The sequence below is a fragment of the Blastococcus sp. SYSU D01042 genome (assembly GCF_054050515.1).
The window spans coordinates 57,072-113,389 of sequence record NZ_JBJGZM010000010.1 but is presented as its reverse complement, the minus strand read 5'-3'; the positions used below and the strand labels follow the sequence as shown (position 1 = coordinate 113,389).

At 74.2% G+C, this 56,318-nt stretch carries 53 protein-coding genes (2 of these 53 cut by a window edge); 18 read left to right on the top strand and 35 right to left on the bottom strand.

Features of this window, described 5'->3' with window-relative positions; all coding sequences use genetic code 11:
* From ACI79H_RS17180 to ACI79H_RS17160, 5 genes are all read right to left on the bottom strand, one after another.
* Nucleotides 1–1,385, bottom strand: partial view of a long-chain-fatty-acid--CoA ligase gene (locus ACI79H_RS17180; protein WP_456555627.1) — the 5' portion only. 151 nt of this gene lie to the left of the window's left edge; the window shows 1,385 of its 1,536 coding nt (coding positions 1–1,385); the start codon lies at nt 1,383–1,385; its stop codon lies beyond the left edge, outside the window.
* Nucleotides 1,386–1,469: 84 nt separating this feature from the next.
* Nucleotides 1,470–2,405 carry a glutaminase A gene (gene glsA / locus ACI79H_RS17175; protein WP_456555626.1) on the bottom strand — a complete coding sequence of 312 codons (936 nt, stop codon included), beginning with the start codon at nt 2,403–2,405 and terminating at the stop codon, nt 1,470–1,472.
* A 47-nt stretch (nt 2,406–2,452) separates the two neighbouring features.
* Entirely contained in the window at nt 2,453–2,878 is a 426-nt protein-coding gene (locus ACI79H_RS17170) for a DUF1772 domain-containing protein (RefSeq protein ID WP_456555625.1), read from the bottom strand.
* Complete coding sequence (locus ACI79H_RS17165) at nt 2,875–3,192, bottom strand: hypothetical protein (protein ID WP_456555624.1); 318 nt, start codon at nt 3,190–3,192, stop codon at nt 2,875–2,877. The genes ACI79H_RS17170 and ACI79H_RS17165 overlap by 4 nt, the downstream gene beginning before the upstream one ends.
* Nucleotides 3,189–3,944 (bottom strand): SIR2 family NAD-dependent protein deacylase, encoded by a 756-nt coding sequence (locus ACI79H_RS17160; protein ID WP_456555623.1) that lies wholly within the window; start codon nt 3,942–3,944, stop codon nt 3,189–3,191. Before ACI79H_RS17160 ends, ACI79H_RS17165 begins: the two co-directional genes overlap by 4 nt.
* 119 nt (nt 3,945–4,063) lie before the next feature.
* Between ACI79H_RS17160 and ACI79H_RS17155 the strand changes: the two genes are divergently transcribed.
* From ACI79H_RS17155 to ACI79H_RS17140, 4 genes are read left to right on the top strand one after another with little or no spacing between them, the layout of a single operon-like run.
* Nucleotides 4,064–6,931, top strand: coding sequence for an aconitate hydratase (locus ACI79H_RS17155; RefSeq protein WP_456555622.1), 2,868 nt, complete (start codon nt 4,064–4,066; stop codon nt 6,929–6,931).
* 13 nt (nt 6,932–6,944) lie between these two features.
* Nucleotides 6,945–7,706 (top strand): SDR family oxidoreductase, encoded by a 762-nt coding sequence (locus ACI79H_RS17150; RefSeq protein WP_456555621.1) that lies wholly within the window; start codon nt 6,945–6,947, stop codon nt 7,704–7,706.
* Nucleotides 7,703–8,398, top strand: coding sequence for a sirohydrochlorin chelatase (locus ACI79H_RS17145; protein ID WP_456555620.1), 696 nt, complete (start codon nt 7,703–7,705; stop codon nt 8,396–8,398). Before ACI79H_RS17150 ends, ACI79H_RS17145 begins: the two co-directional genes overlap by 4 nt.
* Before the next feature lie 60 nt (nt 8,399–8,458).
* Nucleotides 8,459–9,220 (top strand): DUF881 domain-containing protein, encoded by a 762-nt coding sequence (locus tag ACI79H_RS17140; protein WP_456555619.1) that lies wholly within the window; start codon nt 8,459–8,461, stop codon nt 9,218–9,220.
* A gap of 109 nt (nt 9,221–9,329) precedes the next feature.
* Here ACI79H_RS17140 and ACI79H_RS17135 read toward each other — a convergent pair whose 3' ends face one another.
* From ACI79H_RS17135 to ACI79H_RS17120, 4 genes are all read right to left on the bottom strand, one after another.
* Entirely contained in the window at nt 9,330–9,794 is a 465-nt protein-coding gene (locus ACI79H_RS17135) for an SgcJ/EcaC family oxidoreductase (RefSeq protein WP_456555618.1), read from the bottom strand.
* A gap of 17 nt (nt 9,795–9,811) precedes the next feature.
* Nucleotides 9,812–11,704 (bottom strand): ABC transporter ATP-binding protein, encoded by a 1,893-nt coding sequence (locus ACI79H_RS17130; RefSeq protein WP_456555617.1) that lies wholly within the window; start codon nt 11,702–11,704, stop codon nt 9,812–9,814.
* Nucleotides 11,705–11,843: 139 nt separating this feature from the next.
* Nucleotides 11,844–12,620, bottom strand: coding sequence for an enoyl-CoA hydratase/isomerase family protein (locus ACI79H_RS17125; RefSeq protein WP_456555616.1), 777 nt, complete (start codon nt 12,618–12,620; stop codon nt 11,844–11,846).
* Nucleotides 12,617–12,844, bottom strand: coding sequence for a helix-turn-helix domain-containing protein (locus ACI79H_RS17120; RefSeq protein ID WP_091763699.1), 228 nt, complete (start codon nt 12,842–12,844; stop codon nt 12,617–12,619). The genes ACI79H_RS17125 and ACI79H_RS17120 overlap by 4 nt, the downstream gene beginning before the upstream one ends.
* 320 nt (nt 12,845–13,164) lie before the next feature.
* Here ACI79H_RS17120 and ACI79H_RS17115 point away from each other — a divergent pair, with 320 nt between their 5' ends.
* On the top strand, nt 13,165–13,824 hold the full coding sequence (locus ACI79H_RS17115; RefSeq protein ID WP_456555615.1) for a hypothetical protein: 660 nt from the start codon (nt 13,165–13,167) through the stop codon (nt 13,822–13,824).
* 25 nt (nt 13,825–13,849) lie between these two features.
* Here the strand turns inward: ACI79H_RS17115 and ACI79H_RS17110 are convergent, their stop codons facing one another.
* Nucleotides 13,850–15,451, bottom strand: a complete 1,602-nt coding sequence (locus ACI79H_RS17110; protein ID WP_456555614.1) for an ABC-F family ATP-binding cassette domain-containing protein — start codon at nt 15,449–15,451, stop codon at nt 13,850–13,852.
* 130 nt (nt 15,452–15,581) lie between these two features.
* On the opposite strand from ACI79H_RS17110, the gene ACI79H_RS17105 reads away from it, so the two are divergent.
* From ACI79H_RS17105 to ACI79H_RS17090, 4 genes are all read left to right on the top strand, one after another.
* Nucleotides 15,582–17,678, top strand: coding sequence for a DUF2157 domain-containing protein (locus ACI79H_RS17105; RefSeq protein WP_456555613.1), 2,097 nt, complete (start codon nt 15,582–15,584; stop codon nt 17,676–17,678).
* Between the two features lie 97 nt (nt 17,679–17,775).
* Nucleotides 17,776–18,366, top strand: a complete 591-nt coding sequence (locus tag ACI79H_RS17100; RefSeq protein ID WP_456555612.1) for a hypothetical protein — start codon at nt 17,776–17,778, stop codon at nt 18,364–18,366.
* 146 nt (nt 18,367–18,512) lie between these two features.
* A complete protein-coding gene (locus ACI79H_RS17095) occupies nt 18,513–20,267 on the top strand; it encodes an SCO7613 C-terminal domain-containing membrane protein (protein ID WP_456555611.1) in 1,755 nt (584 codons plus the stop codon).
* 108 nt (nt 20,268–20,375) lie between these two features.
* Complete coding sequence (locus ACI79H_RS17090) at nt 20,376–20,996, top strand: hypothetical protein (RefSeq protein WP_456555610.1); 621 nt, start codon at nt 20,376–20,378, stop codon at nt 20,994–20,996.
* Nucleotides 20,997–21,005: 9 nt separating this feature from the next.
* Here the strand turns inward: ACI79H_RS17090 and ACI79H_RS17085 are convergent, their stop codons facing one another.
* The 9 genes from ACI79H_RS17085 to ACI79H_RS17045 form a co-directional block, all read right to left on the bottom strand.
* Nucleotides 21,006–22,157 carry a nitroreductase/quinone reductase family protein gene (locus ACI79H_RS17085; RefSeq protein ID WP_456555609.1) on the bottom strand — a complete coding sequence of 384 codons (1,152 nt, stop codon included), beginning with the start codon at nt 22,155–22,157 and terminating at the stop codon, nt 21,006–21,008.
* A 145-nt stretch (nt 22,158–22,302) separates the two neighbouring features.
* Complete coding sequence (locus tag ACI79H_RS17080) at nt 22,303–22,710, bottom strand: metal-sulfur cluster assembly factor (RefSeq protein ID WP_456555608.1); 408 nt, start codon at nt 22,708–22,710, stop codon at nt 22,303–22,305.
* A complete protein-coding gene (gene sufU, locus ACI79H_RS17075) occupies nt 22,707–23,189 on the bottom strand; it encodes a Fe-S cluster assembly sulfur transfer protein SufU (RefSeq protein WP_456555607.1) in 483 nt (160 codons plus the stop codon). Before sufU ends, ACI79H_RS17080 begins: the two co-directional genes overlap by 4 nt.
* A gap of 10 nt (nt 23,190–23,199) precedes the next feature.
* Nucleotides 23,200–24,507, bottom strand: coding sequence for a cysteine desulfurase (locus tag ACI79H_RS17070; protein ID WP_456555606.1), 1,308 nt, complete (start codon nt 24,505–24,507; stop codon nt 23,200–23,202).
* Nucleotides 24,504–25,277: a Fe-S cluster assembly ATPase SufC gene (gene sufC / locus ACI79H_RS17065; protein ID WP_456555605.1), complete on the bottom strand. Its 774-nt coding sequence runs from the start codon at nt 25,275–25,277 to the stop codon at nt 24,504–24,506. The genes ACI79H_RS17070 and sufC overlap by 4 nt, the downstream gene beginning before the upstream one ends.
* Nucleotides 25,278–25,291: 14 nt before the next feature.
* A complete protein-coding gene (locus ACI79H_RS17060; protein ID WP_456555604.1) occupies nt 25,292–25,657 on the bottom strand; it encodes a Rieske (2Fe-2S) protein in 366 nt (121 codons plus the stop codon).
* Between the two features lie 2 nt (nt 25,658–25,659).
* Complete coding sequence (gene sufD / locus ACI79H_RS17055) at nt 25,660–26,961, bottom strand: Fe-S cluster assembly protein SufD (RefSeq protein WP_456555603.1); 1,302 nt, start codon at nt 26,959–26,961, stop codon at nt 25,660–25,662.
* A complete protein-coding gene (gene sufB, locus ACI79H_RS17050; protein WP_456555602.1) occupies nt 26,961–28,400 on the bottom strand; it encodes a Fe-S cluster assembly protein SufB in 1,440 nt (479 codons plus the stop codon). Before sufB ends, sufD begins: the two co-directional genes overlap by 1 nt.
* A complete protein-coding gene (locus ACI79H_RS17045) occupies nt 28,397–29,206 on the bottom strand; it encodes a helix-turn-helix transcriptional regulator (RefSeq protein ID WP_456555601.1) in 810 nt (269 codons plus the stop codon). Before ACI79H_RS17045 ends, sufB begins: the two co-directional genes overlap by 4 nt.
* A 128-nt stretch (nt 29,207–29,334) precedes the next feature.
* On the opposite strand from ACI79H_RS17045, the gene ACI79H_RS17040 reads away from it, so the two are divergent.
* The gene (locus ACI79H_RS17040) at nt 29,335–30,279 is read left to right on the top strand and encodes a COX15/CtaA family protein (RefSeq protein WP_456555600.1); all 945 of its coding nucleotides are present in this window, start codon (nt 29,335–29,337) and stop codon (nt 30,277–30,279) included.
* Nucleotides 30,280–30,357: 78 nt separating this feature from the next.
* Here the strand turns inward: ACI79H_RS17040 and ACI79H_RS17035 are convergent, their stop codons facing one another.
* Both ACI79H_RS17035 and ACI79H_RS17030 read right to left on the bottom strand, forming a co-directional pair.
* Nucleotides 30,358–30,615 carry a hypothetical protein gene (locus ACI79H_RS17035; protein WP_456555599.1) on the bottom strand — a complete coding sequence of 86 codons (258 nt, stop codon included), beginning with the start codon at nt 30,613–30,615 and terminating at the stop codon, nt 30,358–30,360.
* A 28-nt stretch (nt 30,616–30,643) separates the two neighbouring features.
* Nucleotides 30,644–31,591, bottom strand: a complete 948-nt coding sequence (locus tag ACI79H_RS17030; protein WP_456555598.1) for a heme o synthase — start codon at nt 31,589–31,591, stop codon at nt 30,644–30,646.
* A gap of 294 nt (nt 31,592–31,885) precedes the next feature.
* On the opposite strand from ACI79H_RS17030, the gene tkt reads away from it, so the two are divergent.
* The 8 genes from tkt to ACI79H_RS16990 all read left to right on the top strand — a co-directional run bounded on the left by tkt (nt 31,886) and on the right by ACI79H_RS16990 (nt 41,334).
* Nucleotides 31,886–34,096, top strand: a complete 2,211-nt coding sequence (tkt, locus tag ACI79H_RS17025; RefSeq protein WP_456555597.1) for a transketolase — start codon at nt 31,886–31,888, stop codon at nt 34,094–34,096.
* Nucleotides 34,097–34,127: 31 nt separating this feature from the next.
* Nucleotides 34,128–35,234 carry a transaldolase gene (gene tal, locus ACI79H_RS17020; RefSeq protein WP_456555596.1) on the top strand — a complete coding sequence of 369 codons (1,107 nt, stop codon included), beginning with the start codon at nt 34,128–34,130 and terminating at the stop codon, nt 35,232–35,234.
* The gene (locus tag ACI79H_RS17015) at nt 35,231–36,841 is read left to right on the top strand and encodes a glucose-6-phosphate isomerase (RefSeq protein WP_456555595.1); all 1,611 of its coding nucleotides are present in this window, start codon (nt 35,231–35,233) and stop codon (nt 36,839–36,841) included. The genes tal and ACI79H_RS17015 overlap by 4 nt, the downstream gene beginning before the upstream one ends.
* A gap of 45 nt (nt 36,842–36,886) precedes the next feature.
* Complete coding sequence (zwf, locus tag ACI79H_RS17010; RefSeq protein WP_456555594.1) at nt 36,887–38,404, top strand: glucose-6-phosphate dehydrogenase; 1,518 nt, start codon at nt 36,887–36,889, stop codon at nt 38,402–38,404.
* A 31-nt stretch (nt 38,405–38,435) separates the two neighbouring features.
* Complete coding sequence (locus ACI79H_RS17005) at nt 38,436–39,461, top strand: glucose-6-phosphate dehydrogenase assembly protein OpcA (RefSeq protein WP_456555593.1); 1,026 nt, start codon at nt 38,436–38,438, stop codon at nt 39,459–39,461.
* Nucleotides 39,458–40,222, top strand: coding sequence for a 6-phosphogluconolactonase (pgl, locus tag ACI79H_RS17000; protein WP_456555592.1), 765 nt, complete (start codon nt 39,458–39,460; stop codon nt 40,220–40,222). The genes ACI79H_RS17005 and pgl overlap by 4 nt, the downstream gene beginning before the upstream one ends.
* A gap of 34 nt (nt 40,223–40,256) precedes the next feature.
* Nucleotides 40,257–41,030, top strand: coding sequence for a PIG-L deacetylase family protein (locus tag ACI79H_RS16995; protein ID WP_456555591.1), 774 nt, complete (start codon nt 40,257–40,259; stop codon nt 41,028–41,030).
* Between the two features lie 121 nt (nt 41,031–41,151).
* Nucleotides 41,152–41,334 carry a hypothetical protein gene (locus ACI79H_RS16990; RefSeq protein WP_456555590.1) on the top strand — a complete coding sequence of 61 codons (183 nt, stop codon included), beginning with the start codon at nt 41,152–41,154 and terminating at the stop codon, nt 41,332–41,334.
* A gap of 10 nt (nt 41,335–41,344) precedes the next feature.
* Here the strand turns inward: ACI79H_RS16990 and ACI79H_RS16985 are convergent, their stop codons facing one another.
* From ACI79H_RS16985 to kdpA, 14 genes are all read right to left on the bottom strand, one after another.
* Nucleotides 41,345–41,686 carry an RNA polymerase-binding protein RbpA gene (locus tag ACI79H_RS16985; protein WP_456555589.1) on the bottom strand — a complete coding sequence of 114 codons (342 nt, stop codon included), beginning with the start codon at nt 41,684–41,686 and terminating at the stop codon, nt 41,345–41,347.
* Nucleotides 41,687–41,806: 120 nt separating this feature from the next.
* Nucleotides 41,807–42,040 (bottom strand): preprotein translocase subunit SecG, encoded by a 234-nt coding sequence (gene secG, locus ACI79H_RS16980; protein ID WP_456555588.1) that lies wholly within the window; start codon nt 42,038–42,040, stop codon nt 41,807–41,809.
* Nucleotides 42,041–42,131: 91 nt separating this feature from the next.
* Nucleotides 42,132–43,925 carry an ABC transporter substrate-binding protein gene (locus ACI79H_RS16975; RefSeq protein ID WP_456555587.1) on the bottom strand — a complete coding sequence of 598 codons (1,794 nt, stop codon included), beginning with the start codon at nt 43,923–43,925 and terminating at the stop codon, nt 42,132–42,134.
* Between the two features lie 50 nt (nt 43,926–43,975).
* Entirely contained in the window at nt 43,976–44,800 is an 825-nt protein-coding gene (tpiA, locus tag ACI79H_RS16970; protein ID WP_456555586.1) for a triose-phosphate isomerase, read from the bottom strand.
* Nucleotides 44,800–46,011: a phosphoglycerate kinase gene (locus tag ACI79H_RS16965; RefSeq protein ID WP_456555585.1), complete on the bottom strand. Its 1,212-nt coding sequence runs from the start codon at nt 46,009–46,011 to the stop codon at nt 44,800–44,802. The genes tpiA and ACI79H_RS16965 overlap by 1 nt, the downstream gene beginning before the upstream one ends.
* On the bottom strand, nt 46,011–47,015 hold the full coding sequence (gene gap / locus ACI79H_RS16960) for a type I glyceraldehyde-3-phosphate dehydrogenase (protein WP_456555584.1): 1,005 nt from the start codon (nt 47,013–47,015) through the stop codon (nt 46,011–46,013). The genes ACI79H_RS16965 and gap overlap by 1 nt, the downstream gene beginning before the upstream one ends.
* A gap of 122 nt (nt 47,016–47,137) precedes the next feature.
* Nucleotides 47,138–48,112 carry a DNA-binding protein WhiA gene (gene whiA / locus ACI79H_RS16955; RefSeq protein ID WP_207147040.1) on the bottom strand — a complete coding sequence of 325 codons (975 nt, stop codon included), beginning with the start codon at nt 48,110–48,112 and terminating at the stop codon, nt 47,138–47,140.
* A gap of 138 nt (nt 48,113–48,250) precedes the next feature.
* Nucleotides 48,251–49,222, bottom strand: a complete 972-nt coding sequence (locus ACI79H_RS16950; RefSeq protein ID WP_456555583.1) for a gluconeogenesis factor YvcK family protein — start codon at nt 49,220–49,222, stop codon at nt 48,251–48,253.
* On the bottom strand, nt 49,222–50,175 hold the full coding sequence (gene rapZ / locus ACI79H_RS16945) for an RNase adapter RapZ (RefSeq protein WP_456555582.1): 954 nt from the start codon (nt 50,173–50,175) through the stop codon (nt 49,222–49,224). Before rapZ ends, ACI79H_RS16950 begins: the two co-directional genes overlap by 1 nt.
* Nucleotides 50,172–52,214 carry an excinuclease ABC subunit UvrC gene (uvrC, locus tag ACI79H_RS16940; RefSeq protein WP_456555581.1) on the bottom strand — a complete coding sequence of 681 codons (2,043 nt, stop codon included), beginning with the start codon at nt 52,212–52,214 and terminating at the stop codon, nt 50,172–50,174. Before uvrC ends, rapZ begins: the two co-directional genes overlap by 4 nt.
* Nucleotides 52,215–52,354: 140 nt before the next feature.
* A complete protein-coding gene (locus ACI79H_RS16935) occupies nt 52,355–52,663 on the bottom strand; it encodes a hypothetical protein (protein WP_456555580.1) in 309 nt (102 codons plus the stop codon).
* A gap of 103 nt (nt 52,664–52,766) precedes the next feature.
* Nucleotides 52,767–53,363: a potassium-transporting ATPase subunit KdpC gene (kdpC, locus tag ACI79H_RS16930; RefSeq protein ID WP_456555579.1), complete on the bottom strand. Its 597-nt coding sequence runs from the start codon at nt 53,361–53,363 to the stop codon at nt 52,767–52,769.
* Nucleotides 53,363–55,417: a potassium-transporting ATPase subunit KdpB gene (gene kdpB, locus ACI79H_RS16925; RefSeq protein WP_456555578.1), complete on the bottom strand. Its 2,055-nt coding sequence runs from the start codon at nt 55,415–55,417 to the stop codon at nt 53,363–53,365. The genes kdpC and kdpB overlap by 1 nt, the downstream gene beginning before the upstream one ends.
* Nucleotides 55,414–56,318, bottom strand: the 3' portion of a protein-coding gene (gene kdpA / locus ACI79H_RS16920; RefSeq protein ID WP_456555577.1) for a potassium-transporting ATPase subunit KdpA. It continues 757 nt past the right edge of the window; 905 of the gene's 1,662 nt are visible here — the last part of the coding sequence; its start codon lies beyond the right edge, outside the window — the gene reads right to left on this strand; it ends in the stop codon at nt 55,414–55,416. Before kdpA ends, kdpB begins: the two co-directional genes overlap by 4 nt.

The following is a 56,318-nucleotide window of genomic DNA, read 5'->3' as shown; positions in this document are numbered from 1 at the left end:
ATGTCGGCCTCGGTCACCTGCTCGCCCTCGGCGAGCACGACGATGGCGGTGACCATCTCGCCCCACTTGTCGTCGGGGACGCCGATGACGGCGACCTCCGCGACCGCCGGATGGCTGAACACGACGTCCTCCACCTCGATCGAGGAGACGTTCTCGCCGCCGGTGATGATCACGTCCTTCTTGCGGTCGGAGATGGTCACATAGCCGCCGTCGTCGATCGTGCCGCCGTCCCCGGTGTGGAACCAGCCGCCCTCCAGCGCCTCGGCCGAGGCGTCCGGGTTCTCCCAGTAGCCGGCCAGCACGGTGTTGCTGCGGGCCAGCACCTCGCCGGAGTCGCTGACCGACAGGCGGGTGCCCAGCGAGGGGACACCGGCGCGGGACAGCCGCTTGGCGCGCTCCTCGGGCGCGAGGTCGTCGTACTCGGCCCGGGGGCGGTTGATCGTGAGCAGCGGGGCGGTCTCGGTGAGGCCGTAGATCTGGTTGAACTCCCAGCCCAGCTCGGCCTCGACCCGCGCGATGGTCTTCGACGGCGGCGGCGCACCGGCGACGACGATGCGCACCCTGTCCCGGCCGGGGATCTCGCCCTCCCAGTCGGCGGCGGCCTCGAGGACGGCGTTCCAGACCGCGGGCGCGCCGGCCATCATCGTGACGCCGTGCTGCTCGACCCGGCGCAGGATCTCGGCGCCGTCGACCTTGCGCAGCACGACCTGCTTCGCCCCGAGCCCGGCCATCGTGTACGGCAGGCCCCAGCCGTTGCAGTGGAACATCGGCAACGTGTGCAGGTAGACGTCGCGGTCGCTGACCTGCATGTGCATGCCGAAGGTGACCGCGTTGATCCACAGGTTGCGGTGGGTCATCTGCACGCCCTTGGGCCGCGCCGTGGTCCCCGAGGTGTAGTTGATGGTGGCGGTGGCGTCCTCGTCCGGCTCGGCCCACGCGCGCGGCTCCACGTCGTAGCGGAGCAGCTGCTCGTACTCCTCCCCCGTGTCGAACCGGTGCTCGGCGGTCACGCCCTTGAGCGCGGTCTCCAGCTCCGGGTCGACGAAGAGCACCCGCGCGCCGCAGTGGCCGACGATGTACTCGACCTCCTCGGGCGAGAGCCGGAAGTTGATCGGCACGGCCACCCGGCCCGACGACGGGACGGCGAGCAGCACCTCCAGCAGCCGGGCGGCGTTGTGGCTGACGATCGCCACCCGCTCGCCCTCGCCGATGCCCAGCTCGTCCAGCGCCGCCTGCAGCGCCCGGCCACGGCGGGCGACCTCGGCGTAGCTCACGTCGCCCAGGGAGGGCGCCGGCTGGACCGGCTCGTCGACGATGCCGGTGCGGTCGCCGTAGACCAGCTCGGCGCGCTCGAGGAAGTCGCGGGTGGTCAAGGGCACGCGCATGGCCGGCTCCCGGGAGGTGCGCGGCCGGCGTGCTACCGGCCGCTCGACGTGGTGGCGGTCACGCTAGTCGCCTGGCCCGACCGGTCACAGCAGGGACAAGCCCAGCCGCTCGCTCAGCAGGTGCAGCGCCGCCCGGCCGGCCCGGGAGTTGCCCGCGGCGTCCAGCGGCGGCGACCACGCGCAGACCCCGAAGCGGTCCGGGACGTCGCCCATCACCGCGCCGTCGACCCCGCTCTTGCACGGGAAGCCGATGTCGTAGGCGAACTGGCCGGCCGCGTCGTAGGTGCCGCAGGTCATCATCACCGCGTTCACCCGCCGGGCGAGAGGCTCGGTCAGCACCCGCTCCCCCGAGTCCGGGTCCACTCCGTCGTTCGCGAGGAACCGGGCCGCGCGGGCCAGCTGCCGGGTGGTCACGGTGAGCGCGCAGAGCTCGGCGTAGGCGTCCACCACCTCGTCCACCGGGTGCGTGAGATTGTCGAACGAGCGCATCAGGTGGGCCATGGCCCGGTTCATCGAGCCACCGGACCGCTCCCCCTCGAGCACCTCGGCGTCCGGCTCCAGCCGCTCGCCCACGAGGCCGGACAGCAGATCGGCCACCGCCTCCGTGGCCGCCCGGGCCGACCCCGTCGCCTCCACGAGCACGTCGCAGACGACGACGGCGCCGGCGTTGATGAACGGGTTGCGCGGGACCCCGTGCTCCCGCTCGAGCTGGACCAGCGAGTCGTAGGGGTCGCCCGAGGGCTCGACGCCGACCCGGCGGCAGACGTCCTCGCCGACCCGCTGCAGCGCGGCGGCCAGCGCGAAGACCTTGACGACGCTCTGCACCGGGAAGCCGACGTCGGCGTCGCCGGCCACGTGCTCGGTCCCGTCGAGCTCGCACAGCGCCAGGGCGAAGCGGTCCGGCCCCGCACCGGGCTCGGCCACCTCGTCGTCGTCCTCGGCGAGCGGGCGGGCCTCGGCGGCCACCTCGTCGAGCACGGCGGTGAGGTCCTCGGGCAGGGCGTCCGGGTTCGGTGGCACCTCTGCACGCTGCCACGGGCGGCCCGGTCCGGCCGGGTGAGCGCGGGTCACGCCGCCAGGACCGCCCACGCCGCGGCGACCACGCCCGCCGTCGCGGCGGCCACGCGCACGCCGTCCACGCGCAGCAGCCGGTGGTGGGCACCGGCGTCCCAGCCGCCGTCGAGCCGCCGGTGCAGCGGCACGGCCAGGAGCGCCGTCACGGCCAGCACGACGGCCAGCGCCGCGGCCCCGGCGAGCACCGGGAGGAGCGGCACCCCGGCCGGGCGCCGCGCCAGCAGGAGCAGCGTGGTGATCCCCTGCCCGGCGAACAGCGGCCCCACCACCCGGGTCACCAGCCGCTGGTGGCCGCGCTCGTAGGCGGCGAACGCGGCCGGCGGCACCCGCGCGAACTGCGGGTAGACCAGCACCCGCACGGTCCACTGGAACCCGGCGTAGGCCGCCACCAGCACCAGGTGGACGACGAGCAGCGTCATTCCGCCCGCTTCGCGGGCTTGCCCCGCCACGACAGGCTCTGCGCGTCCAGCTCGCGCAGCAGCGGGTCGCCCTCGGCGAGCACGCGCTCGGCCAGGGCCACCGCGCCGGCGAGCTGGTCGTCGCTCAGCTGCGCGAAGGCCGGCGAGCGCCGCCGGTCCAGCACGTCGTACCAGCGCCCGCCGACGGCGTGGTCGAGCACGATCCGCCCGAAGCAGTGGTCGGCGGTCACCACCCAGCCCCCGGTGCGCGCCCGGCGCGGCAGCTCGCCGAGCACCAGCTCCCGGTAGCGGGCGAGCAGCGCCTCGCGGGTCACGCGCGGACCAGCCGGGGCAGCGACGTCCCGATCGGCTCCCGCACGACGAGGTCGGCGACGTCGTCGTAGGGCGTCTCCTGGGCGTTGACGACCACCAGCCGGGCGCCGGCGCGGACGGCGATCTCCGCCAGGCCGGCCGCCGGCCAGACCTGCAGCGACGTGCCCACGGCCAGGAACACGTCGCAGTCGGTGGCCGCCGCGGTGCACGCCTCCACCACCCGCTCGTCCAGCATCTCGCCGAAGTAGACCGTCGCCGTCTTGAGGATGCCGCCGCACCGGCGGCAGGCCGGGTCGGGCTCGCCCGCGGCCACCCGGTCGAGCGCCTCGCCGATCGCCGTCCGGTCGCCGCAGTCGGTGCAGACGACCCCGTGCACGGTGCCGTGGATCTCGTGCACCAGGTCGGTGCCGGAGCCCGCCGCCTGGTGGAGGCCGTCGATGTTCTGGGTGACCAGCGCCCGCAGCCTCCCCTGCCGCTCCAGGTCGACCAGCGCCCGGTGGCCGGCGTTGGGCTGCGGGTCGGCGTCGTGCATCGCCGCCCGCCGCAGCCACGACCGGCGCCGGATGTCCGGGTCGGCCAGGTAGTAGGAGAGCGTCACGAGCTTCTCGGCGTCGGGGTCCCTGGTCCACACGCCCTGGGGCCCGCGGTAGTCGGGGATGCCGCTGTCGGTGGAGATGCCCGCGCCGGTGAGCACGGTGATCCGCGCGGCGGTGGTCAGCCACTCGGGCAGGGGCTCGGGGACGGCGCCGGTCACGTCCCCCACGGTAAGGGTCGCCTCACCCGGTGGCCGTTTGCGCGGACTGGGATGATCGGGGGTGGACACGAGCGCGACGAACCAGCCGCGACGAACCATCGAGGGGTAGGCGCAGAAGAGTGGCAGCCAGCAAGGACAGCTTCGGAGCCCGGTCGACGCTCACGGTCGAGGGCACGGACTACGACATCTACCGACTCGACGCGGTGGAGGGCTCCGAGAAGCTGCCCTTCAGCCTGAAGGTCCTCCTGGAGAACCTGCTGCGCACCGAGGACGGCGCCGACATCACCGCCGACCACATCCGGGCGATCGCGAACTGGGACCCGTCGGCCGAGCCCGACCAGGAGATCCAGTTCACCCCCGCGCGCGTGGTGATGCAGGACTTCACCGGCGTCCCCTGCATCGTCGACCTCGCCACCATGCGCGAGGCCATGGCCGAGCTCGGCGGCGACCCGCAGAAGATCAACCCGCTCGCCCCGGCCGAGCTGGTCATCGACCACTCCGTCATCGCCGACATCTTCGGCACCGAGGACTCGTTCCAGCGCAACGTCGAGATCGAGTACGAGCGCAACGGCGAGCGCTACCAGTTCCTCCGCTGGGGCCAGGGCGCCTTCAGCGACTTCAAGGTCGTCCCCCCGGGCACCGGCATCGTCCACCAGGTCAACATCGAGCACCTGGCCCGCGTGATCTTCCCGCGGCAGGAGGGTGACCGCGTCGTCGCCTACCCCGACACCTGCGTGGGCACCGACTCGCACACCACCATGGTCAACGGCCTGGGCGTGCTGGGCTGGGGCGTCGGCGGCATCGAGGCCGAGGCCGCGATGCTCGGCCAGCCGGTCTCGATGCTCATCCCCCGCGTCGTGGGCTTCAAGCTCTTCGGCCAGCTGCCGGACGGCGCCACCGCCACGGACCTGGTCCTCACCATCACCGAGATGCTGCGCCAGCACGGCGTCGTCGGGAAGTTCGTGGAGTTCTACGGCGAGGGCGTCTCGGCCGTGCCGCTGGCCAACCGCGCCACGATCGGCAACATGAGCCCGGAGTTCGGCTCCACCGCGGCGATGTTCCCCATCGACGAGGAGACCATCACCTACCTCGAGCTCACCGGCCGCTCGCGCGAGCAGGTCGCGCTCGTCGAGGCCTACGCCAAGGAGCAGGGCCTCTGGCACGACGCGTCCCGCGAGCCGGCCTTCTCCGAGTACCTCGAGCTCGACCTCGGCACCGTCGTCCCCTCGATCGCCGGCCCGAAGCGGCCGCAGGACCGCGTCGCCATCACCGACGCCAAGGCATCCTTCCGCGAGGCGCTCAGCGAGTACGTCGCCGCCGACGAGACCGGTGGCGACGACCGCAAGCCGGGCGTCCCGCAGCAGGAGAAGCCCTACGGCGTCACCTCCTCGGTCGACGAGGCCGTCGCGGAGACCTTCCCGGCGTCGGACCCCGTCGCCGAGACCCACGGCAACGGCGAGGCCGGCAAGCCGCACCACTACGACACCACCTCGGTGGGCGACCGCCCGTCCAAGCCGACCCGCGTGGTCATGGAGGACGGCACGGAGACCGAGATCGACCACGGCCACGTCGTGATCGCCGCCATCACCTCGTGCACCAACACGTCCAACCCCCAGGTCATGATCGGCGCGGCGCTGCTGGCGAAGAACGCCGTCGAGCGCGGGCTGACCAGCAAGCCGTGGGTGAAGACGACGCTGGCCCCCGGGTCGAAGGTCGTCATGGACTACTACGAGAAGGCCGAGCTCACCCCGTACCTGGAGAAGCTGGGCTTCTACCTGGTCGGCTACGGCTGCACGACCTGCATCGGCAACTCCGGCCCGCTCCCGGAGCCGGTGTCGAACGCGGTCAACGAGGCCGACCTCGCCGTCGTCTCGGTGCTCTCCGGCAACCGCAACTTCGAGGGCCGGATCAACCCCGACGTCAAGATGAACTACCTGGCCTCGCCGCCGCTGGTCATCGCCTACGCCCTGGCCGGCTCCATGGACGTCGACCTGAACAACGACCCGCTCGGCCAGGACGCCGACGGCAACGACGTCTACCTGCGCGACCTGTGGCCGTCCCCGCAGGAGGTCCAGCGGGTCATCGACCACGCCGTCTCCGCCGAGCAGTTCGGCGACAGCTACCAGGACGTGTTCGCCGGCACCGAGCAGTGGCAGAACCTGCCCACGCCGACCGGTGACACCTTCGAGTGGGCCGAGGACAGCACCTACGTGCGGCGTCCTCCGTACTTCGAGGGCATGCCGGCCGAGCCGTCCCCGGTCGAGGACATCACCGGCGCCCGCACCCTGGCGGTGCTCGGCGACTCGGTGACCACCGACCACATCTCGCCGGCCGGCTCGATCAAGGCCGACAGCCCCGCGGGCACGTACCTCCGCGAGCACGGCGTGGACCGTCGCGACTTCAACTCCTACGGCTCGCGCCGCGGGAACCACGAGGTCATGATCCGCGGCACCTTCGCCAACATCCGGCTGCGCAACCAGCTGGTCCCCGGCACCGAGGGTGGCGTCACCAAGAACCACCTCACCGGCGAGACGACGACGATCTACGACGCCTCGCGCGCCTACATCGACGCCGGCATCCCGCTGGTCGTGCTGGCCGGCAAGGAGTACGGCTCGGGCTCGTCGCGCGACTGGGCGGCCAAGGGGACGGCGCTGCTGGGCGTCAAGGCGGTCATCGCCGAGAGCTACGAGCGCATCCACCGCTCCAACCTCATCGGCATGGGCGTGCTGCCGCTGCAGTTCCCCGAGGGCCAGGACCGCGAGTCCCTCGGCCTGACCGGCGACGAGGAGTTCACGATCACCGGGATCACGGCGCTGAACGACGGCACCGTGCCCCGCACCGTGAAGGTCGAGGCGACGTCGGAGTCGAGTGCTCCGATCACCTTCGAGGCGCGGGTCCGGATCGACACCCCCGGCGAGGCGAACTACTACCGCAACGGCGGGATCATGCAGTACGTCCTGCGCTCGCTGCGCGGCACGGCCGCCTGATCGGGGCTGCGTCATGGATCTGGGCCTGGGCGGTCGCGGCTTCCTGCTCACCGGCGCGAGCCGGGGGCTGGGGCTGGCGACCGCCCGGGCCCTGGTCGACGACGGGGCCCGCGTGCTGATCAGCTCGCGGTCCTCCGAGTCCGTCGACGCCGCCGTCGCCTCCCTCGGCGGGGAGCCGGCGGCTTCCGGTGTCGCCGCCGACCTGGGTGACGCCGATGCCGCCGAGCGGCTGGTCGCCGAGGCCGGCGACCGGCTCGACCGGATCGACGGCGTGCTGATCAGCGTCGGCGGCCCCGCACCCGGGGGCGTCCTGCAGGTCAGCGAGGACCACTGGCGGTCCGGGGTCGAGAATGTGCTCCTCGGGCCGCTGCGGCTGGTCCGGGCCCTGGTGCCGCACCTGGGCGAGGGCTCCGCGATCGGCTTCGTGCTCTCCATCTCGGTGCGCCAGCCGCTGGGCCACCTGGCCATCTCCAACGGCCTGCGCCCCGGCCTGGCCATGACCGCCAAGGCGCTGGCCGACGAGCTCGGGCCCCGGGGGATCCGCGTCTTCGGGCTGCTGCCCGGCACGATCGCCACCGACCGGATCGCCGAGCTCGAGGCCGCCTCCGGCGATCCCGCCGCGGCGCGCGCCCGCACCGAGGCCGGCATCCCGCTGCGCCGGGTGGGCCGACCGGAGGAGTTCGGCCGGATCGCCGCCTTCGCCCTCTCCCCCGCCGCCTCCTACCTGACCGGCGTGATGCTCCCGGTCGACGGCGGCCTGACCCGCGCCCTGTGAGCGACGCCCCGGTCCTCGTCGCCTGCGCGCACGGGACCCGGAACCCGGCCGGACGGCGGCTCGTCGCCGAGCTCGCGCTGGCCGCCCGGGAGGCCCGCCCCGGCCTGGTCACGACGGCCGCCTTCGTCGACGTGCAGCCGCCCACCGTGGTCGACGTCGTGGCCGGACTGGCCGCCGAGGGCCGGCCGGCGGTGGTGGTGCCGCTGCTGCTGTCCGGCGGCTACCACGTGCACGTCGACATCGCGGGTGCCGTGGCCGACGCGGAGGGCGCCGTGGCCGCGCGACCGCTGGGCCCGGACCCGCGGCTGGCCGCCGTCCTGCACGACCGGCTGGTCGAGGCCGGCGCCGACCCGGCCGACCGACGCACCGCCGTCGTCCTGGCTGCCGCGGGGTCCAGCGACCCGCGCTCGGTCGCCGACGTCGAGGACACCGCCGCCCTGCTGCAGCGCTCGTGGGCCGGCCCGGTCACCACCGGCTACGGTTCGGCCGCGCAGCCGCCCGTGCCCGACGCCGTCGCCGCGGCGCGTGCGGCCGGCGTCGAGCGCGTCGTCCTGGCGTCCTACCTGCTGGCACCCGGGCACTTCCACGACAAGCTGGCCGGCGCGGGCGCGGACCTGGTCACCGCTCCCCTGCTGCCCGACGCCCGCATCGCCGCGGTCCTGCTCGACCGGTACGACGCCGCCGTCGGCTGAGCGGCGGTCCCCGGGCGGACGGACCGGGACCACTGCACCCGCCGACTATCCTGGCCCGCGATGAGCGAGCCGTCCGACGACCCGGCAGCGCCCGGTACCGAGGTGGCGCCAGAAGCGGAGGCGACCGCCGAGGAGCCCACCCCGGCGCCCTCGGCGCCGTCCGCCGGGCCGCGGTGGAACCGCGCGGTGTCCGCCGTCGTCACGGCCGCGCTCGCGCTGGCACTCGGCTTCGGCCTCGTGGTGCAGATCCGCAGCACCGGCGAGGAGGACATCACCGGCGCCACCGAGGACGACCTGGTGCGGATCCTCGACGAGCTGGACACCCGCGAGGAGCAGCTGCGCCAGCAGCTGAGCGAGCGCGAGCAGGCCGTGGAGGAGCTCAGCGGGGGGCGGACCCAGTCCGGCTCCGCGCTCGCCGAGGCCCAGCGGCGGGCCGAGGCGATCGGCATCCTCAACGGCACCCTGCCGGCGAGCGGGCCGGGCCTGCGGCTGGTCATCGACGACCCGGACGGCGCGGTGACCCCGGCCATCCTGCTCGACGCCATCCAGGAGCTGCGCGGAGCGGGTGCCGAGGCCATCGAGATCGACGGGATCCGGGTGGTGGTGGCCAGCTACGTCGGCGGCACCCCCGGTGAGCTGACCGTCGACGGGCAGCCGCTCGAGGCGCCCTACGAGGTGCTCGCCGTCGGCCCGCCGAGCGAGCTCGAGGTGGCGCTCAACGTCTCGGGCGGCGTGGTGGCCGACGTGGCCCGCACCGGCGGTCGGGCCTCGGTCACCCGGTCCGACGACCTCACCGTCGACAGCCTGGTGCGCGGCGGCTGATCCCGAGCGGCTGCCGGGCGGGGTGCAGCCGCCTGCGCCGACGTGCAGCCGCGACCCGACGCGGCTGCACGTCCTCCGGTGCGGCTCACCCCGGGCCGGCCGGGCCCCGTCAGCCGGGGGTCAGCAGGCCGCGCAGCTCCTCGGTCAGGGCGTCACGGGCCTCGGGGTGCTGGTGCCAGGCGGCCGGGGTCGCCTGCAGCAGCTGGATGCGCCACCGGCCGCGGCCCTCGTCCACGGCGACGAGGGTGTGCACGGTGTGGAACCGGTCCTCGACGTCGTCCGCACCCGGCGGCAGCATCCCGGCGTGGGCGATGAGCAGCGCCGTCCCCGGGGCGACGGCCCGCACCGAGCGGATGACCGCCACGTAGGCGGCCGTCTGGTGGCTGCCGAAGATCTGCCGCAGGTCGGCGGCGATCGCCAGCCGGCCGTGGTGGTGGGTGCCGTCGTAGCCGATGATGTCGCCGTCGTCGGCGAAGCAGGCCGCCACCGCTGCGCCGCTCCGCCGGTTCCACCCGTCGATGTACGCGGCGTAGAGGGATCGGATCTGGGCGTCGTGCGGATGCGCGGATGTCACGGAAGTGACGGTAGTGGTCAGGCCGCGCCGACCGTTCGACGCTCGCCGTCGGCGAACTGGGTGCGGTGCAGGTCCGCGTAGCGGCGCCCGAGCGCCAGCAACTCGCTGTGCGTGCCCGACTCCACGATGCGACCGCCGTGCATGACGAGGATCTGGTCGGCGTTGCGCACCGTGGAGAGGCGGTGCGCGATGACCAGCGAGGTCCGGCCGGTCAGCGCGGCGTCGAGGGCCCGCTGCACGGCCGCCTCGGACTCGCTGTCCAGGTGCGCGGTGGCCTCGTCGAGGATGACGATGCCCGGCGCCTTGAGCAGCACCCGCGCGATGGCCAGCCGCTGCTTCTCGCCGCCGGAGAGCCGGTGCCCGCGGTCGCCGACGACGGTGTCCAGGCCGTCGGGCAGCGCGCGGACGAGGTCGGCGATGTGCGCCCCGTCCAGCGCCGCCCACAGCTCCTCCTCCGTCGCCTCCGGGCGGGCGTAGAGCAGGTTGCCGCGCATCGTGTCGTGGAAGAGGTGCGCGTCCTGGCTGACCACCCCGATGGCGTCGCGGAGTGAGGCGAGCGTCGCGGAGCGGACGTCGACCCCGCCGACCCGCACCGCGCCGCCGGTGACGTCGTAGAGCCGGGAGACCAGGCTCGCGACGGTCGACTTGCCGGCGCCGGAGTGACCGACCAGCGCGACCAGCGCCCCGGGCTCGACCCGGAAGGAGACGTCGTGCAGCACGTCGACGGGGCCGCCGTGCTCGGGCAGCGACACCTCTTCCAGTGACGGCAACGAGACGTCCTCGGCCGCCGGGTAGCTGAACGAGACGTGCTCGAACTCGATCGACCGGTCGTCCGCGGGCACCGGGACGGCGTCCTCGGCCTCGCGGATCATCGGCGGCAGGTCGAGCACCTCGAAGACGCGGTCGAAGCTGACCATCGCGCTCATGACGTCGACGCGGACGTTGGCCAGCGCGGTCAGCGGCCCGTAGAGCCGGGACAGCAGCAGGGCCAGCGCGACGACGTCGCCGGGGCTCAGCGAGCCGGTGAACGCCAGCCAGCCACCGAGCCCGTAGACCAGCGCGGTGGCGAGCGCGGCGACCAGCGTGAGCGCGGTGAAGAAGAACCGGCCGTACATCGCCGACAGCACGCCGATGTCGCGCACGCGGGCGGCGCGGCCGCTGAACGACCGCTCCTCGGCCTCGGGCCGGCCGAACAGCTTCACGAGCAGCGCGCCGGCGACGTTGAAGCGCTCGGTCATCGTCGCGTTCATCGACGCGTTGAGCTCGTAGGACTCCCGGGTGATGTCCTGCAGCCGGCTGCCGATGCGCCGGGCCGGCAGCACGAACAGCGGTACCAGCGCGAGCGAGAGCAACGTGATCTGCCAGGACAGGGTGAGCATGACGCCGGCGGTGAGCACCAGGCCGATGACGTTCGAGACCACCCCGGACAGCGTCGAGGTGAACGCCTGCTGGGCACCGACGACGTCGTTGTTCAGCCGGCTGACCAGCGCCCCGGTCTGGGTGCGGGTGAAGAAGGCGACCGGCATCCGCTGCACGTGCGCGAACACCTGGCTGCGCAGGTCGTAGATGACCCCCTCGCCGATGCGGGCGGAGTACCACCGCGTGGCCAGCGAGATGGCGGCGTCGACGACCGCGAGGCCCGCGATGAGCAGTGCGATCCGGACGATGCCGGCGGAGGTGCCCTCGAGCGAGGCGATGCGGTTGACGATGTCGCCGGCCAGCAGCGGGGTGACGACGCCGATGAGGGAGGAGCCGATGACCAGCGCGAGGAAGAACGCGAGGTCGCGGCGGTACGGGCGGGCCACGCCGAGGATGCGGCGCACGGTGCCCGGGGGGAGCTTCCGCCCGACGACCGACGGGTCGCGGCGGAACGACCGCATCGCCGCCATGGAGGTCATGGGCGAGCTCATGGCTGTGCCTCCACGTGCCGTGCCTCCCTCTGCCGCGCCGCGCGCGGTGCCGGCGTCCCGGCCAACACCACGCGTCACGGCGCTGTTCCGGCGGGGCCGGAGGGCCCCGCCGGGACAGCGTGCCACCGACCACCGACGGTCAGCCGCCGGCGAGCTCCCGGAGGCGGAGCACCTGCGCCGCCCGCTCGGCGGCGTCCTGGGTCTCGGGGTCGTTGCGCACCGCGGATCGCACCAGCGCGGCGGTGGCCCGGGACGCACCGGCCGGCACGGCGAGCAGGGCCTGGGTCAGCCGGGTGACGGCGTCGTCGAGCTGCTCGCGCGGGACGACGAGGTTGGCCAGGCCCATCGCGTGCGCCTCGGCGGCACCGACCGGCCGGCCGGTCAGGCAGATCTCCATCGCCCGCGAGTAGCCGACCAGCTCCACCAGGGTGCTGGTGCCGGTCAGGTCGGGCACCAGGCCGAGGGTGGGCTCGGGCAGCCGCAGCTGCGCGTCCTCGGCGAGCACGCGCAGGTCGCAGGCCAGGGCCAGCTGGCAGCCGGCCCCGATGGCGTGCCCCTGGACGGCGGCGACGGAGACGATGCCGGGCGAGCGCAGCCAGCGGAACCCCCGCTGGTACTCCCGGATCTGCTCCTCGGCCTCGGCCGTCGGACGGCGTCCGAGGTCGCCCAGGCCGCCCCCGGTCCCGGGCGCCGGGTCGAACATGCTGCGGTCCAGGCCGGCGGAGAACGACCGGCCCTCGCCGCGCAGCACGACCACGCGGACGTCGTCGGTCAGCGCGTCGCCGACCGCGGCCAGCGCCGACCACGTGGCCGGCGTCTGGGCGTTGAGCTGGTCGGGACGGTCGAGGGTGACGGTGAGGACGGCGCCGTCCTGGGCGGTGCGGACGAAGCCCTCGGGTGCGCTCGCCCCGCTCACGCCTTCTTGGTGTTCCGGTTGGCCCCACCGCGGCTGCGCAGGGTGGCGCCGGACTCGGAGAGCAGCCGGTGCACGAAGCCGTAGGAGCGCTTGGTCGACTCCGCCAGCGAGCGGATGCTCTCGCCGCCGTCGTAGCGCTTGCGCAGTTCGTCGGCGAGCGTGCTCCGGTCGCCCCCGGTGATCCGCTTGCCCTTGCCCAGGTCCGCAGTGCTCGAGTCGGCCATGGCTCCCCTCCGTGTCAGCCGCCGGCCGGACGCGTCGGCCGACGCGCACGTGCACGGGTGATGGCTGTCCCTGTGGCGCCGCCGTCCCGCTGACCGCGGCCCCTTGGCAACCCATGATCACCCAGCCACCCGGGTGCGGCCACGCGAGATCGAGCCAGGCGGATGAGCCCCGTCGGCCGACGTCGCTCCGGCACGGACCGCACACGGCACGCCGTGCAGGGGCCAGGTCGGCGTCGAGCGTTCGACGAAGCACGGACGTCGAGCGGTGCCGCTCCTACCGTCGTCGCACCGCGACCCGACGACCGGGAGCAGGGGACGTCATGCGCAGGTTCATCTCGCCCACCACACCGCTGGCCGGGGACTTCGCACAGGTCGGCGAGGACGAGTGGGTACGACAGACGCCTGGCTACCTCGAGCTGGTTAAGCACGCCAGCCCCGAGGCGATGATCTCGGTCTACTGGCTGCCGTTGAGCGGGACGGACTTCCTCGTCGCGACGTGCTGGCTGCAGGACTTCGACTTTCCGCTGCACATGCTGAGCGGCGCTGATCGTGCCGTGAGCCTGGGATCCGCGCGTTCCATGGCGGTCGGCTGGCCCTGGTTCACCGCGCTGCTGCAGAACAGCCTGTCCGAGCAGCCGCAGTTCAGCGCCGGCGTGCTGCTCCGGCTCCCCGACCCGGACACCGGCGACACCGTGTGGCTGATCGGGAAGATGCTCGGCAACTACCGCATGGAGCAGTTCTCGGACATGACGAGCGGCCGCTCGCTCGACCTGGCGAACGAGGTCTGCTCGCTGTCGGCCGAGATCGGGTCCGAGCAGCTCGCGACGCCGTACGTCGCGCTCCCGGACCTGGCCCTGAACATCGGCAAGGCGGTGTCGGACGTCCGCAGGGAGCGTGCCGCTCAGTGGTTGGTGGCCCACCGCGGTGAGGTCGCCCGCCTGACCCTGGACACCCTGGTCGGCCTGGTGACGGACGGGTGATCGAGGACGCGGACGAGTCGCGGGTTCAGGCGAGCTCGACCAGGTCCGCGAGCTCCTCGCTCCAGGCGTCCTCGGTGCCGTCGGGCAGCAGGATCACCTTGTCCGGGTCCAGCGCCCGCACCGCGCCCTCGTCGTGCGTGACCAGCACGATCGCGCCGGTGTAGGTGCGCAGCGCCTCGAGCACCTGCTCCCGGCTGGCGGGGTCCAGGTTGTTCGTCGGCTCGTCGAGGAGCAGCACGTTGGCCCCCGAGATGACCAGCGTGGCCATGGCCAGGCGGGTGCGCTCACCGCCGGAGAGCGTGCCGGCGCGCTGGTCGACGGTCTCGCCGGAGAAGAGGAAGGCGCCGAGGATCCGCCGCAGCTCGGTGTCCGTGCTGTCCGGGGCCGCGGACCGCATCACCTCGAGCAGCGAGCGGTCCATGTCGATGGTCTCGTGCTCCTGCGCGTAGTAGCCCACCCGCAGCCCGTGCCCGGCCTTGACCTCGCCGGTGTCGGGCAGCTCGGTGCCGGCCAGCATCCGCAGCAGCGTCGTCTTGCCCGCACCGTTCAGCCCGAGGACGACGACCCGCGTCCCGCGGTCCACCGCCAGGTCGACGTCGGTGAAGATCTCCAGCGAGCCGTAGCTCTTGGACAGCCCCTCCGCGGTGAGCGGGGTCTTGCCGCAGGCGACCGGCGTCGGGAAGCGCAGCTTGGCGACCTTGTCCTGCACGCGGACGTCGGCGAGGCCGGCAGCCAGCCGCTCGGCCCGCTTGTCCATGCTCTTCGCGGCCTTGGCCTTGGTGGCCTTGGCCCGCATCTTGTCCGCCTGGGCGGTGAGCGTGTCGATCTTGCGCTCGGTGTTGGCGCGCTCCTGCTTGCGCCGGCGCTCGTCGGTCTCGCGCTGGGCGAGGTAGGGCTTCCAGCCGAGGTTGTAGATGTCGACGGTGGCCCGGTTGGCGTCGAGGTGCCACACCTTGTTGACGACGGCGTCGAGCAGCTCGACGTCGTGGCTGATGACGATCAGGCCGCCCTTGTGGCTGGCCAGGAACCCCTTGAGCCAGGTGATCGAGTCGCCGTCCAGGTGGTTGGTCGGCTCGTCGAGCAGCAGCGTCTCGGCGTCGGAGAACAGGATGCGGGCCAACTCGACGCGGCGGCGCTGACCACCGGAGAGGGTGCGCAGCGGCTGGGCGAGCACCCGGTCGGGCAGGCCGAGGTTGGTGCAGATGCGGGCGGCGTCGCTCTCCGCGGCGTACCCGCCGAGCGCGGCGAACTGGTCCTCGAGCCGGCCGTAGCGGCGGACGGCCTTGTCCCGCTCGGCGTCGTCGGCCGGCTCGGCCATGGCGATCTGCGCCTTGACCAGCTGGTTGCGCAGCACGTCCAGGCCGCGCCCGGAGAGCACCCGGTCGCTGGCGGTGATGTCGAGGTCGCCGCTGCGCGGGTCCTGCGGCAGGTAGCCCAGCTCGCCGGTGACCTCCACCTTGCCGGCGTGCGGGATGCGCTCGCCGGCGAGGGTGGTGAGGGTGGTGGTCTTGCCGGCGCCGTTGCGCCCGACCAGACCGATGCGGTCACCGGGCTGCACGCGCAGCGTGGCGTCGCTGATGAGGATGCGGGCGCCGGCCCGGAGCTCGAGGCCGGTCGTCGTGATCACTGAACCCAGGGTAGGCGCTCGCGCCGGGATCACCGATGCGTTTCCGGGGTGACATCGGTGGCATCGCCCGCTCGGGCGTGTTCTGCGGACGGGCACCCCGCGGGTGCCGCCGACTGGCCAGGATGCGGGCATGGGACGGGGAACGGGCACGTGGGGGCCGGGCTGCCCCGTCTGCGGCCGGCCGACGGGGGACGTCGGTGCCGGGCCGTGCCCGGCGTGCGGACTGCCGGCCGCGGCGCACGCGGCGCTGGTGGTGGCCCGCATCGGGTCGACGCTCACCGAGCTGGCCCGCGACCGGGACGCCCTGCTCGCCTCGCTGCGCGCGGCCGCACCCGGCCGGCCGCCGGTGGTGGCGGCGCCGCCTCCCACCGGGTCGCCGGCGTGGGCCCCACCGCCGGTACCGCCGGCCGCTCCCCCGCCGGCCGCGCCACCGCGCCGCCCGCCGCGCCGGCTGAGCCCGCAGCAGGTGTTGGTCGGCCTGGGCGCGTTGCTGCTGGTGACCGCCGCCCTGGCGTTCGTCGCCGTCGCCTGGACGCGGCTGGGCCTGGTCTTCCAGGCCGGGCTGATGCTCACCGTCACGGCGCTGACCTGCGGCTGCTCGGCGTGGGCGGCGCGGCGCGGGCTGCGCGCGACCGAGGAGGCGCTGGCCGCCGCGGGCGCCGCGCTGCTGGCGGTGGACCTGGGTGCGGCGCGGGCGCGCGGGCTGTTCGCCCTGGAGGAGGTGCCGCTCCGGCACTGGTGGTCGATCTCGTGCGCCGTCGTCGTCCTCGCGACCGTGGTCCTCGGCCGCGCCACCCGCACGACGGTCGTCTGGCCGCTGACCACCCTGCTGGTCGCCCAGCCGCTGCCGTTCCTCCTGCTGGGCGGGGACCTCGTCACCGGGCCTGCCGGGGTCGCCGCCGCCCTCGCCCTCGCGGCTGCCGACCTCGCGGCGGCGCAGCGCCTGCGCCCCGGGCTCGTGCCGCTCGCCCGGACGCTCGCCGGCCTCGCAGGAGCAGCCGGGGTGCTGCGCGGGCTCGCGCTGGCCGCCGGACCGGACGCGTTCGCGTCCTGGGCGGCCACCGGGATCCTGATCGTGACCGGCGCCTGCGCCCTGGGCTTCGTCCGGGCGCAGCCACCCGCCGGGCCGCCGTCCTGGACGGCGCCGGGTGCGGTCGGCGTGGCGACCGGGCTGTCCCTGGCGGGCTCCCTGCAGCACGCCGGGGGCTCGGGCTGGTGGATCGCGGCCGCGCTCGGCCTGGGCCTGCTCATGGCCGCCGCGCTGCTCGCGGACCGGCTCGCCCTCGTCGCCCCGGCCGTCGCCGCCGGCACGGCCCTGGTCGTGGTGCACGGCGGCCTGCTGGCGGACGCGGAGCGCTACGGGGAGCTCGCCGTGGTCGCCCTGGCCGCGACGCTGCCCGCGGTGGTGGCCTCCGTCCGGCTCCCCGCACTGCGCTCGACCGCGTGCGCCGCGGCTCTGCTGGCTCCGCCCGCCGCGGTCCTGCTCGCGCACGCCGACGACCTGCTCGCCGCGCCGGTGGCCGGCCTGCTCCTGGCCCTGCTCTCGGCCGGGGCCTTCGCCGTCGCGATCGCGCGCCGCGGTCGGCCGGAAGAGCTCGTCGCTGCCTCCGTCGGGGCGCTCGTCGGGCTCACCGCCGGCGCGACCACCGCCTCCGCCGAGGCGTGGGGCCAGGTCGGCCTGCAGCTGGGCGTCGTGGGCGTCGCCGCCGGCTGCTATGCGCTGACCGCCCGCCGCCGACCGGTCGCCGTGGCCGCCGTAGCCGATCTGGTGGTCGCCTCGTGGATCGCCGTCGGCGGAGCCGGTGTGGAGACACCGGAGGCCTACACGCTCCCGGCCGCCGTCGGCCTGCTGGTGCTCGCGCTGCCCGCCCTGCGCTCGGGTGCGCCGTCGTGGGCCGCGGAGGGCGCGGCCGCCGGCGTCGCGCTGATCCCCTCGGCGTTCGTCGTCGTCGTGGAACCGACGGCGCTGCGCCTCGTGCCCGTCGTCGTGGCCGCCTGCGCGCTCGTCATCGTCGGCACCATCGCCCATCGGCAGGCCCCGTTCGTCGTGGGCGCCGGGGCGCTGGCCTTCGTGACCGTCGGCCGGCTGGCGCCCTACGCGCCGCTGCTGCCCCGCTGGGTGACCCTCGGGACGGCGGGGCTGCTGCTGCTCGTGCTCGGCGCCACCTACGAGCGCCGGCGTCAGCAAGCGCGCGAAGCCGTCGCCTGGGTCGGCCAGATGCGCTGACCGGCGAGCCATCGAGCCCGACCGTGAGGCGCACATCGGTGCCAAGCTGGCCGACCGCGAGGAGAGGACCACCATCCATGACGACTGGAGTGCGGTGATGACAGTGGCGCCCGGCACGTGGCACGACTCCGAGCCCATGAAGAAGGTCGCCTGGCACGTGGCAGTGGCCGCTTGGGTGGAGGCAGCTCAACCCGTCCTGGAGAAGGTTGCCGCGACGTACGGCGCCTCGATCACGTACGACCAGTTGGCCGAGCAGCTCTTCGACACGACCGGCTACCGGACCCGCATGATGCTCGGCCAGTGGATCGGCAAGGTGCTCGGACCGGTACAAGCGGCCACGCTCACCGGTGGCAAGCCGCCGCTGTCAGCGCTCGTCGTGCGCAAGGGGACCGGCGGCGTAGGCGAGGGATACGTCAACCACGAGCACCCGGGGGGCTTCGCCTCCTTCGCCGAGCGGCAGCACGCGGCCGCCGTCGATCGCCTCACGTGCTACCGCGCCTACTGCGAGGACGTCCCCGCGGACGCGGCACCGCAGATGACATCCCTGTACCTCGCCAAGCAGTCGTTCTCCGCCGGGGCGCAGCGGACAACTCTCCAGAAGTCGGCCGCTGCCCCTCAGCCGCCACGCCGGCCGTGCCCGATCCACGGCATGGCACTTCCGGCCGGCGGCCGCTGCGACTACTGCTGAGACCGCGTCGATGGCGCGTACCCGTCCGGTCAAGCTCCGCCGCGGGAACGCCTTGCTCGGTACTCGCACGAGCGCTGACCCCGGGTGCCCGGTCCGGGGAGCCGCCCTACGGTGAGGACGCCTCGACGACCGGGAAGGAGGCGGTCGTGGACCAGCAGTTCGCGCGGCCGCCGCAGGTGCTGCTCGTCGTGGGCGCCGTGCTGCTGGTCAGCGCCGGCATCGCCGTCGCGACGACGTGGGACGGGCCGTGGGCCCGCGCCGCGGTCCTCGCCCTGGCTGTCGTGGCCGCCGCGGCCTCCCTCGTGGCCGACGAGGCGGAGCTGCGCAGCTCCGCCGAGACCTTCGCCGCCAGCGCCGCCGGCCTCGGCCTGGCCGCGAGCGACGTCGGGAGCCCGCCCGCGAGCGGCGACCCGGTCCTGCCGCTCGCCCTGGCCGGTGCGTTCCTCGCGGTCCGTCGGGTCTCGTCCACGCCGGCCGCCTGGCCGCTGGCGGCGTGGGCGTCGCTGCAGGTGGCCGCGCTCCGGTCGCTGGACGCCGTCCCGGACACGCTGCGCACCGAGCTGCTGCTCGGGGTGGCGCTGCTCGGGCTCGGCGTCGCGTTGTGGGCCCGGCCCCTGGTGGCCAGGCTCACCGCGCTCACCACCGCACCGTGGTTCGCCGCCGGCGTGCTCGGCGGTTCCCGCGAGGCCTGGACGGCCGGCCCGGCGGAGCGGTGGGTGGCCACCGTGCTCGTGGCCGCCGCAGCGGCGGGGCTGCTGCTGGCCCGGCTGCGCCCGTCGCTCGACGTGCTGCTGGGGCCGCCGCGGCTGGTGCCGGTCGCGGCGGGGGCGCTGACCGCCGTCGCCGTCACCGGGGCCTGCTCGGCCGGAGGGCCGGTGGCCGTCGCGGTCGCCGGGTTCGCCGGGGTCCTCGGCGCCGCCCTGTCGGCCGCCTCGCTGACCGGCTGGCGCCGCGGGCTGCTCCTGCCCGCCGCGCTGGCCGGCGGGGTGCTGCTCGCCGCGCTGTCGGTGCTGCGCCTGCTCGACGGCCGGCACTGGTCGGAGATCGCGCTGCTGCTCCTGCTCACCTCGGCCGCGACCGCGTGGGTCGCCGCCCGCCGCAGGGACGACCGGCCGGTCGCCGCACCGACCGCCGTCGGCTGCCTGGCCGGAGCGGCGCTGCTCGGCCTGCCCGACGGGTGGGGGACGCCCGCCCAGGTGGCGGCGCTGCTCACCACGCTCTACCTGCTCGCGCTCCTGGTGGCCGCCCGCCTGGACCGCACGTCGCGCCGGGCGACGGCGACCGCCGCGGCGGCCTGCGCCGCGGCCGCGGTGGTGCTGCCGGCCGTGCAGGGCGACGGTGGGTTGCTGGCCGGGCACCTCGCCGTGCAGGCGGCGGTCACGCTGGGCTGGGGGTGGTGGGACGGCCGCGGTGCCGACGACCCGGTCGCCGCCTGGCGGGTCGGCGCCGCGCAGCTGGTGGCCGCCGCCTGGCTCACCGCTGCGCTCGCGGACGTCGGCACGGTCGAGGCCTACAGCCTGCCGGCGGCGCTCGGGCTGCTGCTCGCCTCCGGCCGCGGGCTGCTGCACGACAGGTCGTGGACGGCGTGGGGCCCGGGGTTGCTCGTCGCCGCGGCGCCGTCCGCGCTGCTCGTCGTCGCGACCCCGGACGTGCTCCGCGCCGTGCTGGTGATGGCCTTCGCGGGCGTCGTGCTGGTCGCCGGCGCCCGCGCCGGGCTGCGGGCCCCGCTCATGGTCGGCGCCGGGACGGCGCTGGTGGTCGGGCTGGGCCTGGCCGCCCGCGCGCTGCCCTGGCCGGTGGCCACGGCGCTCGTGGTGGGCGCGGTGCTGCTGGCCGTGGGTGCGCGCCGGGAGCGGCGGCCGGTCGCGGGATTCGCCGTCCGCCTCGCCGACCTGCGCTGACGACATCCGGCTTGCGTGCCCCCCGTTGGAGCGACCCAGTCTTGCACCCAGAGTAGTCGCGCCATCACATTGTGAAGCGTGATCCTCTCGTGGCGCCGGGGTGCAGGCGTGGCCCTGTCAGCTTTCCTCCTCGTCCTGTGCGCGACCACCCCGGCGGCCGCGGAGGACTGCCCCCCGGCCGGGTGCACCACGATCACCGAGATCCCGGAGCCGACCCCCAACTGGGGCGCCCCGTCCACGGTCGCCCCGGCACCGCTGCCGGCTCCCGGCAGCGGCAGCGGGGGTGGGGCGAACGAGTACGGCGACGAGAACCTCATCCCCTGGGTCCCGGAGGCTGCTCCCGAGCCGCCTGCGGCCACGACCCGCATCCCGGTCACGCCTCCGGTCCCGCAGTCCGCACGCCCCGCGGCACCGGGCCCCGTTCCGGTTCCGACGGCTTCCGCTGATCCGGTCGCCCCCAGCGCACCCGCGCCCGCGCAGGCCGTGACGAACCCGGCCGCGGTCGCCGGGGCGTCCGCCTCGCCGAACGCGGGGGCGCAGCCCTCGGTGGCCGGGTCCGGCAGCGCCTCGACCACCTCTCGAGGGACGTCCTCCGACGTCACCGAGGCCTCGGCGTCCGGCGCGCAGCAGGACGAGGGCGTCCCCGGCTGGGCCGCGGCTGTCGGCGGCGTGACCGTCGTCGGAGCGATGGGTGCCCTCATCGGTGGCAGGCTCGCGCGCCGCCGCTGACCCGGGCTCTCAGCCGCTCGTCGTCGGAGTCAGCCGGACCACCGCGATCCGACGGCGCACCGACGCCTGGTAGGCGTCGTAGGTGGCGATGTTGGCGTTGAGCAGGCCCCACAGCCTCGACCGCTCGGGCTCCTCGACCTCGGCTGCGACGACGTCGATCCGCCGTCCGCGCACCTCCACGGTGCACCGCGGGTCCGCCTGCAGGTTCAGCCACCACTGCGGCTCGGCGTCGATCCCGCCGTTGGAGGCCGCGACGACGAGGTCCTCCCCGTCACGGACGTAGGCGACGGGTGTGGTGTGCACCTGGCCCGACCGGCGGCCCGTGTGCGTGAGCATGAGGACGTCGCCGCCGCGGAAGCGGTTGGCCAGCCGCCCGCCCGAGCGCCGGTACAGCGCCACGTGCCAGCGGGCGACGACCCGGGTGACCACCGTGAGCACGCGGTCCTTGCGGGCCGGCCGCGAGTCCCCGAAGACCCGTGCCTCCCGGCGGTCGAACCACGAGGCCATGAGCCGGCCGAACGCGAGGAACGGCGCGTTGGCGCCGGGGAGGCGCCGCGCGTGCTCCGGGGCCAGCCCGGACATCACCCAGCCGAGGACCGCCGGCACCTCCCGCAGCCGGTAGTCCTTCGCGAAGACCTCCCGGTCCAGCCGCTCCCAGTCCGCCGGTGCCAGGTGCTGCTGCACGAGCGCCATGCCGTCGCGCTCCTCATGGCCGAGGTGGGCGCCGAGGAGGTCGCGGAGCCGCTCGACGGTGGCGGCCAGGCGGTCACGGGTCGCCGCGTCGGCGTCGCCGGCGGCGAGGGTGCCGAGATCGTCGGAGGCGGCGTCCAAGAGCGGGTCGATCGCCGCGTGCTCCGCCTGCAGCGCGTCGAGCACCGCCGGGTCGGCGCCGCGCTCGGCCAGCAGCGGCCACAGCGCGACGTCCTCGCCGCGGTGGTGCTTGTGCAGCACCGAGCCGAAGAAGGCGAACCGGCGGGCCAGCCGCGCCCAGCGCGCCGCGTCGGACGGGGGCACCGCGGGGACCGCCCGGGCGAAGGCGTCCAGATCGCGCCGGAAGGCCCGGTGCATGAGGTACATCGGCGCGATGTCGACCGGCCCCTCGGGCGCGGCGGCCTGGCCGGGGAGGACGAGCTGCGGGACCGCAGGGGCGACGGAGGTCATGGTCTGCCTCGCTCGGGGTGGACTCCGGTACGACCGACAGCGGCAGCGTGGCCCCGAACCCGCGCCGGAGGAAGGGCTTCGGACCCCGCAACGCGAACGCCCGCGCCCTCCGAGGAGGACGCGGGCGTTCGGTCGTGCAGTCGGATCAGACGCGGAAGCCGAGGGCGCGCAGCTGCTCGCGACCGTCGTCGGTGATCTTGTCCGGGCCCCACGGCGGCATCCAGACCCAGTTGATCCGGATGTCGTCCACGAGCCCGGGGCCGGGTCCGCCGGTCAGCGCCTGGCGGGCCTGGTCCTCGATGACGTCGGTCAGCGGGCAGGCCGCCGACGTCAGCGTCATGTCGATGACCGCGACCTGCGACTCGCCCTCGTCGGCGACGTCCAGGCCGTAGACCAGGCCCAGGTCGACGACGTTGACGCCGAGCTCGGGGTCGACGACGTCGCGCATGGCCTCCTCGACGTCCTCGAGCAGCGCCGTCTTGTAGGCCGGCAGGTCGCCCGGGCCGCCGTCGGTGGCCGGGGTGGCGTTCTCGGTGCTGCTGTCGGCGCTCATGGCGTCCCTCCAGAGGTGGTCGTGGACAGTGCCCGGGCGGAGGCGTCCTTCAACGCCATCCAGCTCATCAGCGCGCACTTGATCCGGGCCGGGTACTTCGACACCCCGGCGAACGCGACGGCGTCCTCCAGGCTGTCCTCGAGCTTCTCGGCGACGGCGGGGTCGCCCTTGGCCTGCATGAGGGTCATGAAGTCCTCGCCCGCGGCGAGGGCCTCGGTCACGCTCTTGCCCATGACCAGGTCGTACATCGCCGAGATCGAGGCCTGGCTGATGGAGCAGCCCATGCCCTCGTAGGAGACGTCCGACACGATCGACTCCCCCGCCGCGTCCTCCACGAGGTGCAGCCGGAGGGTCACCTCGTCCCCGCAGGTCGGGTTCACGTGGTGGACCTCGGCCTCGAAGGGCTCCCGCAGACCGCGCCCGTGGGGGTTCTTGTAGTGGTCCAGGATGATCTCCTGGTACATCGACTCGAGCTGCATCAGTGCGACCTCACACCGTTCCGAAGAACTTCTGGGCCGCCCGAATTCCGTCCGCGAGGGCGTCGATGTCGTCGAAGCCGGTGTGCACGTAGAACGTCGCGCGCGTGGTCGCCGGGACGCCGTAGCGGCGCACCACCGGCCAGGCGCAGTGGTGCCCCACGCGGACGGCGATGCCGTGGTCGTCCAGCACCTGGCCGACGTCGTGCGGGTGGATGCCCTCGACGGTGAAGGAGATGGCTCCCCCGCGGGCCACGGTGTCGGGCGGGCCGATCACGGTGACGCCGGGGATCTCGCCGAGCTTCTCAAGCGCGTAGCCGGTGAGCGCCTTCTCGTGCTCCTCGACGCGGTCCATGCCCAGTGCCTGCAGGTAGTCGACGGCCGCGGCCAGGCCGATGGCCTGCGCGGTCATCGGGACGCCGGCCTCGAAGCGCTGCGGCGGGGCGGCGAAGGTGCTGCCCTCCATCCGCACGACCTCGATCATCGAGCCGCCGGTGAGGAACGGCGGCAGCGCGTCGAGCACCTCGTAGCGGCCCCACAGCACGCCGATGCCGGTCGGGCCGAGCATCTTGTGCCCGGAGAACACCAGGAAGTCCGCGCCGAGGTCGGTGACGTCGACCGGCTGGTGCGGCACCGACTGCGCGCCGTCGACCAGCACCAGGGCGCCGACCTCGCGGGCGCGGGCGACGATCTCCTCGAGCGGGTTGATCGTGCCGAGGATGTTCGACTGCTGGGTGACGGCGACGAGCTTGGTGCGCTCGTTGACCACCGTGGCCAGGTCGGAGAGGTCCAGCCGGCCGTCGTCGGTGAGGCCGAGCCAGCGCAGGGTCGCCCCGGTGCGCTCGCACAGCTGCTGCCACGGCACCAGGTTGGCGTGGTGCTCCATCTCCGAGACCACGATCTCGTCGCCCTGGCCGACGGCGTACCGGCGGTAGGCGGGGTCCTTCGCGGTCGCGGCGTTGGACAGCGCGTAGGCCACGAGGTTGATCGCCTCGGTGCTGTTGCGGGTGAAGACGATCTCCCGCTCCGGGGCGCCGATGAACGCGCCGATGGTGGCGCGGGCTGCCTCGTAGTGGCCGGTCGCCTCCTCGGCGAGGGCGTGCGCACCGCGGTGCGGGGCTGCGTTGTAGCGCTCGTAGAACTCCCGCTCGGCGTCGAGCACCGCGCGGGGCTTCTGCGAGGTGGCCCCGGAGTCGAGGTAGACGAGCTTCTTCCCGTCCCGGACCGTGCGGCCCAGGATCGGGAAGTCCGCCCGGATCGCCTCGACGTCCAGGGGGAGCGGCTGCGTCCCCGTGCCGGGACGCGAGGCGGTCGCGGTCATGCCTTCGCGGTCTCCTTCGATCCCTGCACGTAGGCGGCGTAGCCCTCGTTCTCGAGCTTCTCGGCCAGCTCCGGGCCACCCTCGTCGACGACCTTGCCGGCGACGAAGACGTGCACGAAGTCGGGCTTGATGTAGCGCAGGATCCGCGTGTAGTGCGTGATCAGCAGGACGCCGATCTCGCCCTCCTCGCGGGTGCGGTTGACGCCCTCGGAGACGATCCGCAGCGCGTCGACGTCGAGACCGGAGTCGGTCTCGTCGAGGATCGCGATGCCCGGCTTGAGCAGCCGCATCTGCAGGATCTCGTGGCGCTTCTTCTCACCACCGGAGAAGCCCTCGTTGACGTTGCGCTCGGCGAAGGCGGAGTCCATCTCGAGCAGGTCCATCTCGCTCTTGACGTCCTTGACCCAGGTGCGCAGCTTGGGCGCCTCGCCCTTGATCGCGGTGGCCGCGGTGCGCAGGAAGTTCGACACCGAGACGCCGGGCACCTCGACGGGGTACTGCATGGCCAGGAACAGGCCGGCGCGGGCGCGCTCGTCGACGCTCATCGCGAGGACGTCCTCGCCGTCGAGGGTCACGGTGCCGCCGGTGACGGTGTACTTCGGGTGGCCGGCGATCGAGTAGGCCAGGGTCGACTTGCCCGACCCGTTGGGGCCCATGATCGCGTGGGTCTCACCCGAGCGGACGGTAAGGTCGACGCCGCGGAGGATCTCCTTGGCCTCGTCGCCCTCGCCGACCGTGACGTGCAGGTCGCGGATCTCCAGAACAGACACTTCTACTCGCTCCTTCATTCACCGGCCGCGTGGGGCAGGACGTCGTCGGACACGGCACTTGCTTCCGTGTCGACCAGCACGTCCTCCCCTTCCACGCGGACCGGGTAGACGTCGACCGGCTCGGTCGCCGGCAGGTTGGTGGGCTCGCCCGTGCGCAGGTCGAAGCACGAGCCGTGCAGGAAGCACTCGATGGTCGGGGCGCCGCCGAACAGCTCGACGTCCCCTTCGGACAGCGGGACGTCGGCGTGCGAGCACCGGTCCTCGAGGGCGTAGACCTGGCCCTCGAAGCGGACGACGGCGACGTCGACGTCCGCGAGCTCGACGCGCAGGGCGCCGTCCTCGGGGACGTCGGACAGCGCGCAGACGCGCTCGAAGGCCATGGTCAGGCGACCTCGACCGGCTGGTCCTCGAGGCCCGGCAGGGCCCCCAGGCGGGTCTCGATCGAGCGCATCAGGCGGTCCTGGAGGGCGTCCACGCCGATGTGCTGGACGACGTCGGCGAAGAAGCCGCGCACCACCAGTCGGCGGGCGGTCTCGGCGTCGATGCCGCGCGAGCAGAGGTAGAACAGCTGCTCGTCGTCGAAGCGGCCGGTGGCGCTGGCGTGACCGGCGCCGACGATCTCGCCGGTCTCGATCTCCAGGTTGGGCACCGAGTCGGCGCGGGCGCCGTCGGTGAGCACCAGGTTGCGGTTGAGCTCGTAGGTCTCGGTGCCGGTCGCGGCCGGGCGGATGCGGACGTCGCCGATCCAGACCGTGCGCGCGCCCTCGCCCTGCAGCGCGCCCTTGTAGAGGACATTGCTGGAGCAGTTCGGGACGGCGTGGTCGACCCACAGCCGGTGCTCCTGGTGCTGGGTCTCGTCGGAGAAGTAGACGCCGAAGAGCTCCGCGCGGCCGCCGGGGCCGGCGTACTGCACGTTGCTCACCAGGCGGACGAGGTCGCCGCCCAGGGTGACCACGACCTGCTTGAACGTGGCGTCCCGGCCGACGACGGCGTCGTACTGACCGCCGTGCACCGCGCCGGGGGCCCAGTCCTGGACCGACACGAGGGTGACCTGCGCGCCGTCGCCGACGAGCACGGTGACGCCGCCGGCGTAGCGGGCCAGACCGGTGTGGTCGAGCACGACGGTCGCCTCGGCGAAGGCGCCGACCTCGACCACCAGGTGGCCCCAGACGACGTCGTCGCCGCCGGTGCCCGCGAGCCCGAGGGTGACGGGGCGGTCCAGCCGGGCCTCCTTCGCGACGCGGACGACGGCGGCGCCGCCGGAGCGCTGGCGGGCGAGCGCGGCCAGCCGGTCGACCGGCTCGGGCAGGCCCTTCAGCAGGGGGTCGCCCGCCTCGACGCTGGTCAGCTCCGCGCCCTCGGGCAGGTCGCTGGTCCAGTCGAGGTGCGCATCGGAGGCGGCGCCGTCGAGCAGCGGGCGGATCCGCTTCATCGGCGTGAAGCGCCACGTCTCCTCGCGACCGGTCGGCACGCCGAAGGCGTCCGGGTCGGTCGAGGTGAACCGCTCCGCCGGCGAACCGGTCGGGGCGGGGCCACCGTGCGAGTGCGCGCCCGGGGCGACACCCGTCCCCTCGGCCGGGGTGGTCGGGGGGCCGGCCTGCGCGCCCACGCCGGGAGCGAAGAGCTCCCCGGCGAGGGCGGCGGTGTCGGTGGTGAGGGTGGTCTGGTCGTCAGTGGACGGCATCAGCCGACGGCACCTTCCATCTGCAGCTCGATGAGCCGGTTGAGCTCGAGGGCGTACTCCATGGGCAGCTCGCGGGCGATCGGCTCGACGAACCCGCGCACCACCATCGCCATGGCCTCGTCCTCGGACAGGCCGCGGCTCATCAGGTAGAAGAGCTGGTCGTCGCTCACCCGGGAGACGGTCGCCTCGTGACCCATGGAGACGTCGTCCTCGCGGACGTCGACGTAGGGGTAGGTGTCCGACCGGCTGATCGTGTCGACCAGCAGGGCGTCGCACTTGACGGTCGACTTCGAGCCGTAGGCGCCCTCGTCCACCTGGACCAGGCCGCGGTAGGAGGTGCGGCCACCGCCCCGGGCCACCGACTTCGACACGATGGTCGAGGAGGTGTGCGGCGCGGCGTGCACCATCTTGGCGCCGGCGTCCTGGTGCTGGCCCTCGCCCGCGAACGCGATAGAGAGGACCTCGCCCTTGGCGTGCTCGCCGGTCATCCAGACCGCCGGGTACTTCATCGTCACCTTGGAGCCGAGGTTGCCGTCGACCCACTCCATGGTCGCGCCCTCGTGGGCCACGGCCCGCTTGGTGACCAGGTTGTAGACGTTGTTCGACCAGTTCTGGATGGTCGTGTACCGGCAGCGCGCGTTCTTCTTCACGATGATCTCGACGACCGCGGAGTGCAGCGAGTCGCTCTTGTAGATCGGCGCGGTGCAGCCCTCGACGTAGTGCACGTAGGCGCCCTCGTCGACGATGATCAGCGTCCGCTCGAACTGGCCCATGTTCTCGGTGTTGATCCGGAAGTAGGCCTGGAGCGGGATCTCGACCTGCACGCCCGGCGGGACGTAGATGAACGAGCCACCCGACCAGACGGCGGTGTTCAGCGCGGCGAACTTGTTGTCGCCGGACGGGATCACCGAGCCGAAGTACTCCTGGAAGATCTCCGGGTGCTCCTTGAGGGCGGTGTCCGTGTCGAGGAAGATCACGCCCTGCTCCTCCAGGTCCTCGCGGATCTGGTGGTAGACGACCTCGGACTCGTACTGCGCGGCGACACCGGCGACCAGGCGCTGCTTCTCCGCCTCGGGGATGCCGAGCTTGTCGTAGGTGTTCTTGATGTCCTCCGGCAGCTCCTCCCACGAGGTGGCCTGCTTCTCGGTGGAGCGCACGAAGTACTTGATGTTCTGGAAATCGATGCCGGAGAGGTCCGAGCCCCAGTCGGGCATCGGCTTGCGGTCGAACAGCTTGAGGGCCTTGAGGCGGCGCTCGAGCATCCAGTCGGGCTCGCTCTTGCGGGCCGAGATGTCGCGGACGACGTCCTCGGACAGGCCGCGCTTGGCCGAGGCACCGGCGACGTCGGCGTCCGCCCAGCCGTACTCGTAGCGGCCGAGCTGCTCGATCTGCTCGTCCTGGGTCAGCGGCGTGCTCACCGGCTGCTGGGTGCTGGTCATGCGGGCGTCCTCTCCCGGTCGTTCGCGAGGGCAGTGCTGCTGGAGTGGTGCGCAGGCGCGCCCGAGGGCGCCGCTCGCTCACCAGGTACAGGGCGTGCGGGGGTCGATCTGTTCCCCGGACGCAGCGGTCCTGGGAGGTGTGTGGTGCAGATCCCGTCACCGTGGGCGATCGTGGCCAGCCGCTGCACGTGGGTGCCCACGAGCCGGCCGATCACCGCGGTCTCGGCCTCGCACAGCTGGGGGAACTCCGCGGCCACGTGCGCCACCGGGCAGTGGTGCTGGCAGAGCTGCCCCCCGCCGGATATCGCGGAGGCCGTGGCAGCGTAGCCCTCGGCCGTGAGCGCGGCGGCCAGGGCCTGGGCCCGGTCGACCGGCTCTCCCCCGGCCGCCCGCACGGCGCTCTCGACGGCGCTCGACGCGCGCGCCTCCAGCCCCGCCAGCTGCTGCTCGGCGACGGCGCGGACGGCGTCCGGGCCACCGGAGGCGGCGACGAACCGGAGCGCGGTCAGCGCCAGGTCGTCGTAGGCGTGCGGGAAGGCCGAGCGGCCGGCGTCGGTGAGGTGGAACCGGCGCGCCGGGCGGCCGCGACCCCGCTGCGGTTCGCGGGCCACCCGCTCCTCGATGCGGCCGGAGGCGACGAGGGAGTCCAGGTGCCGGCGGACGGCGGCCGGCGAGATGCCCAGCCGTGCGGCGAGCTCGGTGGCGGTCTGCGGCCCGTGCTCGAGGAGCAGGGCGGCGACGCGGTCGCGGGTCCGCCCGTCGTCGGCCGGGGCCGACGAGCGCGGGGGTGCCGGAGCGCTTTCCACAACACGAGTGTGTCCTAAATCGGGGGCGCTGCAAGCAAGGTCCACCTAAGAAGCGGCCTTGGAGGGACCCCGCGGTGATCAGGCTCACGTCGGACCGCCCGCCGGCACCGCCGAACTACAGTCGGGCCGTGCCGGTCCTGCCCCGCTCCTTCTCCCCCGCGACCGTCTCCCGCCTCGCGCTGGTCAACGCGGTCGCCAACGGCCTGATCGTCGTGACCGGCGGGCTGGTCCGGCTGACCGGCTCGGGGCTGGGCTGCCCGACCTGGCCGCGCTGCACCGACGAGAGCTTCGTGACGACGCCGGAGCTCGCGGGGCACGGGGCGATCGAGTTCGGCAACCGGCTGCTCACCTTCGTGCTGGCCGCGGCGGCCATCGCCACCGTCGTCGCGGTGTGGCGCTCCCCCCGCCGCGACCTCCGCGTGCTGGCCGCGCTCACCTTCCTCGGCATCCCGGCGCAGGCCGCGCTGGGCGGCGTCACCGTGCTCACCGGCCTGAACCCGTGGACGGTGGCCGCGCACTTCCTCGTCTCCGCCGTCCTGGTCGCGCTGGCGACGACGCTGTGGCTGCGGTCCCGCGAGCCGGGCGTCGGGCAGCCGTTGCTGCGCCGTCCCTTCGTGCTGCTGGTGGGCGGCATCGCCGCGGCGACCGCCGCCGTGCTGGTGATGGGCACCGTGGTCACCGGCAGCGGTCCGCACAGCGGCGACGTGCCCGACGACCCGGACGCCGCGCCGGTCCGCATGGGCTTCGACCCCGAGCTGGTCAGCCAGCTGCACGCGGACGCCGTCTTCCTGCTCCTGGGCCTGACCATCGCGCTGCTGGTCGCGCTGCACGCCACGGACTCCCCCGACCGCGTGCGCCGGGCCGCCCGCGACCTGCTCGTCGTGCAGCTGGCACAGGGCGTCGTCGGCTACGTCCAGTACTTCACCGAGCTGCCTATCGCCCTGGTGCTGCTGCACATGCTGGGCGCGGTGCTCATCACGGCCTTCACCGCGCGGCTGGTCTGGTCGGTCCGCGGCCCGGCGTCCGAGCTGCCGGTCGGCTCCTCCCCGGAGCGCGTCGCCGCCTCGCGCTGACGATGTGCGCCGCTCGGCGCGACGGTGTGCGACCAGGCCCGGTTCTGGCAGCTAGAACCGGGCTCCAGCGCACACCCTTCAGTCGTGGAAGACCAGCACGACGGCGGTCGAGCCGTCCGGTGACTCCCAACGGCCGGCGGTGACCCGCTCCCGGGAGCTGCGCGCCTCGGCCCAGGCCGGCCAGGCGTCCTCCTCGTCGTGCCAGACCATCCGCCCGCCCACGAGGTAGGTCACCACCGGTGAGCCGCCCTCGACCAGCGCCTCGACCTCGGCCGGCTCGATGCCGTTCACCCGCAGCGAGTAGGTGCGCCAGTCCAGCCCCAGCAGCTGACCCATCCGCGCGTTCGTGAGGTCGCGCCGCACGTCAGACGATGGCGTCGACGATGATCGCGACCATCAGCAGCGACAGGTACGAGATCGAGACGTGGAACAGCGACATCGAGCGGATGTCGCCCCCGCGCCTGATCCGCCCGAGCAGGCGGTGGGACTCGACGACGAACCAGCCGCCCAGCAGCACCGCGGGCACGGTGTAGCCCAGGCCGATGCCGTAGCCGGTGGCCACCGGCCAGAGCAGCAGCGAGACGGCGACGGTGGCGTAGGCCCAGGCCACCGACTGCCTGCCGACCGACAGCTCCGTGGTCACCACCGGCAGCATGGGCACGTCGGCGCGGGCGTAGTCGTCCTTGAAGCGCAGCGCCAGCGCCCAGAAGTGCGGCATCTGCCAGCAGAAGACGATCGCGAAGACCACGACGGCCGGCCAGTCCAGCGAGCCGGTGACGGCCGCCCAGCCGATGAGCACCGGGGCCGCGCCCGGGACCCCGCCCCACTCGGTGCTGCGGCGGGTGTGCCGCTTGAACACCATCGTGTACAGGACGGCGTAGTAGAAGATCGCGCCCGCCGCGAGCGCCGCCGCCAGCAGCGTGGTGGTCGCGGCCAGCAGGGCGATCGAGCTGACCGTGAGCACGATCCCGAAGACCAGCGCCGCCCGCGGGGTGACCTCGCCGGTGACCAGCGGGCGCTTCTGGGTGCGCTGCATCAGCCGGTCGATGTCGCGGTCGAAGTAGCAGTTGAAGACGTTGGCCGCGCCGGCCGCGAGCGTGCCGCCGACCAGCGTCCAGACCAGCAGCGGGAACGAGGGCCAGCCGCGGGCGGCGAGCATCATCGCGGGCACCGTTGTGACCAGCAGCAGCTCGATGATCCGCGGTTTGGTGAGGCCGACGTAGGCGAGCACCCGGGCTCGGACGGCGGCGGCGCGGCCGGTGGTCCGGCTCTCCTGGCGGGCGGTGGTGCGGCGCTCGGACAGCGCGGTCACCGGGTGCCCTCGAGCGCGGCGGCGCGCGGGCAGCAGGGCACCAAGGTGTCCCTTCGAGAACGAGGATGTGAACTCGGGCCACTGTAGCCGGGCCGCCGCCCCGGGCCCCTCCCGGTGGAGGCGCGGATGACTAGGGTTGATCACGTTGTTGCTGCGTGCGCAGCGGGTAGGGCCGACGTCGACGACGCCGTCCGCGCGCCCCGGACCAGTGCGGATCCCGGGACGAGCGCCGGCCGCAGGACAGGACCCCGGTCGCACAGCAGAGCGCCAGAACCCCGAGGGAGCAGCCAGCACATGACGCAGAGCACCGGGTCCGAAGCGCCCGCCGAGGCCGCGACGGACTCCCCGACCGGGTCCCCGGCCCAGCCCAACCCGACCCTCCCCGAGGGATTCGGCGATCTGGACCGCCGCGCGATCGACACCGCGCGCATCCTCGCGATGGACGCCGTCCAGAAGGTCGGCAACGGCCACCCCGGGACGGCGATGAGCATGGCGCCGACGGCCTACCTGCTGTTCCAGAAGTGGCTGCGCCACGACCCGGCCGACCCGAACTGGGTCGCCCGCGACCGCTTCGTCCTCTCCATGGGGCACTCCAGCCTGACGCTCTACGTGCAGCTCTACCTCTCCGGCTACGGCATGGAGCTCGACGACCTGAAGGCGCTGCGCACGTGGGGCTCGCAGACCCCCGGCCACCCCGAGGTCAACCACACCCCCGGTGTCGAGACGACGACGGGCCCGCTGGGCCAGGGCGTCGGCAACGCCGTCGGCATGGCGATGGCCGCGCGCCGCGAGCGCGGGCTGCTCGACCCCGACGCCCCCGAGGGCGAGAGCCTCTTCGACCACACCATCTGGGCCTTCTGCTCCGACGGCGACCTGGAGGAGGGCGTCAGCGCCGAGGCGTCGTCCCTGGCCGGCACGCAGCAGCTGGGCAACCTGGTCCTGGTCTACGACGACAACCGCATCTCCATCGAGGACGACACGACCGTCGCCTTCACCGAGGACGTCGGCAAGCGCTACGAGGCCTACGGCTGGCACGTCCAGCACGTCGACGACGGCGAGGACCTCGCCGCGCTGGACGCCGCGTTCGCCGCCGCCAAGGCCGAGACGCAGCGCCCGTCGATCATCGTGCTGCGGACCATCATCGGCTGGCCCGCCCCGAACAAGCAGAACACCGGCGCCGCGCACGGGTCCGCGCTGGGCGAGGACGAGGTGCGCGCCACCAAGGAGGTCCTGGGCTTCGACCCGGAGCAGACCTTCGAGGTCGCCCCCGAGGTCATCGAGCACGCGCGGAAGGTCGCCGAGCGCGGCCGGGAGGCGCACGCCGCCTGGCAGGAGCGCTTCGCCGCCTGGCAGCAGGGCGACGCCGAGGCCGCCGCGCTGCTGGAGCGGATGACCACCCGCACGCTCCCCGAGGGCTGGGCGGAGAAGCTGCCGAGCTGGGACGCCGACCCCAAGGGCGTGGCCACCCGCAAGGCCTCCGGCGAGGTGCTCGCGGCCCTCTACCCGGAGCTCCCCGAGCTCTGGGGCGGTTCGGCCGACCTGGCGGAGAGCAACAACACCGCGGTCAAGGGCGAACCGTCGTTCCTGCCCGCGAGCCGCCAGACCAAGATGTGGAGCGGCGGCCCCTACGGCCGCACCCTGCACTTCGGTGTCCGCGAGCACGCCATGGGCGCGGTCATGAACGGCATCGCGCTGCACGGCGGCACCCGCGTCTACGGCGGCACGTTCCTCACCTTCTCCGACTACATGCGCGGCGCCGTCCGGCTGGCGGCGCTCATGCAGCTGCCGGTCACCTACGTCTGGACGCACGACTCGATCGGTCTGGGCGAGGACGGCCCGACCCACCAGCCGATCGAGCACTTCGCCGCGCTGCGGGCCATCCCGGGGCTGGACGTCGTCCGCCCCGCGGACGCCAACGAGGTGGCCGTCGCCTGGCGGACCGTGCTGGAGAACAACGACCGCCCGGCCGGCCTGCTGCTGTCGCGGCAGAACCTGCCGGTGTTCGACCGCGGCGAGTTCGGCTCGGCCGAGGGCACCGCGCGCGGCGCCTACGTGCTCGCCGAGGCCTCGAGCGGCACCCCCGAGGTGATCCTCCTGGGCACCGGCTCCGAGGTGCAGATCGCCGTCGCCGCCCGCGAGCAGCTGGAGGCCGACGGCGTCCCGACCCGGGTGGTCTCGGTGCCGTGCGTCGAGTGGTTCGCCGAGCAGGACGCCGCCTACAAGGACGAGGTGCTCCCGCCCTCGGTCCGCGCGCGGGTCAGCGTGGAGGCCGGCGTGCCGATGGGCTGGCGCGAGTTCGTGGGTGACGCCGGCCGGATCGTCGGCCTGACGCACTACGGCGCGAGCGCCGCCTACTCGGTGCTGTACGAGAAGTTCGGCCTCACCCACGAGGCGGTCGTGGCCGCGGCCCGCGAGAGCATCGCGGCGGCCGCCTCCGGGAACGCCGTGCCCGCCGGGCCGGTTGCAGCGACCGGGGGCCTCCCCCACCCCACCGGCGACCGCTAGGCAGTCCCGGGCTCCAGCAGGAAGGCATCTCATGACCAAGAACGAGAACCTCGCCGAACTGAGCTCCGCCGGAGTCGCGGTCTGGCTCGACGACCTCTCCCGCGACCGCATCCGCAGCGGCAACCTGCAGGCGCTGGTCGACGAGCACTCCGTCGTCGGCGTCACCACCAACCCGACGATCTTCGCGGCGGCGATCAGCGGGTCGGAGTCCTACGACGACCAGCTGCACGCCCTCGCCGTCCGGTCGGTGAGCGTGGAGGAGGCACTGCGGACGATCACCGCTGCCGACGTCCGCGACGCGTGCGACCTGCTCGCCCCGGTCGCCGAGCGGCAGCCGGGTGACGGCCGGGTCAGCCTGGAGGTCGCCCCCGGTCTGGCGCACGACACCGACGCCACCGCGGCCGAGGCCGCCCACCTGTGGTGGCTGGTGGACCGGCCGAACCTGTTCATCAAGATCCCGGCGACGGAGGCCGGGCTGCCGGCGATCCAGACGTCGATCTCCCGCGGCATCAGCGTCAACGTCACGCTGATCTTCAGCCCCGACCGCTACCGCAAGGTCATGGACGCCTACCTGTCCGGCCTCGAGCAGCGGCTGGCCGACGAGCCCGGCGCGGACCTGTCGGGCATCGCCTCGGTCGCCTCCTTCTTCGTGTCGCGCGTGGACACCGAGATCGACAAGCGGCTGGACGCGGCGGGCGCGGACGCCTCGCTGAAGAGCAAGGCCGGCGTGGCCAACGCGCAGCTCGCCTACCAGGCCTACGAGGAGGTCTTCTCCTCCGACCGCTGGAAGGCGCTCGAGGCCAAGGGCGCCCGCCCGCAGCGCCCGCTCTGGGCCTCCACCGGGGTGAAGAACCCCGAGCTGCCCGACACCCTCTACATCAGCGAGCTCATCGCCCCCGGCACCGTGAACACGATGCCGGAGAAGACCCTGATGGCCTACGCCGACCACGGCACCCCTGGCACGCCGGTGCAGAAGGCCTACGAGGAGGCGGCGGGCGTCATGCAGGCCGTCGCCGACGCCGGGGTCGACCTCGACGACGTCTTCCGGGTGCTGGAGGACGAGGGCGTGCAGAAGTTCGTCGACTCCTGGGACGAGCTGACCGGGTCGGTCCGCACCCAGCTGGAGGACAAGAAGTGACTCTCGAGGTCACCGTCCACGGGCTGGAGGTCCCCGCCGACGTCCGCAGCCGGCTCACCGCCGACGACGTCGCCCCGCGGCTGGCCCGCAAGGACGCCACCCTGTGGGGCCCGGCCGCGGAGAGCGAGGCCGCCGTCCGGCTGGGCTGGCTCGACCTGCCCACGTCCTCGCGCGGGCTCGTCGAGCAGCTGGCCGAGCTGCGCGCGCAGCTGCAGGCCGAGGGCCTGGACCGCGTCGTGCTCTGCGGCATGGGGGGCTCGTCGCTGGCCCCGGAGGTCATCTGCCGCACCGCGGGCGTGCCGCTGGTCGTCCTCGACACCACCGACCCCGGCCAGGTCGCCGCGGCGATGACCGACCTCGAGCGCACCGTCGTGGTGGTCAGCTCCAAGTCCGGCGGCACCGTCGAGACCGACAGCCAGCGGCGCGCCTTCGAGGCCGCGTTCGCCGCGGCCGGGCTGGACGCCGGGCAGATCGGGGCGCGCTTCGTCGTCGTCACCGATCCGGGCTCGCCGCTGGCCGAGGTGGCGGCCGGGATGGGCGCCCGCGCCGTCTTCCTCGCCGACCCGACCGTCGGGGGCCGGTACAGCGCGCTGTCGGCCTTCGGGCTGGTCCCCTCCGCGCTGGCGGGTGCCGACGTCGGCGCCCTGCTGGACGAGGCGGAGGCGCTGGCCGAGCAGCTCACCAAGCCCGACAACCCGGCCTTCGAGCTGGGCGTCGTCCTCGGCGGGGCCGCCGTGCAGGGCCGGGACAAGCTCGCCCTCGCCGACGCGCCGCACGGCTCCGCGACCGCCATCGCGGGCTTCGGCGACTGGGCCGAGCAGCTCATCGCCGAGTCCACCGGCAAGGAGGGGCGCGGCATCCTGCCCGTCGTCCTCGAGTCGGAGGTCGCGCCCGGCGCGACCGGCCCGGACACCGTGCTCGCCGTCGTCGGTGCCGACGCCCCGGGCGAGGGCCCGGCGCTGAGCGTCACCGGACCGCTGGGCGCGCAGTTCCTCGGCTGGGAGTACGCGACTGCGGTCGCGGGACGGGTGCTGGGCATCAACCCCTTCGACCAGCCCAACGTGACCGAGAGCAAGGAGAACACCCGGGCGATCCTCCACTCGGGCCTCCCCGACGAGCCCCCCGCCGCGACCATCGGCGCGATCGAGGTCCGCGGCAGCGGGGGTGTTCTGGACGGCGTGGACCTGAGCGCCCTGGACGGCGTCTCGCTGGCCCTCGACGCGGTGCTCGCCGCCGTGCCCGAAGGCGGGTACCTGGCGGTCATGGCCTACCTGGACCGGCTGGCCGACGCCAGCGCCGCCGACCTGCGCTCCGGGCTGGCCGAGCGCAGCGAGCACGCCGTCACCTTCGGCTGGGGGCCACGCTTCCTGCACTCGACCGGCCAGTACCACAAGGGCGGTCCGCACGCGGGGGCGTTCCTGCAGATCACCGGCGTGGTCGCCGAGGACCTCTCCATCCCCGACCGGCCCTACACCTTCGGCGGCCTCCAGGCGGCGCAGGCCGGCGGCGACCGCAAGGCCCTGGCCGACCGGGGCCGGCCGCTGCTGCACCTGCACCTGACCGACCGGGCGGCCGGCATCGGCCAGCTCCTCGCCGCCCTCGCCTGACCCGACTCCCATGCGCAGCGCAGCCCCCGAGAACGAGGACGGCCGATGATCTCCAACCCGCTGCGCGATCCGCGCGACCGGCGCCTGCCCCGGGTCCCTGAGCCCTGCGCCCTCGTGGTGTTCGGCATCACCGGGGACCTCGCCCGCAAGAAGCTGCTGCCCGCGGTGTACGACCTGGCCAACCGCGGCCTGCTGCCGACCAACTTCGCGCTGCTCGGCTTCGCCCGCCGCGACTGGGGTGACACCGAGTTCGCCGAGCTCGCTCGCGACGCCGCCCGCCAGCACGCGCGCACGCCCTGGCGCGAGGAGGTGTGGGAGCGGCTGGCCGGCAGCGTGCACTTCGTGCAGGGCTCGTTCGACGACGACGACGCCTTCGACGAGCTGGCCTCCGCGCTGCGCGAGCTGGAGGGCAGCCACGGCATCGGCGGCAACGCCGCGTTCTACCTGTCCATCCCGCCCGCGATGTTCCCCACGGTGCTCAAGCAGATGCAGCGCACCGGGATGGCCGAGACCACGCCCGAGCGCTGGCGGCGGGTCGTCGTCGAGAAGCCCTTCGGCACCGACCTGCCCTCCAGCCGCGCGCTCAACGAGCTGGTCGACTCGGTGTTCGGCGCCGACGACGTCTTCCGCATCGACCACTACCTGGGCAAGGAGACCGTCCAGAACCTGATGGCGCTGCGGTTCGCCAACACGCTGTTCGAGCCGGTCTGGAACGGCCACCACGTCGACTCGGTGCAGATCACCATGGCCGAGGACGTCGGCATCGGCGGCCGGGCCGGCTTCTACGAGGAGACCGGCGCCGCCCGCGACGTCCTGCAGAACCACCTGCTCCAGCTGCTGGCGCTGACCGCGATGGAGGAGCCGGTCGAGTTCTCCGCCGAGCAGATCCGGATCGAGAAGCTCAAGGTGCTGCGCGCCATCTCGCTGCCCGACGACCTGCACACCTTCGCGGTCCGCGGGCAGTACGAGCCGGGCTGGCTCGCCGGTGAGCGCGCCAAGGGCTACCGCGACGAGGAGGGCGTCGACCCGGCGTCGACCACCGAGACCTACGCCGCCGTGCGCCTGGGCGTCGAGACCCGGCGCTGGGCCGGGGTGCCGTTCTACCTGCGCACCGGCAAGCGGCTGCCCCGCCGGGTCACCGAGATCGCCCTGGTGTTCAAGCGCGCGCCGCACCTGCCCTTCGCCGACACCGACACCGAGGAGCTGGGCAACAACCAGCTCGTCGTGCGGGTGCAGCCGGACGAGGGCGTCACGCTGAAGTTCGGCTCCAAGGTGCCCGGCAGCGTGATGGAGGTCCGCGACGTCTCGATGGACTTCCTCTACGGCGAGCAGTTCACCGAGTCCTCCCCCGAGGCCTACGAGCGGCTGCTGCTCGACGTGCTGCTCGGCGACGCGACGCTGTTCCCGCGCAACGCGGAGGTGGAGGCGTCCTGGGCGGTGATCGACCCGCTCGAGGAGTTCTGGGCCGGGTCCGAGCCCTTCCCCTACCGCGCCGGCGAGTGGGGCCCGCGCGCGGCCGACGAGATGCTCGCCGCCGAGAACCGCCAGTGGCGGCGACCGTGACCACCACCCCCGGAGCTCAGGAGGAGGCACCGTGACCACGCTGTGGGACACCACCGGCTCGGCGGTGGTCAAGGAGCTGGCCGCCCAGCGGCGGACCGGAGGCGCCGTCCTGTCGGGCGTCGCGCTCACCCTCGTGGTCGTCGCCGACGAGGCGCGGGTGACCGAGGCCGAGGAGGCCGCCACGCACGCGGCGGAGATGCACCCCTGCCGGGTGCTCATCGTCGTCCGCCGGCAGGTCGAGGCTCCGGTACCGCGGCTGGACGCCGAGGTGCAGATCGGTGGGCGGCTGGGCCCCGGCGAGGCGGTCGTGCTGCGCATGTACGGCCGGCTGGCCCTGCACGCGGAGTCCGTCGTCCTCCCGCTGCTGGCCGCCGACGCCCCGGTCGTCGCCTGGTGGCACGGCCCGGCCCCCGAGCAGCTGGCCACCGACGCGCTCGCCGTCATCGCCGACCGCCGGATCACCGACAGCGCGCTGGGCCAGGACCCGCGCGCCGCGCTGCGCCTCCGGGCGCAGGACTACGTACCCGGCGACACCGACCTGACCTGGACGCGCAGCACCGCCTGGCGGGCCGTGCTCGCCTCGACCGTCGACTCGGTCGCCGGCCGGCGGGGCGACGGCGTCCGCATCACCGGCGGGCGCATCGAGGGCGATCCGCGCAACGCCACCGCGCAGCTGCTGGCCGGCTGGATCTCCTCCCGCTCCGGGTGCGACGTGGAGGTCGCCGACGGCTCCCGGCACGCCGGCCCCAGCGGCGTGGAGTCGGTCGTGCTGCAGCTGGACCAGGACGAGGAGGTCCGGGTCACCGCCGACCACCGCGGCGGAGCGGTCATCTCCCAGCCGAACCGTCCGGACGGCACCGTCGCCCTCCCGGCCCGTGCGCTCGGCGACCTGCTCAGCGAGGAGCTGCGCCGGCTCGATCCCGACGAGCCCTACAGCGACGCGCTCGAGACGGCGACCGGGCTCACCGGGCTCGGCGAGCGCCCCGCGGAGCGCGACCACGTGTGGGTCGACCCGGCCGACGAGGCCGAGCTGCACGCCGGGCGGAGCAGCTCGTGAGCCCCGCCCCCGACGTCGTCATCGAGCCCGACGCCGACCGGCTCGCCCGCGCGGCCGCCGAGGCGCTGGTCGCCCGGCTCGCCGCCGCGCAGGCGGTGCGCGGGACGGCGTCGGTCGTGCTCACCGGCGGGACGATCGGCATCGACGTCCTCGAGCGGGTGGCCGGCCTCGCGGCCGAGCCGGTCCGCGAGACCGTGGACTGGACGGCGGTCGACGTGTGGTGGGGCGACGAGCGCTTCGTCCCCGCGGACGACGACGAGCGCAACGAGAAGGCCGCCCGCCGGGCGCTGCTGGACGTCGTGGGCGTGCCCGCCGAGCGGGTGCACGCCATGCCCCCCTCGGACGGCGACTTCGCCGAACCGGAGGACGCCGCCGCCTGGTACGCCGAGCAGCTCGCGGCCGCCGCCGACGACGGCCCCGTGCCGCACTTCGACCTGCTGCTGCTCGGGATGGGCCCCGAGGGGCACACGGCCTCGATCTTCCCCGACTCCCCCGCCGTCGACGACGAGCGGCCGGCCTTCGCCGTGCGCGACTGCCCCAAGCCGCCCCCGACCCGGGTCAGCCTGGGCTTCGGCGCCATCGCCGCGGCCGACGAGGTGTGGGTCGTGGTGGCCGGCGAGGGCAAGGCCGAGGCGGTCGCCCGGGCGCTGGGCGGCGCCGAGCCGCGGGAGCTGCCCGCGGCGGGCGTGCACGGCCGCCGGGCGACGAGGTGGTTGCTCGACGCCGCCGCGGCGAGCAAGCTGCCCGGCACGCCGGGCTGACCCTTCCCGGCCACGACCCTCCGGGGAGGCCGGGATGCGCACCGACGACCGGGACCTGCTGCACGACGTCCGGCCGGGCGACCGCTGGCTCGCCGTCGTGGCCCATCCCGACGACGAGTCCTTCGGCTGCGGGTCGGTGCTGGCCCACGCCGCCACGTCCGGCGCCGAGGTGACCGTGCTCTGCTCCACCCGGGGCGAGGCCGGTGAGGTCACCCCGGGCACCGTCGGCCCGGACCTCGGCGCCGTCCGCGAGGCCGAGCTGCGCCGCGCCGCCGTCCGCCTGGGCGTCGCGTCGGTCGAGCTCCTGGGGCACCGGGATTCCGGCTTCGACGGCCCGCCGGACCCCCGCTCGCTGTGCGCCGTGCCCGCGGACGTGCTCGCCGCGGAGGTCGGGGCGGTCCTGGACCGGCACCGGCCCGACGTGGTCGTCGTCCTGGACGGCAGCGACGGGCACCGGGACCATCTGCACGTGCGCGCGGCGGTCACGGCCGCGCTCGCCGGTGCGCGGCGGCCGGCGCTCTACGAGCACTGCCTGCCCAACAGCCTGATGCGCCGGTGGCTGGACGAGATGCGCCGGGTGCGCCCCGACACGGCCTACCACTCCCTCGACCCGGCGGTGCTCGGCCGACCCGACGCGGAGATCACCGACGTCCTCGACGTCCGCGGCGTCCTGGACCGCCGGGAGGCGGCCATCGCCGAGCACCGGTCGCAGACCTCACCGTTCGAGGGCCTCGGCCCCGCCCTCCGGACGGCCTTCCTGACCGAGGACCACCTCGTCCGCGTGCGCCCGGACCGCGACGGGGCGTGACGGCGGGCCGTCCACGCCCGTTCCCGGGCGAGGGGTCGCCCTCCCGCGGCGCGGACCGGCCCACCCTGGCGGTCGGCACGGGCTCCGGCAGGGGCCCCGGCACCCGGAGGAGCACCCGCTCATGACCTCGACCGAGCAGCGCACAGCACCGGCCGTACCGGCGCCCCGAACCGGCTCGCCGGACGACCGGCCGGCGGCGCGCACGACGGACCCGGAGCCCTGGCGGACGACACCGCGCGCGCGGCCGCGCACCGAGTACTGGGACGTGACCGGCGCGCGCTGGGTCTCCGCGCCGCGGGGCTGAGCCCGGGGGCTCAGGCTCCGCGGCGGGCCCGCAGCCGGGTCAGCGCCTCCTCGAGGAGGGCGTCGCCGTCGGCGTCGGTGCGCCGCTCGCGCACGTAGGCGAGGTGGGTCTTGTAGGGCTCGTTGCGCGGCGCCGGCGGCGGGTTGGTCTGGTCCTGCCCGGCGGGCAGCCCGCAGCGCGGGCAGTCCCACAGCTCCGGCACGTCGGCGTCGCTGGCGAAGGCGATGCGCGTCTCGTGCCCGTTGGCGCACCAGAACGGCAGCCGGTGCCGGGGAGCGGTCTCGCCGCGCTCCGCCTCGCCCACCGGCCCTGCGCCGACCCTGCTGCCCCGGATCGCGTTGCCACCAGCCACGAGCGCTCCCTGAAGTCCGACCCGAACGTGTGGCAGGTCACCACCGCGCGGTGAGTCTAGGGCCTCTAGGGGCCTTCCCCGGTCACGATTCGCACGCGATCGAGGACGAGGCGACGACCGCTATCCGACCTTGACCAGCAGGCCCAGCGCGACGATGCAGACGGTCCAGATGAGCGCGGTGAAGATCGTCAGCCGGTTCAGGTTCTTCTCGACCACCGACGACCCGGACAGCGATGCCGAGGCCGCACCGCCGAACATGGAGGACAGGCCGCCGCCCTTGCCCCGGTGCAGCAGGATGAGCACCACGAGCAGCGTGCTGGTGATCACCAGCAGCACGTTCAGGACGACCTCCATCAGAACCTCTCCACGCTCATGACCGGCGCCGGGCGCCGGTTCCCGTGCACGAGGGTAGCCGACCCCCGCGCCGTCCCCCGGGACGGCCGCGTCACCGGACGCCGGCCGTGGCGAGGTCGTAGCCGGCGTAGGGGCGCATGACGACCCCGTTGCGCAGCCGTTGACCGGCGACGAGCTGGACGCGGGGCTCGGCCAGCGGCACGTAGCCGGCGGTCTGCTCGGCCGCGGCAGCCACGGCCAGCCAGGCCTCGCGCGCGCCGTCGCCGCTGCCGGCCGCGCGCGCGGCGTCGACCAGCGCGTCGATCTCGGGGCTGTCCAGCCGGGCGTAGTTGGTGTTGCCCACCGAGCGGATGCCGCGGCTGTCCACCAGCGGCGCCAGCAGCGACTCCGCCGTCGGGAAGTCCGGGGTGGTCGTGGCCAGCACCAGGCCGTAGCCCTCGGCGGCCACGATGTCGGGGTTGCCGACGTCGGTCGCGTAGAAGGTGGCCGGGTCCAGCGGCCGCACCTCGACCTGGATGCCGATCTCGGCCAGCTCGGCGGCGACGACCTCGGCCACCTCCACGCTCGCCGGCACGTCGGCGACGGCCAGCACCGTCGCGAAGCCCTCGGGCTGGCCGCAGTCCTCCAGGTGAGCGCGCGCGGCGTCGAGGTCGGGCGAGGCCCCGTGGTCCTCCGGCCCGCCGCCCAGGGCCCGCGTCCAGAGCCGCGACGTCGTCACAGCGTTGCGCGCGCCGCCCAGCGCCTCCTGCACCGCTTCCCGGTCGACGGCGGCGGCCACCGCCGCGCGGCAGGCGGGGATGCCGAAGGGCGGTACGTCGGTGGGCAGCGCGAGCAGCCGGAGCGCGCCGCCGGTGACGTCGTCGACCCGGTCGCGCAGCTCCTCGCCGTCCTCGGACTCCAGCCGGGCGAGCGTCGGGGGCTGCGCTCCGGAGCCCGAGATGTCGATGTCGGCCGACCCGGCCAGCAACGCCTGGTCACGCTCCACGCCCGACAGCCCGGTGCGGACGACCACCCGGTCGGGCAGTGCCGTGCGGACCTCGTCGGTCGCCGGGTCCCACTGGGGGTTGCGGTCCAGCTGGATGCCGGTCGCGGTGTCGACGGAGGTGATCGCGTAGGGCCCGGAGGAGACGGGGTCGATCCCGTAGTCACCGGCGGTGTCGGCCTCGATCGGGACCGGGCTGCTCGACGGCAGCGCCAGCACCTGCAGCAGCTGGGCCGATGGCGCCTGCAGCCGGAAGACGATGGTCCGGTCGTCCGGGGTGCCGATCGAGGCGAGGCCCAGCTTGTCGGGCGCCTCGTCCAGGTACGGGCCGGCATACGGGTTGGCCGGGTCGTCCAGCAGGTCGACGACGTAGGTCGGGCCGCCGACGACGGCCTCGGCGGCGAAGGTGCGCTCGATGCCGTACTTGACGTCGCGCGAGGTGATGGGGCGGCCGTCCTCGAACCGCACCCCCTCGCGGAGGGTGAACGTCCAGCTCAGCCCGTCCTCCGACGGGGTGCCCAGGTCGGTGGCCAGGTCCGGGACGAGCTCGTGGGTGCGCCCCGGCTCCGAGGACCAGGTGACCAGGGTGCGGGTGTAGAGCCGCATCAGGTTCCACGCGCCGGGCTGGTAGGAGCGCTGCGGGTCGAGGCTGTCGAGCACCGGGGCCACCACCCGGAGGGTGCCGCCGGAGGCGTCCGAGGGAGCCCGGACGCCGTCGACGCCGGCGTCGGGCTCCCCCTCGGCGACCGGTACGTCGGCGCGGCCGGCACCCCCGCCCAGGCAGCTGACGGCGAGGACGAGCACGACGACGAGCAGCACCGCCCCCGCGGCCGCCAGCCGTGCCTGCCGCCCCTGCGCCCAGGTCGGCAGGCGCCGGGTGAGCCGTTCGAGCGTCTCGTTCACGACGTTGCTGTCCCGCCCCCGGTTGTGCGGCCGGCGGCGGTCAGCGAGGGCTAGCTGACGCCGGCGGCGGTCCGACAGATCTGCGCGAACTCGTCGGCGTCCAGGCTGGCGCCGCCGACGAGGGCACCGTCGATGTCCGGCCCGGCCAGGATCCCGGCCGTGTTCGCGGCCTTCACCGACCCGCCGTAGAGGATACGGACGCTCGCGGCCGCCTCCGGTCCGAATCGCTCGGCGAGCCACGACCGGATGGCCCCGCAGACCTCCTGGGCGTCGTCGGGGGTCGCGACCTCGCCGGTGCCGATGGCCCACACCGGCTCGTAGGCGACGACGATCCCGGCGACCTGCTCGGGGGTGAGCCCGTCCAGCGACGTGGCGCCCTGGTCGGTCACGTACTCGACGTGCCCGCCCGACCGGCGGATCTCCAGGTTCTCCCCCACGCACACGATGGGCGTGATGCCGTGGCGGAGCGCCGCCTGCGCCTTCACCGCGACCAGCGAGTCCTCCTCGCCGTGGTACTGCCGGCGCTCGGAGTGCCCGACGGTCACGTAGCTGCAGCCCAGCGCCGCGAGCATCCCGCCGCTGACCTCGCCGGTGTAGGCGCCGGAGTCGTGGAAGGAGACGTCCTGGGCGCCGTAGCCGACGGCGAGCTTGTCGCCGGTCACGAGCGTCTGCACGCTGCGCAGCGCGGTGAACGGCGGCAGGACGACGACCTCGGCGGTGTCCAGGGCGCGCTCGGGCACCGAGAACGCCAGCTTCTGCACCAGGCCGATCGCCTCGAGGTGCGTCATGTGCATCTTCCAGTTGCCGGCGATCAGCGTGCGCCGGTCGCCGTTCTGGAAGGGGCCGAGGCCCGGCGCATGCTCCTTGCGCGCCATCACCGGGCCGTCCCGTCCGCGAGCACCGCGAGGCCCGGCAGCTCCCGGCCCTCCAGGTACTCCAGCGACGCACCGCCACCGGTGCTGATGTGGCCGTAGGCGGCCTCGTCCAGGCCCAGCTGCCGGACCGCCGCGGCGGAGTCCCCACCGCCGACGACCGACAGGCCGTCCACGGCGGCCACGGCCTGCGCCACGCCCCGCGTGCCGGCCTGGAAGGGGGCCAGCTCGAAGACGCCCATCGGCCCGTTCCAGAAGACGGTGCGCGCGGCGCCGAGCTCGGTCCCGAACACCTCGACGGTGCGCGGGCCCACGTCCAGGCCCATGAGCCCGTCGGGGATCTCCTCGACCGGGACGACGCTGGTCTCCGCGTCGGCGCTGAACGCCGTCGCGGCCACGACGTCGACCGGCAGCACGATGCGGTCACCCGCCGCGGCGAGCAGCCGCCGGCAGGTGTCGACCTGCTCGGCCTCGAGCAGCGAGCCGCCCACGCCGTGACCCTGCGCGGCCAGGAACGTGAAGCACATCCCGCCGCCGACCAGCAGCCGGTCGACCTTGGGCAGCAGCGCCTCGATGACGGCCAGCTTGTCGCTCACCTTCGACCCGCCGAGGACGACGACGTAGGGCCGCTCCGGCTCGGTGGTCAGCCGGGTGAGCACGTCGAGCTCGCGGGCGACCAGCCGGCCGGCGGCGTGCGGCAGCCGCTGGGCGACGTCGAACACCGAGGCGTGCTTCCGGTGCACCGCACCGAAGGCGTCGTCGACGTAGAGGTCGGCGAGCGCGGCGAACCGGTCGGCCAGCTCGCCCCGCTCGGCGTCGTCCTTGCTCGTCTCGGCGGCCTCGAAGCGGACGTTCTCCAGCAGCAGCACCTCGCCGTCGGCCAGGGCCCCCGCCTTCGCGCGGGCGTCCTCGCCGGCGACGTCGGCAGCCAGCGGCACCGTCGTCCCCAGCAGCTCGCCCAGCCGCGCCGCCACCGGCGCGAGGGAGAACTGCGGGTCCGGCGTGCCCTTGGGCCGGCCGAGGTGCGCGGCCACGACCACCCGCGCGCCGGCGTCCCGCAGGGCCTGCAGCGTGGGCAGGCTCGCGCGGATGCGGCCGTCATCCGAGATGACCGGCGATCGCGTCGTGTGATCGAGCGGGACGTTCAGGTCGGCGCGCAGGAGCACGCGCCGACCGGAGACGCCCTCGGCGATGAGGTCGTCGACGGAGCGCATCAGAGCTTCGAGCCCACCAGCGCGGTGAGGTCGACGAGGCGGTTGGAGTAGCCCCACTCGTTGTCGTACCAGCCGAGCACCTTGGCCATCGGGCCGAAGACCTTGGTCAGCTTCGCGTCGTAGATGCACGACGACGGGTCGGTGACGATGTCGGAGGAGACGATCTCGTCGGAGGTGTAGGTGAGGTACTTGCCGAGCGGGCCGGCCGCGGCCTCGCGGTAGGCGGCGTCGATCTCCTCGGCCGTCGCCTCGCGCTTGAGCTGCACGGTGAGGTCGGTCGCTGAACCGGTCGGGACGGGCACGCGGATGGCGTAGCCGTCCAGCTTCCCCTTGAGCTCGGGCAGCACCAGGCCGATGGCCTTGGCCGCACCGGTGGAGGTCGGCACCATGTTCAGCGCGGCGCCGCGGGCCCGGCGGAGGTCCTTGTGCGGGCCGTCCTGCAGGTTCTGGTCGGCCGTGTAGGCGTGGATCGTGGTCATCAGGCCACGCTCGATGCCGAAGGCGTCGTTGAGGACCTTGGCCAGCGGGGCCAGGCAGTTGGTGGTGCAGGACGCGTTGCTGATGACGGTCTGCGAGCCGTCGTACAGCTCGTCGTTGACGCCCATGACGATCGTGATGTCGTCGTCGGTGGCCGGCGCGGAGATGATGACCTTCTTGGCGCCACCGGCGTCGACGTGCTTGCGGGCGTCGGCGGCCTTGGTGAAGAAGCCGGTCGACTCGACGACGACGTCGACGCCGAGGTCGGCCCACGGCAGGTTCGCCGGGTCGCGCTCGGAGAGCACCTTCATCTTGGTGCCGCCGATGGTGATGCCGTCGCCGTCGGCCGAGACGTCCTGCGGCAGGCGGCCCAGGATGCTGTCGTACTTGAGCAGGTGGGCCAGGGCCTCGTTGCTCGTGAGGTCGTTGACCGCCACGATCTCGATGTCCTGACCGCTGGCGGCGGCCGCCCGCCAGAAGTTGCGGCCGATCCGGCCGAATCCGTTGATGCCTACCCGGACCGTCACTGCAGACCTCCACGTCGAGTTCGCGCTGGCGCGCCACCGGGCCGCGCGCACGCGCGACCTCGCTGGGGCTGACCTTATCGGCCGGGCCCTCCGGGGGCTCGCGGTCGCCCGCCCGCCCCCCGCTACTGGGTGAGCATGTCGTCGGTGACGACGGACTCCGTGTCGGGGATGCCGAGGTCCTTCGCGCGCTTGTCGGCCATCGCCAGCAGACGCCGTATGCGCCCGGCGACGGCGTCCTTGGTCATCGGCGGGTCGGCGCGCTGGCCGAGCTCTTCCAGCGAGGCCTGGCCGAACTCCAGCCGCAGCCGGCCGGCGACGAGCAGGTGCTCGGGGGCGTCCCCGGCCAGGATCTCCATCGCCCGCTCGACCCGGGCGCTGGCGGCCACGGCCGCGCGCGCCGAGCGGCGCAGGTTGGCGTCGTCGAAGTTGGCCAGCCGGTTCGCCGTCGCCCGGACCTCGCGGCGCATCCGCCGCTCCTCCCAGGCCATGACGGCGTCGTGGGCGCCCATGCGGGTGAGCAGCGCGCTGATCGCGTCGCCGTCGCGGACCACGACCCGGTCGGCGCCGCGCACCTCGCGGGCCTTCGCGGCGATGCCGAGCCGGCGGGCGGCGCCGACGAGCGCCATGGCGGCCTCGGGGCCCGGGCAGGTCACCTCGAGCGAGGAGGACCGGCCGGGCTCGGTGAGCGAACCGTGGGCGAGGAAGGCCCCGCGCCAGGCCGCCTCGGCGTCGTTGATGCTGCCGGACACCACCGCGGGCGGCAGGCCGCGGACCGGGCGGCCCCGCTGGTCGACCAGACCGGTCTGCCGGGCCAGGCCCTCCCCGTGCTTGGCGATGCGGACGAGGTACCGCACGCCGCGGCGGATGTTGCCACCGGCGAGCACGCTCACCCCGCTCGTGTAGCCGTACACCTCGCTGATGTCGCGCCGCAGCCGCCGGGCGACGGAGCCGGTGTCGAGCTCGGCCTCGATGACCACCCGCCCACCCACGATGTGCAGGCCGCCCGAGAAACGCAGCAGCGCCGTGACCTCCGCCTTGCGCTCGGAGGTCTTCGTGCACTCCACCCTCGAGAGCTCGTCCTTCACCATGGCGGTCATCGCCACGTCGTCCACCCCCACGCAGCCACGACGTCCACGGTCGTCCCCCGGGTTGTCGCCATCAGCGGCGTCCCCTCTTCCCCCTCGTACCGGCCGGTCCCGAACGTTCCGGTACCCGGCCGGAGACCTCTACTCGTCTCAGCGCAGACCGACCACGGAGGCCAGGGCTGCCGACAGGCGCACGGGATCGTGCCGTGGCCCACCGTCGGGTTCCGCGACGGGCGCCAGCACGAGCTCGGCGCCGCACGAGCGCACCGCAGACAGGAGACCACGGCGGTCAACCACCGAGTCGGCGTCGGCGATGACGCTGTGCAACGGCACCCCGCCCAGATGGGCCTGCAGAACGCTCACGTGCTCCTCCGGCGAGAAACCATCCGTCTCCCCAGGCTGCGGCTCCAGGTTCAGCACCACGACCACCTTGGCCGCCGCCGCGGTCAGGGCCGACCGCAGCTGCGGCACCAGCAGGTGCGGCAGCACCGAGGTGTACCAGGAACCCGGGCCCAGCGAGACCACGTCGGCCCCGGCGATCGCCTCCAGCACCGCCGGGTTGACCGGCGGGTCGTCCGGCGAGAGCCGGATCTGGCGGACCCGCCCGGGCGTGGTGGCGATGGCCACCTGGCCGCGGATGGTCCGCGACCGCGTGCGGTCCTCCAGGTCGACCCGTTCCACCTGCGCGATCAGGTCCAGCGGCACGTCGGCCATCGGCAGCACCCGGCCGCTGCAGCCCAGCATCGCGGCCAGCTCGTCGAGCGCCCGCACGGTGTCCCCGCCGTGCAGCTCGACCAGACCGGTCAGCAGCAGGTTGCCCACCGAGTGCCCGGCCAGCCCCCCGGTGCCGCCGAGCCGGTGCTGCAGCAGGGCGGCCAGGCCCTGCTCCCGCTCGCTCCCCCCGGCCAGCGCGGCCAGCGCCATGCGCAGGTCCCCGGGCGGCAGGACGGGCAGCTCGCGGCGGATCCGCCCGGAGGAGCCGCCGTCGTCGGCCACGGTGACCACGGCGGTCACGTCGGAGGTCAGCCGGCGCCAGGCGGCCAGCGCGGCGGCCAGCCCGTGCCCCCCGCCGAACGCCACCACCCGGGGCGCCGGAGCGCCCGGGCCGGGTCCGGTGCCCACTACTCGCGGCCCAGGTCGCGGTGGCGGGCGACCGCGGCGATGCCGTCGGCGGTCAGCCGTCGCGCGAACTCCTCGGCGATGGCCACGCTGCGGTGCTTGCCGCCGGTGCAGCCGACCGCCAGCGTGAGGTAGCGCTTGCCCTCGCGCCGGTAGCCGGGCACCAGCAGCCGCAGCACCTCGGTGTACCGGTCGAGGAACTCCGCGGCGTCCTCCTGGCCGAGCACGTACTCCCGGACGCCGGGGTCCTTGCCGGTGAAGGGGCGCAGCTCCGGGATCCAGTGCGGGTTGGGCAGGAAGCGGGCGTCGACCACCAGGTCGGCGTCCAGCGGCACGCCGTACTTGAAGCCGAAGCTCATCACCGTCGCGGTCAGGGGCGGCGTCTGGCCCTCGCGGGCGAACGCGTTCTCCAGCGTCGCGCGCAGCTGGTGCACGTTGAGGTCGCTGGTGTCGACCCACAGGTCGGCCTCGCCCGCGATGCCGGTCAGCAGGTTGCGCTCGGCGGTGATGCCGTCGACGAGGGTGCCGTTGCCCTGCAGCGGGTGCTCGCGGCGGTTGGACTCGTAGCGCCGCACGAGGACCTCGTCGCGGGCGTGCACGTAGAGGACCCGCGGCCGGTGGCCGGCCTCGGACAGCACCCGGATCGCGTCCTGCAGGTCGCTGCTGAAGGCCCGGCTGCGGACGTCGACGACGGCGGCGAACCGACGCAGGTCGCCGCGGGCGCCGAGCTCGACCATGGGCAGCAGGAGCGCCGGCGGCAGGTTGTCCACGACGTACCAGCCGAGGTCCTCGAGCACCCGGCCGGCGCTGTTCTTGCCCGCTCCGGACAGGCCGGTGACGACGACCACCTCGAGCGGCTGCGTCTCGGTCGTGGTGCCGTCGAGGCCGGGGACGCCCGCGGTCGACGGCCCAGGCCCCGGGAAACCCCCCGGCGCGCTGGTCGAGGGATCGCTCACGAGGCCACCCGGCCGACCTCGGCGGTGCGCCCGGCGTCGGCCCGGGGCGTGCCGCGCTCGGCGGGGCCCGCCGGGGCCGTCGTGGTCTCGACGGCCGGGTCGGCGTCGGCCGCCGCGCCCGCGGGGTCGGCCGGCTCGGCGATCGCGGCCTGCACCGCCTCCGCCGTGCGCCGGCCGATGCCCGGGACGGCCATGAGCTCCTCCACGGTTGCGGCGCGCAGCCGCTTGAGCGATCCGAACTCCTTCATCAGCGCCTTCCGCCGTGTCCCACCGAGCCCGGGGACGTCGTCCAACAGGGAGACCAGCATCGTCGTCGACCGCTTCTGCCGGTGGTAGGTGATCGCGAACCGGTGAGCTTCGTCGCGCACCCGCTGCAGCAGGTAGAGCGCCTCGGAGGTGCGCGGCAGGATCACCGGGTCGCTCTCACCGGGCAGCCACACCTCCTCCATGCGCTTGGCCAGCCCGCAGACCGCGACGTCGACGACGCCCAGCTCCTCCAGCGACCGGGCGGCGGCGGCGACCTGCGGGGCGCCGCCGTCGACGACGAGGAGGTTGGGCGGGTAGGCGAAGCGCCGCGGCCGGCCCTCCTCCGCCGCGACCCCCTGCTCGTCGCGGCGGTCCTGCTCCTCCTTGACGTGCCGGGCGAACCGGCGGCGCACGACCTCGGCCATGGCGGCGGTGTCGTCGGTTCCGTTCGTGACGGAGAAGCGGCGGTAGTCGGACTTCTTGGCCAGGCCGTCCTCGAAGACCACCATGCTGGCCACGACGTTCGTGCCCTGCACGTGGCTGACGTCCATGCACTCGATCCGCAGCGGCGCGTCGGGCAGCTCGAGGGCCTCCTGCAGCTCGCTCAGCGCCAGCGACCGGGCGGTGAGGTCGCTGGAGCGCTTCACCCGGTGCCGCGCGAAGGACTCCTTCGCGTTGCGCTCGACGGTCTCCATGAGGGCGCGCTTGTCACCGCGCTGCGGGACGCGCAGGGAGACCTTGCCGCCGCGCAGCTCCTCGAGCAGCTCGACGTAGACCTCGGCCTCGTCGGGCAGCTCGGGCACGAGCACCTCGCGGGGCACGGCCTCCCCCGCCTCGCCGACGCCGGTCTGCTCGTCCACCCCGCCGTAGACCTGCAGGAGGAACTGCTCCACCAGCTGCCCGGTCGTGACCTCCTCGACCTTGTCCACGATCCAGCCGCGCTGGCCGCGCACCCGCCCGCCGCGGACGTGGAAGACCTGGACGGCGGCCTCGAGCTCGTCCTGCGCGAAGGCCACGACGTCGGCGTCGGTCCCGTCACCGAGCACGACGGCCTGCTTCTCCATCGCCCGGCGGACCGCACCGAGGTCGTCGCGCAGCCGCGCGGCCTTCTCGTACTCCATCGCCTCGGCGGCCTCGGCCATCTCCCGCTCGAGGCGCTTGATCATCACGTCGGTGCGGCCGGCCATGAAGTCGCAGAACTCGTCGACGATGGCGCGGTGCTCGTCGGCGCTGACCCGGCCGACGCAGGGCGCGGCGCACTTGCCGATGTAGCCGAGCAGGCAGGGCCGGCCGATCTGCCCGGCGCGCTTGAAGACGCCGTTCGAGCAGGTGCGGGCCGGGAAGACGCGGGTGAGCGTGTCGAGGGTCTCGCGGATCGCCCAGGCGTGGGCGTAGGGCCCGAAGTAGCGGACGCCCTTCTTCTTGGGCCCGCGCATGACCTGCAGCCGGGGGTACTCCTCGTTCAGCGTCACGGCCAGCGACGGGTAGCTCTTGTCGTCGCGGTAGCGGACGTTGAACCGGGGGTCGAACTCCTTGATCCAGTTGTACTCGAGCTGGAGGGCCTCGACCTCGGTGCCGACGACGGTCCACTCGACGGCCGCGGCGGTGGTGACCATCTGCCGGGTGCGCGGGTGCAGGCCGGCGACGTCGGCGAAGTAGCTGTTCAGCCGCTGGCGGAGGCTCTTGGCCTTGCCCACGTAGATGACCCGGCCGGCCGGGTCGCGGAACTTGTAGACCCCGGGGCTCTCGGGGATGGAGCCGACCGCCGGGCGGTACGTGGAGGGGTCGGCCATGGGTCCAGGTTAGGTCGGAGGGGTGACACGCCGCCCGGGGCGGTACCCGTCCGTCACAGGCGTCACAGGACGGCGGGCAGCCGCGAGCCGGGGCACGCAGGGCGTGCCCCGGCTCCCGGGAGGACGGGGTGCTGCGGCGGTCAGCCGACCGGCTGCGAGCGACGGACCGGGACCGACGTCGGGACGCGCGCCGCGACCGCCCGGGCGCCCTGCGCGGCCAGGCGCACGGCGCGGCGGACCAGCGCGATCGCCGTCAGCACGGCGAGCGGGGCGGCGACGAGGTCGAACGCGTCGGACACCGCCCGGGTGGCGACGACGGCGAGCGAGACGCCGAGCAGCGTGAGCAGCACGGCGGCGGACAGGATGCTCGCCCCCGGGGAGCTCTTCCCCTGCCACGGCTGACCGCAGTGGGTCATGTCGGGGTCGCAGTCGGGCGTGAGCGCGCTCATCGCGGCCTCCTCGCGGGCCGCACGGCGGCCTGGGTGACGTCTGTCACACGCAGGGTAGCCCGTCCGTGACCTCGATCACAAGCCGACGACGCGCCGTCCCAGCTCACAGCTCCCGGTCCAGGGCGAGGTTCAGCCCGAGCACCCGCACGTGCGGGGCGCCCATCACCCCGAGGTCGCGTCCCGAGGAGTGCTCGACCACCAGCTCGCGCACCGCGTCCGCGGGGACGCCGCGCGCCGCGGCGACCCGGTCGACCTGGATCGCGGCGTACTCCGGGGAGATGTCCGGGTCGAGCCCGGAGGCCGACGCCGTGACCGCGTCGGCCGGCACGTCGGCGACGTCGACCCCCTCGAGCTCGGCGACGGCGGCCCGCCGTGCCTCGACGAGCTCGACCAGCTCGGCGGAGTTCGGACCGAGGTTCGACCCGCCCGACGCCGCCCCGTCGTACCCCGAGGCGGACGGCCGCGACTGGAAGTACTGCGGGAGCGGCTGCCCCCCGGCGTCGGTGAAGGCCTGGCCGACGAGGGTCGAGCCGACCACCTCGCCGTCGACCCGGACGAGCGAGCCGTCGGCCCGGCCCGGTGCGACCAGCTGCGCCAGGCCCGTCATGGCGAGCGGGTAGAGCAGTCCCAGCACCACGGTGGCCAGGGCGAGGAAGCGGACGGCGGCCACCAGCTGGCGGCCCGGGCGTGGAGCAGGCATCAGGCGATCCCGGGGACGAGGGAGACGAGCAGGTCGATGAGCTTGATCCCGACGAAGGGCAGCAGCACGCCACCGAGGCCGTAGACCAGGAGGTTGCGGCGGAGCACCGCCGAGGCCGAGGCCGGCCGGTACCGGACGCCGCGGAGCGCCAGCGGGACCAGCGCCACGATGACCAGCGCGTTGAACACGACCGCGGAGAGGATCGCCGACTCCGGCGAGGCCAGCCGCATCACGTTCAGCGCGTCGAGGCCGGGGAGGACTCCCGCGAACATGGCCGGGAGGATCGCGAAGTACTTCGCCAGGTCGTTCGAGATCGAGAACGTGGTCAGCGCCCCGCGGGTGATGAGCAGCTGCTTGCCGATCGCCACGATCTCGATCAGCTTCGTCGGGTCGGAGTCGAGGTCGACCATGTTCCCGGCCTCCTTGGCCGCGGTCGTCCCGGTGTTCATGGCGACGCCGACGTCGGCCTGCGCCAGGGCGGGCGCGTCGTTCGTGCCGTCGCCGGTCATGGCGACCAGCCGGCCGCCTTCCTGCTCCCGGCGGATCAGCGCGAGCTTGTCCTCCGGCGTCGCCTCGGCGAGCACGTCGTCGATGCCGGCCTCGGCGGCGATGGCGCGGGCGGTCCGCTCGTTGTCGCCGGTGATCATCACCGTGCGGATGCCCATCCGGCGGAGCTCGGCGAAGCGCTCCGCCATCCCGGGCTTGACCACGTCCTTGAGGTGGACGACCCCCAGGACGCGGACGCCTCGTGCCGCGTGCTCGGCGAGGACCAGCGGGGTCCCGCCGGAGGCGGAGATGCCGTCGACGACCTCGTCGACCTGCGGCGGGACGGACCCGCCGAGCGCGCGCACCCAGGCGAGCACGGCCCCCGCCGCGCCCTTCCGGAGGGTGCGCCCGTCCGGCAGGTCCACCCCGCTCATCCGGGTCTGCGCGGTGAAGGGCACGAACTCCGCGCCGGGCACCGGGGTGGGCTCGGGCCGCCCGTACGCCGTCCGCGCGAGCTCGACGACGGAGCGGCCCTCCGGGGTCTCGTCGGCCAGCGACGCCAGCCGCCCGGCGTCGGCGACCTCCTCGACGGTGGCGTCGCCCACCGGCGTGAAGGCCGCGGCCTGCCGGTTCCCCAGCGTGATGGTGCCTGTCTTGTCCAGCAGCAGCGTGCCGACGTCGCCGGCGGCCTCGACGGCGCGCCCGCTCATCGCCAGGACGTTGCGCTGCACGAGCCGGTCCATGCCGGCGATGCCGATCGCCGAGAGCAGCGCCCCGATGGTGGTCGGGATGAGGCAGACGACCAGCGCGATGAGCACGGTCATCGACTGCTCCGCGCCCGACCAGGTCGCCAGCGGCTGCAGGGTCACCACGGCGAGCAGGAAGACGATGGTGAGCGAGCTGAGCAGGATGTTCAGCGCCACCTCGTTCGGCGTCCGCTGGCGCTGGGCGCCCTCGACCAGGGCGATCATCCGGTCGACGAAGGTCTCCCCCGGCCGGCTGGTGATCTCGACGACGATGCGGTCGGAGAGCACCGTCGTCCCGCCGGTCACCGCGGACCGGTCGCCGCCGGACTCCCGGATCACCGGGGCCGACTCCCCGGTGATGGCCGACTCGTCGACGCTGGCGATGCCCTCGACGACGTCGCCGTCCCCGGGGACGACCTGCCCGGCGACGACCACCACCCGATCACCCGGCCGGAGGTCGGCGGCCGGCACCTCGGTGCCGTCGGGGCGGACGGCGGAGGTCGTGGCGCGGGCCCGGCGCAGGGTGGCCGCCTGCGCCTTGCCGCGCCCCTCGGCGACGGCCTCGGCGGCGTTCGCGAAGAGCACCGTCAGCCACAGCCAGGCCGTGACGAGCCAGCCGAACACCGAGGGCTCGGTGAGCGCCAGCACCGTGGAGAGCACCGAGCCCACCCAGACGACGAAGACGACGGGCTGGCGGACGAGACCGCGCGGGTCGAGCTTCCGGAGCGCCCCGGCGACGGCCGGGCCCCACTCGACGCGGGGGCGCTGCGGAGCACGCGGCTCCCCGGCGTGCACGGGAGGGCGGTCCAGCGCGGTGGTCATGACAGTCCTTCTGCGATCGGCCCGAGCGAGAGCACGGGGAAGTACGTGAGGCCGACGACGACGAGCACCACCGCGACCAGCAGCCCGACGAAGAGCGGCTGGTGGGTGGGGAGCGTCCCGACGGTGACGGGGGTCCGGCCCTGCGCGGCGAGCCGGCCGGCGAGGGCGAGGACGAGGACGACCGGCAGGAAGCGGCCGAACGCCATGGCCAGGCCGAGGGCCACGTTCCAGAAGTCGGTGTTCGCGCTCAGCCCGGCGAACGCCGAGCCGTTGTTGTTCGCCGCGGAGGTGAAGGCGTACAGCACCTCCGACAGGCCGTGCGGGCCGCCGGCGAGCATCGAGCCGCGGCCCGCCTCGGTGGCCACGGCCACCGCGGTGCCGGTCAGCACGAGCGCCGGTGTGACGAGCACGTACAGCGACGCGAGGGTCATCTCGCGGCGGCCCAGCTTCTTGCCGAGGTACTCCGGGGTGCGCCCGACCATGAGCCCGGCGACGAACACCGCGAGCACGGCGAGGACCAGCATCCCGTAGAGCCCGGAGCCGACCCCGCCGGGCGCGACCTCGCCCAGCATCATGTTGACGAGGGTCAGCAGCCCGCCGGCCGGCGTGAAGCTGTCGTGCATCGAGTTGACCGCGCCGGTCGAGGTGAGCGTCGTGGCCGCTCCGAACAGGGCGGACAGCGGCCCGCCGAAGCGGACCTCCTGCCCCTCCGCCGCGGCACCGGCGAGCTGGAGCGCGGCTCCCCCGGCCCGGGCCTGCGCCCAGCCGGTCAGCGCCACCGAGGCGGTGGCCAAGGTGCCCATCACCCCGAGGATCGCGAGGCCCTGCCGCCGGTCGCCGACCATCCGGCCGAACGTGCGGGGCAGCGAGAACGGGACCACCAGGATCAGGAAGACCTGGA

Excerpts from the sequence above, each read along its gene's own strand:
- ACI79H_RS17170 (WP_456555625.1), bottom strand. The coding sequence starts at position 2,878 with ATGACGCTGCTCGTCGTCCACCTGGTGCTGGTGGCGGCCTACGCCGGG.
- ACI79H_RS17150 (WP_456555621.1), top strand. The coding sequence starts at position 6,945 with ATGGATCTGGGCCTGGGCGGTCGCGGCTTCCTGCTCACCGGCGCGAGC.
- ACI79H_RS17140 (WP_456555619.1), top strand. The coding sequence starts at position 8,459 with ATGAGCGAGCCGTCCGACGACCCGGCAGCGCCCGGTACCGAGGTGGCG.
- ACI79H_RS17130 (WP_456555617.1), bottom strand. The coding sequence starts at position 11,704 with ATGAGCTCGCCCATGACCTCCATGGCGGCGATGCGGTCGTTCCGCCGC.
- ACI79H_RS17120 (WP_091763699.1), bottom strand. The coding sequence starts at position 12,844 with ATGGCCGACTCGAGCACTGCGGACCTGGGCAAGGGCAAGCGGATCACC.
- ACI79H_RS17115 (WP_456555615.1), top strand. The coding sequence starts at position 13,165 with ATGCGCAGGTTCATCTCGCCCACCACACCGCTGGCCGGGGACTTCGCA.
- ACI79H_RS17105 (WP_456555613.1), top strand. The coding sequence starts at position 15,582 with ATGGGACGGGGAACGGGCACGTGGGGGCCGGGCTGCCCCGTCTGCGGC.
- ACI79H_RS17100 (WP_456555612.1), top strand. The coding sequence starts at position 17,776 with ATGACAGTGGCGCCCGGCACGTGGCACGACTCCGAGCCCATGAAGAAG.
- ACI79H_RS17085 (WP_456555609.1), bottom strand. The coding sequence starts at position 22,157 with ATGACCTCCGTCGCCCCTGCGGTCCCGCAGCTCGTCCTCCCCGGCCAG.
- ACI79H_RS17080 (WP_456555608.1), bottom strand. The coding sequence starts at position 22,710 with ATGAGCGCCGACAGCAGCACCGAGAACGCCACCCCGGCCACCGACGGC.
- sufU (WP_456555607.1), bottom strand. The coding sequence starts at position 23,189 with ATGCAGCTCGAGTCGATGTACCAGGAGATCATCCTGGACCACTACAAG.
- ACI79H_RS17070 (WP_456555606.1), bottom strand. The coding sequence starts at position 24,507 with ATGACCGCGACCGCCTCGCGTCCCGGCACGGGGACGCAGCCGCTCCCC.
- ACI79H_RS17060 (WP_456555604.1), bottom strand. The coding sequence starts at position 25,657 with ATGGCCTTCGAGCGCGTCTGCGCGCTGTCCGACGTCCCCGAGGACGGC.
- sufD (WP_456555603.1), bottom strand. The coding sequence starts at position 26,961 with ATGCCGTCCACTGACGACCAGACCACCCTCACCACCGACACCGCCGCC.
- sufB (WP_456555602.1), bottom strand. The coding sequence starts at position 28,400 with ATGACCAGCACCCAGCAGCCGGTGAGCACGCCGCTGACCCAGGACGAG.
- ACI79H_RS17035 (WP_456555599.1), bottom strand. The coding sequence starts at position 30,615 with ATGGGTCAGCTGCTGGGGCTGGACTGGCGCACCTACTCGCTGCGGGTG.
- tkt (WP_456555597.1), top strand. The coding sequence starts at position 31,886 with ATGACGCAGAGCACCGGGTCCGAAGCGCCCGCCGAGGCCGCGACGGAC.
- tal (WP_456555596.1), top strand. The coding sequence starts at position 34,128 with ATGACCAAGAACGAGAACCTCGCCGAACTGAGCTCCGCCGGAGTCGCG.
- zwf (WP_456555594.1), top strand. The coding sequence starts at position 36,887 with ATGATCTCCAACCCGCTGCGCGATCCGCGCGACCGGCGCCTGCCCCGG.
- ACI79H_RS16995 (WP_456555591.1), top strand. The coding sequence starts at position 40,257 with ATGCGCACCGACGACCGGGACCTGCTGCACGACGTCCGGCCGGGCGAC.
- ACI79H_RS16990 (WP_456555590.1), top strand. The coding sequence starts at position 41,152 with ATGACCTCGACCGAGCAGCGCACAGCACCGGCCGTACCGGCGCCCCGA.
- secG (WP_456555588.1), bottom strand. The coding sequence starts at position 42,040 with ATGGAGGTCGTCCTGAACGTGCTGCTGGTGATCACCAGCACGCTGCTC.
- tpiA (WP_456555586.1), bottom strand. The coding sequence starts at position 44,800 with ATGGCGCGCAAGGAGCATGCGCCGGGCCTCGGCCCCTTCCAGAACGGC.
- ACI79H_RS16965 (WP_456555585.1), bottom strand. The coding sequence starts at position 46,011 with ATGCGCTCCGTCGACGACCTCATCGCCGAGGGCGTCTCCGGTCGGCGC.
- whiA (WP_207147040.1), bottom strand. The coding sequence starts at position 48,112 with ATGACCGCCATGGTGAAGGACGAGCTCTCGAGGGTGGAGTGCACGAAG.
- uvrC (WP_456555581.1), bottom strand. The coding sequence starts at position 52,214 with ATGGCCGACCCCTCCACGTACCGCCCGGCGGTCGGCTCCATCCCCGAG.
- ACI79H_RS16935 (WP_456555580.1), bottom strand. The coding sequence starts at position 52,663 with ATGAGCGCGCTCACGCCCGACTGCGACCCCGACATGACCCACTGCGGT.
- kdpC (WP_456555579.1), bottom strand. The coding sequence starts at position 53,363 with ATGCCTGCTCCACGCCCGGGCCGCCAGCTGGTGGCCGCCGTCCGCTTC.
- kdpB (WP_456555578.1), bottom strand. The coding sequence starts at position 55,417 with ATGACCACCGCGCTGGACCGCCCTCCCGTGCACGCCGGGGAGCCGCGT.